General features: G+C 72.9%; 51 protein-coding genes (1 of these 51 running past the window's edge). 27 read left to right on the forward strand and 24 right to left on the reverse strand.

The annotated features are described in order from the left end of the window. Positions 1-264 (reverse strand): undecaprenyl-diphosphate phosphatase (locus PV364_RS09110; RefSeq protein ID WP_319659256.1); only part of this gene is annotated, 264 nt, incomplete at its 3' end. A gap of 91 nt (positions 265-355) precedes the next feature. Beyond that, the gene (locus PV364_RS09115) at positions 356-1,006 is read right to left on the reverse strand and encodes a DedA family protein (RefSeq protein WP_319659258.1); all 651 of its coding nucleotides are present in this window, start codon (positions 1,004-1,006) and stop codon (positions 356-358) included. 129 nt (positions 1,007-1,135) lie between these two features. Between PV364_RS09115 and PV364_RS09120 the strand changes: the two genes are divergently transcribed. Together PV364_RS09120 and PV364_RS09125 are read left to right on the forward strand one after the other, a co-directional pair. After that, the gene (locus PV364_RS09120) at positions 1,136-1,525 is read left to right on the forward strand and encodes a BlaI/MecI/CopY family transcriptional regulator (protein ID WP_319659259.1); all 390 of its coding nucleotides are present in this window, start codon (positions 1,136-1,138) and stop codon (positions 1,523-1,525) included. 11 nt (positions 1,526-1,536) lie between these two features. Beyond that, positions 1,537-2,487: a M56 family metallopeptidase gene (locus PV364_RS09125; protein ID WP_319659260.1), complete on the forward strand. Its 951-nt coding sequence runs from the start codon at positions 1,537-1,539 to the stop codon at positions 2,485-2,487. A gap of 39 nt (positions 2,488-2,526) precedes the next feature. Here PV364_RS09125 and PV364_RS09130 read toward each other — a convergent pair whose 3' ends face one another. Beyond that, positions 2,527-2,760: a hypothetical protein gene (locus PV364_RS09130; RefSeq protein WP_319659261.1), complete on the reverse strand. Its 234-nt coding sequence runs from the start codon at positions 2,758-2,760 to the stop codon at positions 2,527-2,529. 206 nt (positions 2,761-2,966) lie between these two features. Between PV364_RS09130 and PV364_RS09135 the strand changes: the two genes are divergently transcribed. Continuing rightward, on the forward strand, positions 2,967-6,068 hold the full coding sequence (locus PV364_RS09135; RefSeq protein WP_319659262.1) for an MGH1-like glycoside hydrolase domain-containing protein: 3,102 nt from the start codon (positions 2,967-2,969) through the stop codon (positions 6,066-6,068). A gap of 61 nt (positions 6,069-6,129) precedes the next feature. On the opposite strand, the gene PV364_RS09140 is transcribed toward PV364_RS09135, so the two are convergent. Both PV364_RS09140 and PV364_RS09145 read right to left on the reverse strand, forming a co-directional pair. Then, positions 6,130-6,894, reverse strand: a complete 765-nt coding sequence (locus tag PV364_RS09140; protein ID WP_319659263.1) for an alpha/beta hydrolase — start codon at positions 6,892-6,894, stop codon at positions 6,130-6,132. Between the two features lie 221 nt (positions 6,895-7,115). Continuing rightward, positions 7,116-7,718, reverse strand: coding sequence for a DUF4253 domain-containing protein (locus PV364_RS09145; protein WP_319659264.1), 603 nt, complete (start codon positions 7,716-7,718; stop codon positions 7,116-7,118). Between the two features lie 986 nt (positions 7,719-8,704). On the opposite strand from PV364_RS09145, the gene PV364_RS09150 reads away from it, so the two are divergent. Continuing rightward, positions 8,705-9,217 carry a hypothetical protein gene (locus PV364_RS09150; protein ID WP_319659265.1) on the forward strand — a complete coding sequence of 171 codons (513 nt, stop codon included), beginning with the start codon at positions 8,705-8,707 and terminating at the stop codon, positions 9,215-9,217. A gap of 68 nt (positions 9,218-9,285) precedes the next feature. Here PV364_RS09150 and PV364_RS09155 read toward each other — a convergent pair whose 3' ends face one another. Together PV364_RS09155 and PV364_RS09160 are read right to left on the reverse strand one after the other, a co-directional pair. Beyond that, entirely contained in the window at positions 9,286-9,459 is a 174-nt protein-coding gene (locus PV364_RS09155; RefSeq protein WP_319659266.1) for a hypothetical protein, read from the reverse strand. A 191-nt stretch (positions 9,460-9,650) separates the two neighbouring features. After that, complete coding sequence (locus PV364_RS09160) at positions 9,651-11,105, reverse strand: MFS transporter (protein WP_319659267.1); 1,455 nt, start codon at positions 11,103-11,105, stop codon at positions 9,651-9,653. A 160-nt stretch (positions 11,106-11,265) separates the two neighbouring features. Between PV364_RS09160 and PV364_RS09165 the strand changes: the two genes are divergently transcribed. From PV364_RS09165 to PV364_RS09180, 4 genes are all read left to right on the forward strand, one after another. Next, positions 11,266-11,706 (forward strand): MarR family winged helix-turn-helix transcriptional regulator, encoded by a 441-nt coding sequence (locus PV364_RS09165; RefSeq protein ID WP_319659268.1) that lies wholly within the window; start codon positions 11,266-11,268, stop codon positions 11,704-11,706. A 606-nt stretch (positions 11,707-12,312) separates the two neighbouring features. Then, complete coding sequence (locus PV364_RS09170; protein WP_319659269.1) at positions 12,313-12,483, forward strand: hypothetical protein; 171 nt, start codon at positions 12,313-12,315, stop codon at positions 12,481-12,483. A 136-nt stretch (positions 12,484-12,619) separates the two neighbouring features. After that, positions 12,620-14,215 (forward strand): PQQ-binding-like beta-propeller repeat protein, encoded by a 1,596-nt coding sequence (locus PV364_RS09175; protein ID WP_319659270.1) that lies wholly within the window; start codon positions 12,620-12,622, stop codon positions 14,213-14,215. A gap of 134 nt (positions 14,216-14,349) precedes the next feature. Beyond that, entirely contained in the window at positions 14,350-15,213 is an 864-nt protein-coding gene (locus PV364_RS09180) for a class I SAM-dependent methyltransferase (protein WP_319659271.1), read from the forward strand. 87 nt (positions 15,214-15,300) lie between these two features. On the opposite strand, the gene PV364_RS09185 is transcribed toward PV364_RS09180, so the two are convergent. Further along, positions 15,301-17,307, reverse strand: coding sequence for a DUF1996 domain-containing protein (locus tag PV364_RS09185; protein WP_319659651.1), 2,007 nt, complete (start codon positions 17,305-17,307; stop codon positions 15,301-15,303). A gap of 260 nt (positions 17,308-17,567) precedes the next feature. On the opposite strand from PV364_RS09185, the gene PV364_RS09190 reads away from it, so the two are divergent. After that, complete coding sequence (locus PV364_RS09190; RefSeq protein ID WP_319659272.1) at positions 17,568-17,906, forward strand: hypothetical protein; 339 nt, start codon at positions 17,568-17,570, stop codon at positions 17,904-17,906. A 33-nt stretch (positions 17,907-17,939) separates the two neighbouring features. On the opposite strand, the gene PV364_RS09195 is transcribed toward PV364_RS09190, so the two are convergent. Further along, on the reverse strand, positions 17,940-18,953 hold the full coding sequence (locus tag PV364_RS09195) for an alcohol dehydrogenase (protein ID WP_319659652.1): 1,014 nt from the start codon (positions 18,951-18,953) through the stop codon (positions 17,940-17,942). Positions 18,954-19,450: 497 nt separating this feature from the next. Between PV364_RS09195 and PV364_RS09200 the strand changes: the two genes are divergently transcribed. Both PV364_RS09200 and PV364_RS09205 read left to right on the forward strand, forming a co-directional pair. Next, positions 19,451-20,287 (forward strand): C40 family peptidase, encoded by an 837-nt coding sequence (locus tag PV364_RS09200; protein WP_319659273.1) that lies wholly within the window; start codon positions 19,451-19,453, stop codon positions 20,285-20,287. Between the two features lie 57 nt (positions 20,288-20,344). After that, positions 20,345-20,722: a hypothetical protein gene (locus PV364_RS09205; RefSeq protein ID WP_319659274.1), complete on the forward strand. Its 378-nt coding sequence runs from the start codon at positions 20,345-20,347 to the stop codon at positions 20,720-20,722. Between the two features lie 70 nt (positions 20,723-20,792). On the opposite strand, the gene PV364_RS09210 is transcribed toward PV364_RS09205, so the two are convergent. After that, a complete protein-coding gene (locus PV364_RS09210; protein WP_319659275.1) occupies positions 20,793-21,152 on the reverse strand; it encodes a helix-turn-helix domain-containing protein in 360 nt (119 codons plus the stop codon). A 122-nt stretch (positions 21,153-21,274) separates the two neighbouring features. Between PV364_RS09210 and PV364_RS09215 the strand changes: the two genes are divergently transcribed. Then, the gene (locus PV364_RS09215; protein ID WP_319659277.1) at positions 21,275-21,664 is read left to right on the forward strand and encodes a hypothetical protein; all 390 of its coding nucleotides are present in this window, start codon (positions 21,275-21,277) and stop codon (positions 21,662-21,664) included. Here PV364_RS09215 and PV364_RS09220 read toward each other — a convergent pair whose 3' ends face one another. The 5 genes from PV364_RS09220 to PV364_RS09240 all read right to left on the reverse strand — a co-directional run bounded on the left by PV364_RS09220 (position 21,665) and on the right by PV364_RS09240 (position 25,448). After that, positions 21,665-22,084, reverse strand: a complete 420-nt coding sequence (locus PV364_RS09220) for a hypothetical protein (RefSeq protein WP_319659278.1) — start codon at positions 22,082-22,084, stop codon at positions 21,665-21,667. Positions 22,085-22,145: 61 nt separating this feature from the next. Continuing rightward, positions 22,146-22,571 (reverse strand): Ohr family peroxiredoxin, encoded by a 426-nt coding sequence (locus PV364_RS09225; RefSeq protein WP_319659279.1) that lies wholly within the window; start codon positions 22,569-22,571, stop codon positions 22,146-22,148. 241 nt (positions 22,572-22,812) lie between these two features. After that, the gene (locus tag PV364_RS09230) at positions 22,813-23,439 is read right to left on the reverse strand and encodes a CGNR zinc finger domain-containing protein (protein WP_319659280.1); all 627 of its coding nucleotides are present in this window, start codon (positions 23,437-23,439) and stop codon (positions 22,813-22,815) included. Positions 23,440-23,572: 133 nt separating this feature from the next. Continuing rightward, on the reverse strand, positions 23,573-24,424 hold the full coding sequence (locus PV364_RS09235) for an MBL fold metallo-hydrolase (RefSeq protein WP_319659281.1): 852 nt from the start codon (positions 24,422-24,424) through the stop codon (positions 23,573-23,575). 34 nt (positions 24,425-24,458) lie between these two features. Continuing rightward, the gene (locus PV364_RS09240; protein WP_319659282.1) at positions 24,459-25,448 is read right to left on the reverse strand and encodes a quinone oxidoreductase family protein; all 990 of its coding nucleotides are present in this window, start codon (positions 25,446-25,448) and stop codon (positions 24,459-24,461) included. Positions 25,449-25,613: 165 nt separating this feature from the next. Between PV364_RS09240 and PV364_RS09245 the strand changes: the two genes are divergently transcribed. Beyond that, positions 25,614-26,243, forward strand: coding sequence for a TetR/AcrR family transcriptional regulator (locus PV364_RS09245; RefSeq protein ID WP_319659283.1), 630 nt, complete (start codon positions 25,614-25,616; stop codon positions 26,241-26,243). Positions 26,244-26,474: 231 nt separating this feature from the next. Here the strand turns inward: PV364_RS09245 and PV364_RS09250 are convergent, their stop codons facing one another. Continuing rightward, positions 26,475-26,972, reverse strand: a complete 498-nt coding sequence (locus PV364_RS09250) for a winged helix-turn-helix domain-containing protein (protein WP_319659284.1) — start codon at positions 26,970-26,972, stop codon at positions 26,475-26,477. A 158-nt stretch (positions 26,973-27,130) separates the two neighbouring features. Here PV364_RS09250 and PV364_RS09255 point away from each other — a divergent pair, with 158 nt between their 5' ends. The 3 genes from PV364_RS09255 to PV364_RS09265 all read left to right on the forward strand — a co-directional run bounded on the left by PV364_RS09255 (position 27,131) and on the right by PV364_RS09265 (position 30,130). After that, a complete protein-coding gene (locus tag PV364_RS09255; protein WP_319659285.1) occupies positions 27,131-27,958 on the forward strand; it encodes a class I SAM-dependent methyltransferase in 828 nt (275 codons plus the stop codon). Between the two features lie 306 nt (positions 27,959-28,264). Then, positions 28,265-29,044, forward strand: coding sequence for a phosphotransferase enzyme family protein (locus PV364_RS09260; protein WP_319659286.1), 780 nt, complete (start codon positions 28,265-28,267; stop codon positions 29,042-29,044). Between the two features lie 291 nt (positions 29,045-29,335). After that, positions 29,336-30,130, forward strand: a complete 795-nt coding sequence (locus tag PV364_RS09265; protein ID WP_319659287.1) for a hypothetical protein — start codon at positions 29,336-29,338, stop codon at positions 30,128-30,130. Positions 30,131-30,195: 65 nt separating this feature from the next. On the opposite strand, the gene PV364_RS09270 is transcribed toward PV364_RS09265, so the two are convergent. Further along, on the reverse strand, positions 30,196-31,119 hold the full coding sequence (locus PV364_RS09270) for an SDR family oxidoreductase (protein ID WP_319659288.1): 924 nt from the start codon (positions 31,117-31,119) through the stop codon (positions 30,196-30,198). An 86-nt stretch (positions 31,120-31,205) separates the two neighbouring features. Between PV364_RS09270 and PV364_RS09275 the strand changes: the two genes are divergently transcribed. Beyond that, complete coding sequence (locus tag PV364_RS09275) at positions 31,206-31,772, forward strand: helix-turn-helix domain-containing protein (RefSeq protein ID WP_319659289.1); 567 nt, start codon at positions 31,206-31,208, stop codon at positions 31,770-31,772. 136 nt (positions 31,773-31,908) lie between these two features. Continuing rightward, complete coding sequence (locus PV364_RS09280; protein WP_319659290.1) at positions 31,909-33,945, forward strand: S9 family peptidase; 2,037 nt, start codon at positions 31,909-31,911, stop codon at positions 33,943-33,945. 61 nt (positions 33,946-34,006) lie between these two features. On the opposite strand, the gene PV364_RS09285 is transcribed toward PV364_RS09280, so the two are convergent. Then, positions 34,007-34,723, reverse strand: a complete 717-nt coding sequence (locus tag PV364_RS09285) for a tetratricopeptide repeat protein (protein WP_319659291.1) — start codon at positions 34,721-34,723, stop codon at positions 34,007-34,009. A gap of 84 nt (positions 34,724-34,807) precedes the next feature. Here PV364_RS09285 and PV364_RS09290 point away from each other — a divergent pair, with 84 nt between their 5' ends. Then, positions 34,808-35,416, forward strand: a complete 609-nt coding sequence (locus tag PV364_RS09290) for a hypothetical protein (RefSeq protein ID WP_319659292.1) — start codon at positions 34,808-34,810, stop codon at positions 35,414-35,416. A gap of 82 nt (positions 35,417-35,498) precedes the next feature. After that, complete coding sequence (locus PV364_RS09295) at positions 35,499-36,350, forward strand: hypothetical protein (RefSeq protein ID WP_319659293.1); 852 nt, start codon at positions 35,499-35,501, stop codon at positions 36,348-36,350. Positions 36,351-37,179: 829 nt separating this feature from the next. Here PV364_RS09295 and PV364_RS09300 read toward each other — a convergent pair. Then, a complete protein-coding gene (locus PV364_RS09300) occupies positions 37,180-37,974 on the reverse strand; it encodes an inositol monophosphatase family protein (protein WP_319659294.1) in 795 nt (264 codons plus the stop codon). A 133-nt stretch (positions 37,975-38,107) separates the two neighbouring features. Here PV364_RS09300 and PV364_RS09305 point away from each other — a divergent pair, with 133 nt between their 5' ends. Then, on the forward strand, positions 38,108-39,736 hold the full coding sequence (locus tag PV364_RS09305) for a hypothetical protein (RefSeq protein WP_401976960.1): 1,629 nt from the start codon (positions 38,108-38,110) through the stop codon (positions 39,734-39,736). Positions 39,737-39,773: 37 nt separating this feature from the next. On the opposite strand, the gene PV364_RS09310 is transcribed toward PV364_RS09305, so the two are convergent. Further along, complete coding sequence (locus PV364_RS09310) at positions 39,774-42,830, reverse strand: helix-turn-helix transcriptional regulator (RefSeq protein WP_319659295.1); 3,057 nt, start codon at positions 42,828-42,830, stop codon at positions 39,774-39,776. A gap of 424 nt (positions 42,831-43,254) precedes the next feature. Between PV364_RS09310 and PV364_RS09315 the strand changes: the two genes are divergently transcribed. Then, positions 43,255-44,175: an endonuclease/exonuclease/phosphatase family protein gene (locus PV364_RS09315; RefSeq protein WP_319659654.1), complete on the forward strand. Its 921-nt coding sequence runs from the start codon at positions 43,255-43,257 to the stop codon at positions 44,173-44,175. Between the two features lie 62 nt (positions 44,176-44,237). On the opposite strand, the gene PV364_RS09320 is transcribed toward PV364_RS09315, so the two are convergent. Next, positions 44,238-44,774, reverse strand: coding sequence for a helix-turn-helix domain-containing protein (locus PV364_RS09320; protein ID WP_319659296.1), 537 nt, complete (start codon positions 44,772-44,774; stop codon positions 44,238-44,240). Positions 44,775-44,836: 62 nt separating this feature from the next. Next, the gene (locus tag PV364_RS09325; RefSeq protein ID WP_319659297.1) at positions 44,837-45,742 is read right to left on the reverse strand and encodes an alpha/beta hydrolase; all 906 of its coding nucleotides are present in this window, start codon (positions 45,740-45,742) and stop codon (positions 44,837-44,839) included. Positions 45,743-45,904: 162 nt separating this feature from the next. Here PV364_RS09325 and PV364_RS09330 point away from each other — a divergent pair, with 162 nt between their 5' ends. The 4 genes from PV364_RS09330 to PV364_RS09345 all read left to right on the forward strand — a co-directional run bounded on the left by PV364_RS09330 (position 45,905) and on the right by PV364_RS09345 (position 56,352). Then, complete coding sequence (locus PV364_RS09330; RefSeq protein ID WP_319659298.1) at positions 45,905-46,732, forward strand: enoyl-CoA hydratase/isomerase family protein; 828 nt, start codon at positions 45,905-45,907, stop codon at positions 46,730-46,732. 353 nt (positions 46,733-47,085) lie between these two features. Continuing rightward, positions 47,086-54,405 carry a non-ribosomal peptide synthetase gene (locus PV364_RS09335; RefSeq protein ID WP_319659299.1) on the forward strand — a complete coding sequence of 2,440 codons (7,320 nt, stop codon included), beginning with the start codon at positions 47,086-47,088 and terminating at the stop codon, positions 54,403-54,405. A gap of 80 nt (positions 54,406-54,485) precedes the next feature. Beyond that, the gene (locus PV364_RS09340) at positions 54,486-55,409 is read left to right on the forward strand and encodes a pyridoxal-phosphate dependent enzyme (protein WP_319659300.1); all 924 of its coding nucleotides are present in this window, start codon (positions 54,486-54,488) and stop codon (positions 55,407-55,409) included. Continuing rightward, on the forward strand, positions 55,399-56,352 hold the full coding sequence (locus PV364_RS09345; RefSeq protein ID WP_319659301.1) for a fatty acid desaturase: 954 nt from the start codon (positions 55,399-55,401) through the stop codon (positions 56,350-56,352). The genes PV364_RS09340 and PV364_RS09345 overlap by 11 nt, the downstream gene beginning before the upstream one ends. Before the next feature lie 74 nt (positions 56,353-56,426). Here PV364_RS09345 and PV364_RS09350 read toward each other — a convergent pair whose 3' ends face one another. Next, complete coding sequence (locus PV364_RS09350; protein ID WP_319659302.1) at positions 56,427-56,738, reverse strand: hypothetical protein; 312 nt, start codon at positions 56,736-56,738, stop codon at positions 56,427-56,429. 163 nt (positions 56,739-56,901) lie between these two features. Continuing rightward, positions 56,902-57,498 (reverse strand): TetR/AcrR family transcriptional regulator, encoded by a 597-nt coding sequence (locus PV364_RS09355; protein WP_319659303.1) that lies wholly within the window; start codon positions 57,496-57,498, stop codon positions 56,902-56,904. 136 nt (positions 57,499-57,634) lie between these two features. Here PV364_RS09355 and PV364_RS09360 point away from each other — a divergent pair, with 136 nt between their 5' ends. After that, positions 57,635-57,671, forward strand: the 5' portion of a protein-coding gene (locus PV364_RS09360; protein WP_319659304.1) for an aldo/keto reductase. Its footprint extends 971 nt past the window's final position; the window shows 37 of its 1,008 coding nt (coding positions 1-37); the start codon lies at positions 57,635-57,637; the stop codon falls past the right edge of the window.

Consider the following 57,671-nt stretch of genomic DNA (forward strand, 5'->3'; position numbering starts at 1 on the left):
GTGGTACCGCTCCTCGCGGTTGACCAGGCCGGTGAACCACGCCCTGCAGATCCGGACGATGTCCTTGAAGAAGTAGACCAGCACGGCGGCGATCGCGCCCACCTGGATGACGGCGGTGAAGCCGACCACGGAGGCATCGCCGACCGGGATGCCCATCAGACCTTCGGTGATCTTCAGATGGCCGGTGGACGAGACGGGCAGGAATTCGGTGACCCCTTCCACGACTCCGAGGACAGCGGCCTGTCCGACGCTGATGGCGCTCATTGGGGTCCGTTTCTGTGCGGGCCGAACGGGTGGGCGTGCGAGCGGGGCGGGCGGGGGCGTGGCGGCGGGGTCGCAGCCGGGGAGACGGTCCTCACCCGGTGGTCTCCCGGGTCGGCTCGGCGCCGCGGCGGCGGCGCGCCCGCAGCACCTCCAGCACCAGCGGAAGGAGGGAAAGGGCGACGATCAGGCCGACCAGGGGCAGCAGATACCGGTCGACGTCGGGGATGCCGGATCCCAGGGCGTATCCGCCGAGCACCAGGCCGACCGTCCACACCAGCCCCCCGGCGACCTGCCACAGGGTGAAGGTGCGGGCGGGCACCTGGACCACCCCGGCCAGCGGGTTGAGCACCGTACGCACCACCGGGATGAAGCGGGCCAGCACGATGGCCTTGCCGTGGCCGTAGCGGTCCAGCAGCTCCTCGGCCCGCCGCGCCCCGTCCAGCAGATGCCGGTTGCGGGTGCGGCCGAGCAGGGCCCGGCCGGCGCGACGGCCGATCAGGTAGCCGGCCTGGGCGCCGAGCAGCGCTCCCGCCACGGCGGCGACGAGCACGCCGGGCAGGGAGAGGTGGACTCCACCGGCTCCGGTGGTGCACAGCAGTCCGGCGGTGAACAGCAGCGAGTCACCGGGCAGGAAGAAACCGATCAGAAGGCCGGTCTCGGCGAACAGCACCAGGAACACCCCGACGGCTCCGAGAGCCGTCAGCAGCGAGGTGGCGTCCAGCGGATTGAGGGCCTGGGACACCCACGGGTCCTTTCCTGCCCTGCGTGTCCCGGGGGCACGGGCGCATGGCACACTCGGGACACGGCGGCTTTTACACCGCCGTAGAAGGTCTACACGACTGTAGAAGACGAGCGAGGAAACGCCAAACGCATGGACGCGGACGCGCAGGGAAGAGGCCGCAAGCGGGCCAACGGCGAGCGGGAGGCCGAGGTCCTTGCCGTGCTGCAGCAGGCGCAGGCCGCGCTGACCCCCGGCGAGGTCGCGACCCGCCTCAGCGGTGACCTCACCTACAGCACCGTGGTGACGATCCTCACCCGCATGCACACCAAGCAACTGCTCACCCGCAGCCCGCGCGGCCGGGCCTACGCCTACGCCCCGGTGACCGACGACGCCGGTTTCGCCGCCCGCCGCATGCGCACCGTCCTGGAGGAACGGGACGACCGCGCGGCGGTTCTCGCCCGGTTCGCCGACGGACTGTCCGCCACCGACGCCGACCTGCTGCGCCATCTGCTCGGCGCCGAGCACGACCCCGACAGGTAGGGCCCGCCCGGATGCGTATCGCCGTCTATCTCCCGCTGCTGCTGTCCCTGCTCGCCCCGCTCGGGGCGCGGCCCCTGTCGACGCGCTGCGAACCCCGGCTGGCCACCTGGCTCCTGACCGCCTCCGCGGTGGTCCTGGCCGGCGCGAGCACCGTCTCGCTGGGCCTGCTGGCGACCACCGCGCTGATCCGCGTCCCGTCGCTCGCCGCCCTCGGCCACTGGTCGGCACTCACCGCGCAGCGCGACGACCCCGCGGAACTGTCCGTCGCCCTGCTGGCCGGGCTGCTCCTCGGCGCCGCCGTCACGGCCGCGGCCCGCTTGCTCTGGCGCCGCGCCCGCACGCTGGCCGCGGCCGCGCTGGAAGCCGCCTGCATGCCCACGCGTGACGGCCTGGTCGTCGTGGACGACGAGGCCCCGGACGCCTACGCGCTGCCCGGACTGCCCGGCCGCGTCGTCGTCTCCACCGGCATGCTCCACGTCCTCGACGCCGGCGAGCACGACATCCTGCTCACCCACGAACGCGCCCACCTCGCGGGCCACCACTACGTCTTCGTCGCCCTCGCCCAGCTGGGCGCCGCGGCCAATCCCCTGCTGCGCCCGCTCGCCACGGCCGTCACGTACACCATCGAACGGTGGGCCGACGAGAACGCCGCCACCGCCTCCGGGGACCGGACCCGGGTCGCCCGCGCGGTCGGCAAGGCGGCCCTCGCCGCCCACCGCGCCCCCGCCCGCCTCCGCGGCCCGGGCGCCGCCCTCGGCGTCCTCGGCGTCCTCGGACGCCGCAATCCGCTCACCGCGGCGGGCCCGGTCCCCCGCCGCGTCGCCGCGCTGCTCGCCCCGCCGCTCGGCCGCCACCCCCTGCTCACCGCCGCCACCGCGGCGGTCCTCATCGCCGCGACCGGCGCCACCGCCGACGCCGCACAGGACCTCCACCTGCTGCTGGAGTCCATCGGCGCCTCGTAGACGGCTTCCGAGCACGTCCCGGCCGTCCGGCGCGGCGGCTCAAAGGGCGATCGGCCGGTACTTCAGCGCTGCCGCGCCGATGTCCGCGACCCGGCCGCACGGTGGCCCGGCCGCCTCTACCGCGAACTCCCGCACGCTCCTGCTGCCCCCGTACTCGGCGAAGTCCAGAGCGGGGTCGGCCACGAGATCCGCGATCCGGTCGATCCCGCGGCTCAGCTCTGCCGGCCGCTGCCGGCTCACCGGCGGGGGCAGCAGTTCGGCTCTCAAGTCCACCGCGCCCAGTCCACCGTGCCCAGTCCACCGTGCACTCCTGCCTCCGCCGCGATTCCGTGGCGCCCGCCCGTCGAACTCGGCCCCCGCCGTCCCGCAGGCCTGGTCTCCCAACTCCCTTTGCGCGAAGGGTTGACGACTCCTGTGTGTTCGTGAGCAACTTTGTGCGTTTACATCGTTGTAAGCATGGCAGCGAAAGGACGCGCCCGATGCCTTTCTCGTTAGGCCGAGTCCTCCGTCTCCCCGCCCGATCGGCAGCGAGCGCCACCGCGCTGCTGATGATCGTGCTCAGCCTGGTCGCCGTCCCGGCGCGCGCGGCCGGCGCGCCGCCGGGGCAAGCCGCACCGGCCCCTCTCCCGTCCGTGGGGGCCGGGACCCACTTCCTCGATGACGACGCGTACCTGGAGGGCTTCGCCGACCCCGACTGGTACAGAGCGAACGTGCCGTTCGTGGACCTGCCGGACCGCACGATGCAGAGCGTCTACTACTACCGGTGGCGCGTGTACAAGGAACATCTGCGCTGGACCGGCCCCGCCGACGGCTGGATCTCCACCGAGTTCCTGGACTGCTGCGGTTACGCGGCCCCCTACCAGGCGATCAACGCGGCCGTCGGCCACCAGGTCACCGAGGGACGCTGGGTGCGCGACCAGAGCTACAACCGCGACTACGTCGACTTCTGGCTCACCGGCCCGGGCGCCGGGCCGAAACCGGCCACCGACGCCGTGAACGCCGACACCACCGACTGGGCGCACGAGTACAGCATGTGGCTGGCCACCGCCGCCTACCAGCAGGCGCAGGTCACCGGCGACTTCGCACACCTGACGGCCCTGCTTCCGCAGTTGGTCCGCCAGTACCGCGGCTGGGACGGGCAATTCGACGAACGGCTCGGTCTCTACTGGTCGGTTCCGGTCTGGGACGCCATGGAGTTCTCCGCCTCCTCCTACGAGTCCGGCGACCCCTATCACGGCGGCGCGGGCTACCGGCCGACCCTCAACTCCTACCAGTACGGCGACGCCCAGGCGATCGCCGCCGTCGCACGTCTCGCGGGGGACACCGCACTCGCCCGTGAGTACGCCTCCCGGGCCGCGGCGCTCAAGTCCGCGATGCACACGTGGCTGTGGGACCCCGAGCGCGGCTTCTACTACGCCATGGCGCGCGACGGCAACCCCGGTCACAAGCTCTCCGGCACGCGCGACGAGATCGGCTATATACCCTGGATGTTCGGTGCCGCCGAGCCCTCCGCCGCCGGTGCCTGGTCGCAACTGCTGGATCCCCAGGGCTTCGCCGCCCCCTACGGCCCCACGTCCGCCGAGCGCCGCAGCCCGTACTTCATGAAGGACGCCGGCAACTGCTGCCGCTGGGACGGGCCGAGCTGGCCGTTCGCCACCTCGCAGACGCTCACCGGGCTGGCGAACCTGCTCGACGACCAGCCGGCGCAGAAGGCCGTCACCAAGGCCGACTACGCGGCCGCACTGGCCCGCTACGCCGCGACGCAGACCAAGAACGGCAAGCCCTACGTGGCCGAGGCGCACGCTCCCGACCAGGACGCGTGGATCTACGACGGCACGAACCACAGTGAGGACTACAACCACTCGACCTTCGACGACCTGGTGCTCTCCGGCCTCCTGGGGCTGCGGCCGCAGTCCGGTGACACGCTCGAGGTGCAGCCCCTGGTCCCCGGCTCCTGGGACCACTTCGCCGCGGAGAACGTGCCCTACCACGGCCACAACGTCACGGTCCTGTGGGACCGCGACGGCACGCACTACCACCAGGGCACCGGCATGCGCCTGTACGTCGACGGCGACCTCGTACGCCGGTCCACGACGCTGCGCGACACCACCGTGAGCGTCGGCCGCACCGTCCCCGCCCCGGACGACGGTCTGGTCAACGACGCCGCCAACCCGCTGCGCACCGGCTACCCCCGGCCCATCGCCTCGTACACCTCGCCCTACGACAACCCGTGGAACGCCCTGGACGGCAAGGTCTGGTACGACGAGGTCCCGCAGAACACCCGCTGGACCAACTACGCCTCCCCCAACGGCAGCGACTCCTACGGTGTCGACTTCGGCGCCGCGATCCCGGTCGGCGACATCCGCTGGTCCGGATACGACGACGGCGGCGGGGTCAGGCCGGCGGCCGCCTACCGCGTGCAGTACTGGGACCGGGACGGCTGGCAGGACGTGCCCGGCCAGGTCCACAGCCCCGCCCAGCCGGTGGGCAACGGCACGAATCGGGTCACGTTCCCGACGGTGACCACCAGCAGGGTCCGGCTGGTGTTCACCGACCCGCCGGGCGCCTTCGTCGGCGTCACCGAGTTCCAGTCGTGGGCCCCGTCCAGTGCCGACGCCGACGTCGCCGTCGGGCCCGTCAACGCCGCCGGACTGGTCACGGTGCACCCCTCGACGCCGATCCGGGTGACGGTGCGCAACACGACCGACCGTACGCTCACCTCCCCGCGGGTCCGCCTCTCGCTGCCGCAGGGCTGGTCGGCCGAGGCCGTCGGGAAGCACCCGGGCGCCGCGATCCGGCCCGGCGGGCAAGCGGCATGGAGCTACCTCCTGACCCCTCCCGCCGGCGCCGAACCGGCGGGCACCGCCGCCCTGACCGCCACCGCCTCGTACCGTGCGGCGGGCAAGGGGACCCGCTCGACCCACCGCCTGCAGAACCTGCGCGTCGCGTACCCGGCCGGTCAGCGGGACCCGGTCGGCACGTGGAATCTCGACGAAGCCGCCGGCAGCACCGCGCACGACGGCTCGGGCGCCCACGACGCCGGCCTGACCGGCTCGCCGGCCTGGGTCGGCGGCGTCTCCGGAAGCGCCGTGCAGTTCGACGGCGCGAACCAGTACGCCCAGACCGCAGGACCCGTCGTGGACACCGCCGGCAACTTCACGGTGTCCGCCTGGGTCCGGCTCGACAGGACCGGCACGTTCGCCACCGCCGTCAGCCAGGACGGCACCGTCAGCAGCGGCTTCTACTTGCAGTACTCGGCGGCCGACAGGCGGTTCGCGTTCTCGACCGGCGAGGGCCGCGCGCTCGCCGGCACGGAGCCGCAGACCGGCCGCTGGTACCAGCTGGTGGGCGTGCACGACGGGGACGCGGGCACCTACACCCTCTACGTGGACGGCGTGCGGCAGTCCACCGTGTGGACCCAGCTCACCGGCGACACCGCGGACGGCCCCCTGGCCATCGGCCGCGCCTTCTCCGGCGGCCGCACCGCCGACCCCTGGCCCGGCACGATCGACCAGGTCCAGGTGTGGGACAGGGCCCTGACCACCACCGACGTCGCCGGCCAGTACCACCCGCCGGCCTGACCCCTGACGTGCGGCGGGTCGCGGCGCCCGGCCCACCGGCCGGACGCCGCGACCGCGCGCGTCACGCCTGCGCGGTGACCGCTCCGCCGAGGTGCCGGGCGAAGAACCGGACCGCACTGTCGGCCTCGAAGCGGGGCAACTCCTTGTGCCCGCCCGAGTTCACGTGCAACGACTTCTCCTTCGAGGCGAAGGCGTCGAACAGCGCGAGACCCTCTTCGCGGGAGATGTGCTCGTCGTCCCACTGCAGATCGAACTCGATCGGGACGGTGATCCGCCGCGCCTTCTCGGCCAGGGCGTCCGGCCAGTGCTGGCCGAAGACCGCGGCCCGGATCCGGGGCTCGGCCGCCACGAACGGCACGCCGATCGCGGTGCCCATGTTGATGCCCCAGTAGCCGACCGGCCCGTCGGCGCCGATCTCCGGAAGCTCCTGCAAGGCGTCCAGGAGTGCCATGTACTCGGGCACGGCGAGCCCGGCCAAGTGGTCGTTGTACCGGACGACGATCGGGCCTTCCGGCTCGCCGGCCGCCCTCGCCCGGAACAGCTCGGCGATCTCCGCCTCGTCGTGCGCCGTTCGCGGCCGGCCGCCGTGACCGGGCGCGTCCAGGACGGCCACGTGGAAGCCGCAGCCGGCCACCAGGCGCTGGGCCCGGCCGGACATCGCCGGGTGCTTCTTGTGGTTGCCGCCGCCGTGCCCCATCAGGACCAGGGGCGCGGGCCCGGCAACGGAAGCCGGCGACCAGAGCACGCCGGGGACCCCGTCCACGGTGAAGTCGCGCTCCACCATGCCGTTCGACGACGACTCGGCGGTGAACTGCAAAGAGTGCATCAGTGGTGCCTTTCGGGAGTGCCTTGTTGTCGAGGCGCTCCCAGCGACACCTACGTCAATCGCCGGACCGTGACGGCAGGGGGAGCACCCACACAGATACCGCGTTCATGGGTCTCACCTCCTCGGACTACGTCACGGGCAACCGAAAGCTACCAGACCGGCCACCCAGTCCGCCCCGGCTTTGTTCCTGACCCGGGATCACGATCCGGGCGGAGCAGCCCTCAGTCCCACCAGAAGGACCACACGTGCCGGCCCAGGACCTGGTGTGCCGCGTAGGCGCCCAGGCTCTCGTCGCACCCCTGGGTGATGTTGTCGGGCGCGAACGCGAAGTGTTCGGCGGCCACGGCCTCCGCTTCGCTCATCGTCCTCACGGGTGCTGCCACCGAGACGGTCACGCGGTCGTCCTCCAGGCCGATCAGCCGGATTCCGAAGCGTTCCTCCCAGGACCGGAGGACCGTGCACATCTCCGCCACGTCAAAGGGCCAGCACCCTCCCAAGTCCCGCTCCTCGGCCAGGGCAGGAAGATCCGCACTGCGGTACGCCCTCTCCAGGAGCGCTGTCTCCCCGTCCTCGTCCTCCTCCAGGCCGGCGATCTTCTGCGCCGCCAGTTGCTCGGGATCCGCCCAGGGCCCGGCCGGCGCTGCCGCCTGCCCCGGCCATCGGGCGCCGAAGGGGGAGACGACCTCCGCGAAGGCAGCGGACTCACCGAAGACCTCGAGGACCGTGTCCCGGCCGGGATAGTCCCAACCGGCGTCGGCCGTCTCCTCCCGCGCGTACCTCTCCCAGCTCTCCCCCAGGATCTGATCAGCTGTCCGCTCCTGCACGGCTCGTCCCCCACCTTCCCGACTCCGAGTTCGCCCGCAAGCTAACAGTCACCTCCGACAGCGGGACGAGGAGTGCGGGAGCCGACCGGACCGGGTCCGGCGGCGCGGAGCAGGCGCGCGCGTTCGCCGTCGCTCAGCGGAGCCCCGGCCGGCAGTCCTTTGTCGGCCGGCAGGCGCCGCACCCATGTCGCATGGGCGGCGAACGACGCCCGGCACTGGGCCCGTTCCGGATGAGCCTCTTCGGGGGCGCTGACCGCGAGGTCCCAAGCACTGCTCGGGTCGGTCGGCTCGGACAGGGCCGCGGCCACGAGAACCAGGTCGAACAACCTGTCCCGGCGGGCACCGAGGCGTCGGCCGCAAGGCGCAGCAGGAACGGCACGATCGCCGGCATCGCGCCGCTGATACGCAACGACCTTCAGCGGTCCGGCAGTCCTTCGCCCCCGGGGCGCTCGCGGTACGTCAGTCGCTCGCCGGGGCGGCGACCGCTTCGGGCTCGCCGAAGCGGGAGAGCGTGACGACATGTGCAGCGGGGTCCTGCCGGCCACGTCACGACCACGGTCACGCGGTGAGGTTCTCAAGGTTCTTGTCGGCTCCCGGGCGGCCGTCGGAACCCTGGAACCGGACGTGCGTGTGCGGGAGCTGCACGTGCCCGGTCGGCGTGCGCCAGGGCGTCGGCGTCGTCGAAGTCCGCGGTGGACGCGGGGAAAGCGGCCGCCCCGCTCGGGCGGCGATGCGACGGCCCGAAGGGACCGGCCAGGTCGAGGGCACCGGCGGTCACTGCGAGGACGGAACGAGGGGTTGCGGGCACCGGCACGGCAGATGCCGATTCTCCTGCGGGCGGCGGACGGGCGGGGCGGACGCTGTCGCGCACGCTCCCGGTCCTGGGAACGGAATCCGGAGTCGCCCCGACTCACCTCGCGCGTCCGGTGGTTGAGCACACGATCGTTCACTTCCTGCGCCGGACGGCCTCACCGTAAGGTCCCCCCATGGACTGGCTGGCCCCCGTGAACACGTTGCTCGGCGCCGCGATCGGCGTCGGCTCCACGCTCCTCGCCGATCGCCATCGCTGGCGCCGTGACCGCGTGGCACTCGACCGGGACACGCGCCTGAAGGCGTATGCGGCGTTCATGGGTGCGTTGGCCGACGTGTACGCGCAATTGTGGGAGATCGCCCGCGACGGACGCCCGGTGGAGGAGGCACGTGCGGCGGCCCACGAGGTGTTCGCGTCCAGCCCCTTGTACCCGCTGCGGTACGAGCTGGCGCTCATCGCCCCGTGGGAAGTGATGGACCCGGTCAACCGGGCCTTCTGGAAGGTGCGCTCCCTCCGGGACCTCGTGGCCGGCGGGGTCACCACCGAGGCCCCGGGGCTCGGCCGGCAGGGGCGCGACTACCTCGCGGCCGCCGAGGAAGCGCAGGCGGCCATGCGCCGCGATCTCGGCACGTCCTGGCCGCGACGGGACCCGGGCCCGGACCCCGGGGCGCCCGTGCCGGATGCCTGAGCGGCCGCTTCCCGGACGGCGGCGCGGTCACACCGCACACACTGTGGTCATCCCGTGTCATCACACTGTCAGTGCTTGAACGAGTCCTTGGTGTCCTCCTTCGCACTCCGCATCCTGCCCCGCGCTTCGAGGGCCGCGCCCTTCGCCGCGAGGGTGTCCTTGTGCATGGCGTGGGCCCCCTTCCGTACGAGCTTTCCGACGACCTGTTCGGCCTGGGCCTTGACCTTCTCCTGCGCGCTCATCTCGGTACCTCCGCGCACTCTCACTGGCCCCGTGCCCCTGGATCAGTCGGTAAAACCACCAGGAGCCGTGGGCCGGCCCCAGAGGCCGAACGCAGGGCCTGCGCCCCGTAGCCACAGACACAGCGGGCCGCCCGCCCGCGCAGGGATGCGCGTGGCGGGCGGAACCGTACCGAGCCGTGTCGTACGGCGCTTCAGGACTCGGCGGCCGCCTGCTGCGGCGCCGGCGCCGACGCGGACCCCGCGCCGCCGGCCGCGGCGCGCGCGGCCGGGATGGCGACGGCGATGAGGGCGGAGACGAGGGCGATGCCGCAGCCGATCACCAGTCCGGTGCGGAAGCCGCTCTCGGAGGTGAAGGTGTAGCCGCCCGCGGTCGTGGTCAGGTGCGAGAGGACCACGCCGATCACCGCGGCACCCACCGAGGTGCCGAGCGAGCGCATCAGGGCGTTGAAGCCGTTGGCGGCCGCGGTCTCCGAGACCGGGACCGAGCTCATGATCAGGGCGGGCATCGATCCGTAGGCGAGGCCGACGCCGCTGTTGACGACCATGATGGCGAGCATGAGCCCCCACGCGGTGCCCGTGAGCACCAGGGCCAGCCCGTAACCGGCGGCAAGCACCAACGCGCCACTGATCAGGGTGAACTTGGGGCCGCGGGCGTTGGTCAGCTTGCCGCCGAGCGGGGAGACGATCATCATCATGATGCCGCCGGGCAGCAGCCACAGGCCCGCCGCGAGCATCGACTGGCCGAGGCCGTAGCCGGTCGCCTTGGGGAACTGCAGCAGCTGCGGGACGACCAGCATGCCGGCGTACATGCCGAAGCCGACGAAGACCGAGGCGACGTTCGTCAGCAGCACACGGGGGCGCGCCGTCGTCCGCAGATCGACCAGCGGATCGCGGGTGCGCAGCTCCCACCAGCCCCAGGTGATCAGCACGACGACGGCGGCGGCGAGCAGGCCGAGGGTGGTGGCCGAACCCCAGCCCCAGTCGGCGCCCTTGGAGACCGCCAGCAGCAGGCAGACCAGGCCGGCGCCGAGGCCGATGGCACCGGGGACGTCGAAGCGCTGGCCCTTGGCGCCGGCGGGGACGTCCGGGATGAAGAACCAGATCAGCACCGCGACGACGGCGGCCAGGCCCGCGGAGCCCCAGAAGAGCACACGCCAGTCGGCGTACTGCGCGATGGCGGCGGCGATCGGCAGACCGAGGCCACCGCCGATGCCCATGGAAGCGCTGACCAGGGCGATGGACGAGCTGAGCTTCTCTGCGGGGACGACGTCGCGGAGCAGGGCGATGCCCAGCGGCACCATGCCCATGCCCATGCCCTGCAGACCGCGCCCGACGATCATGGGGACCACGGAGGAGGACAGGGCGCACACCACCGACCCCGCCACCAGCGGCACCGAGCACACCAGCAGCATGCGCCGCTTGCCGACCAGGTCGCCGAGGCGCCCGAACACCGGCACGCACACGGCGGCCACGAGCAGGGTGGCGGTGATCACCCAGGCGGCGTTCGAGCCCGAGGTGTGGAGGATCTGCGGCAGCTCGGCGAGGAGCGGGGTGACCAGGGTCTGCATGATCGCGGCCGTGATGCCGGCCAGTGCCAGCGTGGCGACCACGCCGCCCGCCCGGGCTGTCGGTTGTGGGGCATTCATGACGGCACTCCTCGCACGAACTGTCGGACGTCTCGGTGTGCATCGTACATAGGAAGTGCATCGCGCACATGATATGGCTGGTGCATACGCTGTGAGAGGATGGTTCCGGGTCCCGAACAGGCACGCCGGCGACCCGGCGAACGGCAGGAGGCTGAGGCACATGGGCAGGGCCACCCACGAGGTCGAGTACGAGCAGATGCTGCTCAGCCGGTACGAACTCCTGCGCCACAGGGACAGCTCGCTGGAGCGCAGCGCCTACATCCTGCTGAGCCGGATCCGCGTCCAGGGACCCATGTCGATCGGCGAGCTGAGCGACGCCTTCGCCCTCGACGCGTCCACCCTCAACCGGCAGACGGCCGCCGCGATGCGCGCCGGTCTCGTGGAGCGCATCGCCGACCCGGAGGGCGGGATGGCCCGGAAGTTCCGCATCACGGACAAGGGCGCCCAGATGCTCGACGAGGTACGCGACAGCAGCATCGGCGGCCTGGACAAGGTCATGGCCGACTGGCCGGACGAGGACATCGCCGCCTTCGCCGCTTACCTGAGGCGCTTCAACACCGACATCGAACGCCTCGACGGGCGGCCCTGGCCGCGCCCGTGAGCCGGGCGGGGAGCGTCTCCCCGCGCCTGATCGAGCAGCTCATCGACAGCCTGGGAGAGTGGCACGGGACCCCCTCTGCCCCCGCCGGGCCCGGGCAACCGTAGGGGGCTCCCGGTCCGTCAGCGGGACTTCAGGCCGCCATGGCGCGGGACGGCACCGTGGCCGGCGCGTCGGCGCTGCCGGTCCGCGGTGTGATCGCCGACCGCGCCGCCCCGCGCACGGGGTCGGACCAGGCGGTCTGCCCCTCGGCCACGGCGCCGGCCCGCGATGGCGATCCGTCCGGAAAGCACGGTGACGTAGGGGGCCGACGAGTCGGTGCGCCCGTACCACTTGGGGGCGATGCTCGGCTGGGAGAAGAGCCGCCTGCACCACCAGCCGATCCGGACGAGCCCGCGCGGCCTCCGCGGCCATCACCCCGAAAGGCCGCGGCGCCCTCGCCGAGGCGGCGCCCAACCGCAGCCGGCGTGCGCGAGCCGGTCATCGACCGCCTGAGCGCCGACGACCGCGTCTCGGGCCGGACCCGGTCGTGGACCGGCACGATCCGCGCGGTCCGGTGGTCCGGGTGGTCCGGGTGGTCCCTATCCCCGGCGCCGCCGCCCCCTGGCCTTGCGGGGGGTAGCGGACGTCATCGGACTGGTCTGGTACGACCAGCGCAAGAACTGGCCCGGCAGCTCGCTGCCGATGGACTGGCGGATCGACACATCGGTGGGCGCCCAGGCCGCGTTCCGCGTGGAGTCGGAGCGGGCCGGCTTCGGCCACCCCCTCAAGGACGGCTGAACCGCGGGGGCGGACCCGCCGGACGCAGGCCCGCCGGTGCGCCCCGCGATGACGCGCCGGGCCGGCCGAGGCCACGACACGTGACGAGCAGAACCGAGCAGAGCCGAGCAGAGCCGAGCAGAGCGGAAGTACAGGGATGACGACGGAAGGGCCGCCGGGACGGGGTGTTCCGCGGGAGTACCCGGACCAGGGTTCCTGGTCGTCCGGGCAGGGCGGGCCGCAGCCGGAGCCGAAGCCCGAGCCGTGGGAGGCGTGGCCGGCCTGGCCCGGCGAACCGCAGTCCCGCAACTCCCGCCACCTGCCGTCGGATGCGTACGGCCAGGAGCCCGCGCCCGGGTCCGGCGCGCGGGCGGAGCAGTGGGCGCAGGAGTGGAACCTGCCCCCTGAGTGGGCGGAACCCTCCCCCGGTGCCGTCGCTGCCCGGTCGGCGGCCGCGCCGGCCGTCCCTGCCCCGGCCCCCGCCCCGCAGGCCGCGCCGCTGCCCGTGCCGGTACGCACTCGGCCCACGCGCGGTCCCCGCAGGGGCAGGCGCGTGGCCGGCGTCGCCCTGACGCTCGCCGTCCTCGTGGCCGGCGGCGCCACCGCCGTCGCCCTGGACCGGAAGGACGCCGCGCCGGTCGCGTCCCGGCAGTTCACCCAGGCCTGGCGGGTGCCCGCGCCGGCCGCCGACGACGCCCTGATCGGGAGTTGGGTCACCCGTGAACTGCTGATCCGGGCGAGCACCCGCGGCGGCATCAGGGCCTACCACCTGTCCGACGGCAGCGAGGCGTGGAAGGCCGCCCTCCCCCGGTCGGCGGGCACCGTGCCCTGCGCGATGTCACCGACGCTCTCCGCGGACGGGATCGGGACGGTCGCGCTCGGCACGGACGGCAACTCCTGCACCGCGCTGGCCGGTATTGACGCGGCCACCGGCCGGGTCCGGTGGACCAGCCCCCTGGTCGACCGCGGGCACCGCACGGCGACAGCCGCCCGGACGTACCTCCAGGGCGAGGTCGCCACGATCGTGAGCGGGAACTTCCTCGGCGGCCTCGACGTCCGTAACGGTCGCCCCGTCTGGGGCTACCGGGCCCGGGGGCACTACTGCAACGTCCGGGCCTCGGGCAGCGCCGGCGTCGTGCTGGTGGACGACTACTGCGCCGACCGCACGGACAAGTTCACCCTGCGCGCCTACGACGGCAGGACCGGAAGACTGCTCTGGGCCCTTCCGCAGCGCACCCACACCGACGTGCTCCAGGCCTTCTCCGGCTCCCCCCTCATCGCGTCCCTGCACACGCCGGACGAGGACAGCACCCGGGTCTTCACCGCCGCGGGCGGAAGTCGCAAGCTGGCCGTGGGCGACTCCCAGACGCTCTCCGGGAACGACACGGACGCCGACCACTCCGCCCGGCTCGTCGGGGACGTCCTGATCACCCCGGCACTGGGCGCGGACCACCTGGAGGTCGACGCCTTCGACGTCACCACCGGCACCAAGCTCTGGACCCTGCGCTCGGCCGCGCTCGCCACAGCGGTGGCGGGGGACGACTCCGTGTACGCGGTGTCCTCCGCCGGATCGCCGCAACTGGTCCAGGTGGAGCCGCGTACCGGCACCCTCACGCCCGTCGCGGCTCTGCCGTCCGGGGTGGTCGGCTCCGACGCGCTCCACACGGGCACCGTGTACGTGATGCCGGACGACGGCGGAGTGCTGGAACTCGGCGCGCAGGGCAAGAACGGCGGAGCCCGGATGTACCGCTGACCGCCGGCGGCGCACGCTGCATACGCTGCGAGCGCCGGCCCCGCCCCCGGCCCTGGAGCGAGCGGAATCGGGCGAACCAGTGGAATCATCGGCAGTCCGAGGGTTCCGGTTCCCGGTGAGGGCGGTGGACGGACGTGGCGGCGACCGACTGGGAGTGGGACGACACGCTCTTCTCGGGCACGGCTCCCTACTACCGCCGCGGGCGGCTTCCCTACGCTCCCGGGCTGGTGGACACGCTCGCCGGGGAACTCGCGCTCGACGGGCGCGGGCGCCTCATCGACGTGGGGTGCGGGCCGGGCACCCTCGCGCTGAGCCTGGCGCATCTGTTCGCCGAGACCGTCGGCGTCGACCCGGACCGCGGGATGATCGCCGAGGCCGAGCGGGATGCCGTCGGCGTCGGCATGAGTGACAGGACGCGGTGGGTATGCGCCCGGGCCGAGGAACTGCCGTCGGGATTGGGCACGTTCACCGTCGCGACCTTCGGCCAGTCCTTCCACTGGATGGACCGGGACCTGGTCGCGGCCACCGTCCGGGACATGCTCCGGCCGGGCGGCGCGCTGGTGCACGTCTCCGACGCGAAGGCGGAGTCCCGGCCGGTCGACGGCCTCCTGCACCCGGCCGTGCCGTACGCCGCGATCGAGGAACTGGTCCGGCAGTACCTCGGTCCGGTCCGGCGCGCCGGCCGGGGAACGCTGCCCCGGGGAACACCGGGTGGCGAGGCCGCGATTCTCTCCCGCGCGGGATTCTCAGGACCGCGACGCCATCTCGTTCCCGGCGGGCAGGCGCTGGAACGCACCTGCGACGACGTGATCGCGTGGGCGTTCTCCATGTCGTTCTCCGCGCCGCACCTCTTCGGCCCGCGCCGGGGCGGCTTCGAGGACGACCTGCGCCGGCTGCTGCGGGAAACGTCCGCCTCGGGCCGGTTCAGCGAGCGGCTGCCGAGCACCGAAGTCCTCGTCTGGCGGAGGGGCGCCACGCGGTCCGACGTGCCCCTGTGACGTGCGGGATCACGCGGCGGCCCCCCTGACGAACCGGCGATGTGCCGGTCCGCCGGGGGACCCTGTGTTCGGCTCCGCGGGCGAGGGTTACCGGGAACCGCGCTTGACGCTGCGGAGCAGGACGAATCCCGCGATGGCGAGTACCGCTCCGAGCGCCGCCGGCCAGAGGTCGGCCCCGGTGTCCGCCAGCCCGCCGCCGATCTCCTGCTGACCGGCCTGCCCGGCGGGGCTGGGGGCCGGCACGGCGGCGGGCGTCTCCCCGGCCGTGGCCGCGGCGGACTGGTGGTCGTGGTGGTGCTCCTCGGGGACCACGGCCGCCGGGTTGTCCGTGGCGTCCTGGGTCGCCGGCGGTGCCGGGTCCGCCTTGGGCGTCACCGTACCGGGCACGGCGGGTGCGTCGTCACCGGGCTGCCCGTCCTGGGGTGCGCCCGCCGAGGAGTCCGTGCCGTACCCGTCGTTCCCGTTGTCACCGGCATCCTGGCCACCGTTCCCGCCGTTCCCGTTCCCGTTCCCGTTCCCGCCGGTCGCGTCTCCGGCTCCGGACGTCGGCTCGTCCGACGCCGGGGGTTGGTCCGTCGGCTCCTGCGAGGCCGGGGGCTCGTCCGACGCCGGAGGCTGCTCCGAGGCCGGCGGCTCGTCCGAGGGCTCCTGCGACGGCTGCTCACCGGCACCGCAGGTACGGCCCTCGTTGATGCAGTCGGCCGCCTCCCGCATCAGCTTCTCGTCGAAGATGTTGATGAAGTCGCCGTGGTCGGTGATCGGCTTGTGCAGGTTCTCCGGGAAGGAGTCGACCGCGAACAACGGGACACTGCGCCCGCCGTCCGCCAGGCTCGGCGCGTCCACGTCGTAGACGATGCGCTGGACCAACTGCGGGATGGCCACGAATCCCTGGGGGCAGTTGCCCGCCGGGTCGGCGAAGGCCACGTGCGTACGGTGGTTGGCGCTGTCGACGTTCCGCCCGTCCCAGCAGCTCTGGAACCGGAAGGTGCGCACCACGTCACTGCCGTCGGGGCACAGCGGGTACTTGTCCTTCAGCTGCCGGTCCTCGTGACCCGTGCAGCTCCACGACGCGTTGGCGTTGGCCGGGCCGTTGACGAACGCCTTGGCATCACCGGTGATGATGCGCAGCAGGCGCGGCATGGGGGTGACCTTGGTGAGCGGGTTGCCGACGAACGTCAGCGTGACCTGCTCGGGCGTGACGATCTGGCCGGCGTTGCCCTCGGTTCCGCCGCCCGGGGCCTCGGCGTCGCGCTCCACGGTGCCGTTCTGCAGTCGCAGCACGGGCCAGTAGTACGACGACCTGTCGCCCTGGTCCTGGCAGCTGGTCTCGGCCTTCGCCAGGTCGTCGATGGTGGCCAGGCCGTTGTTGGCCTGGTTGCCGACGTAGTCGTGGAAGTGGTGCGCGCCGTTGGTCACTCCGGGCGCCACGATGATGTTGTCGGAGTTGAACAGGCCGCCCGCGTTCACACCGCAGTCGGAGGTGAAGGTGCCCGGTGAGGCGTCCGTCGGCCGCGGTGAGCGCGGTGCGTCGGACGGCACGCTCATGATGTCGGCGTAGTCCGCCGCGACCGGGCCGTTGCCGCCCTGGCCGCCCTGGGCGCCACCGCCCTGATCGCCCGGAGCCCCCTGGCTGCTCTGGCCGCCGGCCGGCGCCGTCGGCTGCTCGGCGGCCGGCGGGCTCTGGGTCTCCGGTGCACGCAGACTGCACGCCGCGAGGCCGTCGACGCCCTGCGGGCGGTCCCCCTCCTGGTCGATGGCGTCCAGGATCCGTGCGATCGTCGCGGCGCGCTTGTCCTTCAGCGGGCCCAGGATGGCGTTGTCGGCGAACGCGGCATCCTGCTGCTGCGCCGCCGACGACTCCTTCAGCCGCTGGTAGGCCTCGGCGATCTGTCCGTCCAGAGCCGCGAGTTCCTTGTCGACGTTCTCCCTGGCGCCCTCCGGTACGGAGGTCAGAGCGTTGCCCACGTCCGGGCAGTCGACCGTCATGGCCTGCGCGGCCGGTGAGGCCATCTGCATGCCCGGATCGCCGGTCGCGTCACCCTCGGTCGCGGAGGCGAAGACATTCGCCGTGACCAGCACCCCGCCTCCCAGCATCAGGGCGACGGCCACGAATGTGCCGCTCCGAGTACCGGTAGCGCGTCTGCGCGTGTTGCGTCCCAAGGAATCCTCCTGCGCCCGATGGGTGACGGCCTGACACAGCAAGCCACCGCCCAATACGCACGCGACCCCCGGAGCGTTCAACCGCCCCGGGAATACTGCGGAGTTGCCTTGTACCCCACCCGTCGCGAGGGCTCCGGCCCGCACGTCGGCTCCGCCGACGAGCGCGCGGCGGGACGGGTGCGAGGATCGGCTCCATGGCGACCCCGAGCTACCTCGACTGCTGCGCCGCGCCCGAACTCGACTGGGTGCGGACGCTGTACGGATCGGCCCACGACCAGGAGTCCCTGCTGCGCTGCGGCGCCTGCCTGGTGTTCTGGTTCCACCGTTTCCACGAGTACCCCGACTGGTCCGGTGGGAACGACGACCTGACGACCTGGTACAGCCCGCTCACCACCGCGGAGGGCGAACGACTCCGGGACAGCACCGACCCGTCCGGCGAGGACCTGTCGTTCCTGCGGAGCCGGCCGAGCTGGATGGACGACGCCCGGGGCGTCCGGCGGGTCGACGGCGCCCCGGACCGGCCCTACCGCTGACGGCGACGCCGGGGCCCGTACCCGGGCGTTGGCTCAGGGCTCGACGACCATGCGGAAGCGCGCGGCGCCGGACGTCATGCGGGCGTACGCCTCGTTGATGCCCTCCAGCGGCACCGTCTCGGTCATCGGGCGGATCCCGGCGAGCGCGCTGAAGTTCATGGCGTGCTCGACGTCGCGCGAGGTGCCGGAAGGGTGCCCGACGACCGTACGGGACATCATGATCAGCTGGGCCGGGGTGATCGGCATCGGCTCGGGTGCGATGCCGATGACGATCAGCTCCCCGCCGGGCCGGAGCCCGTCGACCCCCGCCGCCATGGCCTGCGAGTTGGAGGCCGTGGCGAGAACGACGGTCGCACCGCCGAGCGCCTGCAGGGCCTCGGCCGTGTCGGTGGAGGAGCTGTCGATGTAGTGGTGGGCGCCGAGTTTCACGGCCAGGTCCCGCTTGTCCTCACCACGCGCGACGGCCACCGTCTCGAATCCCGACTTCGCCGCGTACTGGACCGCCAGATGACCGAGCCCGCCGACGCCGATCACGGCGACCACGTCGCCGGGCCGTGCGATGCTCTTCCTGAAGGCGTTGTACGTCGTGACGCCCGCGCAGCCGAGCGGCGCGGCGTCGACGGCCGTCAGGCCGTCGGGGATCCGGGCCAGCGCGTTGACCGGTGCCACCATGTGGGTGGCGTAGCCGCCGTCGTACGCCCAGCCGGGCACCTGGAGGTTCCGGCAGTCGATGAAGTCGCCCTCGCGGCACGGCAGGCAGTGTCCGCAGTGTCCGCCGAACCAGCCGACCTCCACACGGTCGCCGACCGCCCAGTACCGCACGCCCTCACCGAGGGCGTCGATGCGCCCGGCCACCTCGTGGCCCGCGACGAGCGGGAAGGAGACGCCGGGGTAGGCGTTGTTGACGAAGCCGACGTCGGAATGGCAGATGCCCGATGCCTCGACAGCGATCCGGACGTGGCCGGGGCCGGGCTCCGGGAGGTCGCGCTCGAGGATTTCGAATGGTCCGCCCGGTTCGGAGACCTGGGCCACCCGCATGGAGTTCATCGCACGTCCGGTGAGTGAGTGGTACGGCACGCAAGGCGTCCTTCCCGCTCATCGTGGCACGGGGGGCACGTCCGCGCGCGTCGGGCACGCGCCGCCGGGACCGCCCGGTCGCGCCGGTTGCCGCACCGGCGCTCCGGCGCTCCGGGAACCGTCGGGCTCCACGGCCCGGACCGGCTGGATCATCGCCATCCCCGGGCGCTCTCTGCACCGCCATGGACACGCCCGTCCCTTGCCCCCGCCGGCCGCCCTGTCGGCGGTGACGAAGCGTCGGCAGGTCACGGGAGTTTCCCGGAGTCGTTTCCCGTTGCCCGCCGTTCCGGGCAACGCCTGACGCCTCGACAGTCCCCGGTGGCGGCACCCAGGCTCGGAGGGCCGGCAGGACGGGTCACCCGACCGGTTCAGGCAAGGCCGGATCGACTCTCGAACAGGAGCGCGTGCGCCTCGGCGGCGCATGCCGGGGGCAGGGGCTGGAAACCATGCGGGGTTGGATCAGAGCGGTGGCGGCAGCGGTCGGGGCACTGGCACTGCTGTGCTGGCCGATGGTGTCGGCGGGACAGGCGGCACCCGTCCGCACGGTGGCCGCGGCCGGAGGCTGCGACGTCCTGGCGCCCGGCGCCTCCGCGACGGCCGTCGCGGCGGTGCAGGCGGCCTGCGGGCAGATCGGCGTCTGGTACACATGGGGCGGTGGCCACGGCAGCACGCCGGGCGCCACCTACGGACAGATCGACCCGACCGACCCCGACAGCGACGACGATCCGAACCGACTCGGCTTCGACTGCTCCGGGCTCGTGCGGTACGCCTATGCCCAGGCCACCGGCCAGGACATGCTCAACGGCACCGCCGCGACCCAGTACTACACGGCGCACGCCGCACAGCGCTTCACACCGGCGCAGGGCGCGGCGCCGCTCCTGCCGGGTGACCTGCTGACCTGGGGCACCCCGAGCACCGTCCATCACGTGGCCATCTACCTGGGCGCGGGAAAGATGGTCGAGGCGCGCGAGTCCGGAACGCACATCATGGTCAGCGATGTGCGATGGGCCGGCGACTACCTCGGGGCGGTCCGCGTCAACGGCGGGCCGGTGACCGAACCCACCTTCCAGACCTGGGGCACGGCCGTCTGGACCCACAGCGCCGCCTCCACCACCAGCCCCCGCGTCTACGCCTTCCCCGGACCGACCACCGTCCGGATCAGCTGCCAGAAGCACGCCGAGACGGTGACGGCGGAGGGCTGGACCAATGACGCCTGGTCCTACCTGCCGGACTACCGGGCATGGGTCACCAACATCTACATCCAGGGCCCGGCGTGGCTCAACGGTGTCCCGGCCTGCGTCTGATCCGTCACCCGCACGTCCGTACATCCCATCGGTCATCCCGAGACGAAGGAGAACGTCATGAGGAAGAGCCTGCGCGCGTTACTCGGTACGTCCGCCGTCACCGCGACGGTCGCCGCCACCGTGCTGACGGGGGCCGGCGCGGCCCACGCGGCCGGCGACCTGTACGGCTGCCCGTCCGGAGCGGTCTGCGTCTACGCGCAGGACCAGCCGGCCAGCAGCAGCACCCTGACCAGCGCCTACTACTCGTACGGGGCGCACAACCTGGTCAACCAGTTCGGCTGGCACTGGGTGATCAACAACCAGACCGGCGGTGCCAGTGCGACGATCTGCTTCGGCTCCAACGGCGGCAACTGCACCGGCGACACCATCCCGGCCGGGGGTTGGGCCGCGGAGGACCTCACTCCCGTCAACTCCATCCGGCTCAACCGGCCGTAGGGCCGGCGAAAGAGCGGCGCCCGCCACCGGACCGCACGGGTCCGGTGGCGGGCGTCGTCCTCGGGTGCGTTCAGCCGGCCCGGGGCGCCGTTTCCTTGATCCAGACGTCCGCGCCGACGTCGTCGCGGCCCGCCGCGGCGAGTACGGACCTCAGCAGTGCGGGGAAGCGCCGCTCCACCTCCGCCGACCGTGTCACGACGTAGCAGCGGGTGCCCTCCTCGCGGGTGCGGATCAGGCCCGCGGCACGCAGCACCGCGAGGTGGTGGCTCTGGGTGGACTTGCCGACGGGGACCTGGAGCGCGCTCCACCCCCGTTCGACGCCGTCCGCGAGGACACGCATGAGCCCCACACGGATCGGATCGCTCAACGCAGCCGTCACATCGGTGAGTTGGACGTCGGCGAGGTCGGGGTGCTCATGCTTCCTTCTCACCGCTTCATCGTACCCCGCATTTGACGTTCGACGAATGGCAAACATACGCTCCCCCGCCTTGCGCACCGGCCCGGCACATGCCAGCCTGCCCCGCTGACGGACGGAGCCGGGGAGGCGGAGCCATGACGCAGGACACCGTTTACGTGAGATTCCAGGCGACGGTGCCGAACCGGCACGGCCGGCACCCGGGACTCTTCGCCCTGGTGAACGGGCTGGGGCGCAGCGGCGTCCTCAGCGCGGAGGACGACCGGTTCTGGCGGGAGAACAACGCCTGGTACGAGGCCCACTACACGAATCCGAGCACCGTGGACCCGACGGTGTACGACCGGGCGGTCAACCCGGGGGCGGCGGCTTGGTTCAAACACACCGCAGGCGAACTGCTCGATCGCACGGCCGGCTACCTGGAACTGCTCGCGCGGCATCACGTGGCGTGCGAGCGGCTCGAGTCGTCCCGCCCCGGGCGCATCATCTACGAGGACGACCACCAGGTCGTGGTCGTCCCGCACGACTGACTACGCGGCCTTCAGCGGCCGCCGGTAGGACTTGCGCAGGGACGAGGCGGCGACGGGCAGCAGCCCGGCGAGCAACTTGCCCTTGAGCGTGCGCGGTTCCCGGGTGAGCTCGACGTCGATCCGCGTGCCGGCGGCCTCGGGGGTCAACTGGAAGACCCATCCGCCACCGGGCCCGAAGACCTTCGACTCATGCGTGGTGACGGTGACCCTCCCTCTCGCGGCGTCCCACTCGTAGCGCGCGCGTTCCCAGGCGGAGGTGGTCCCTTCGGTCACCTCGGCCCAGGTGTCGCCGATCGCGTGGACGGTGACGGCGTCGATCGTGGGCCAGTTCTCGGCGCGCGAGGGGCCGAAGTCGGTCAGCACCGCCAGGGCGTCCGCCGGGCTGAGCGAGGAGACGAGGTGGAAACGCACGACTGACACGGGGTTTTCCCTTTCCTGTAAGACAGCTGCTCTGACTGCTCTGACTGCCCGCTGCGGCGGGTCAGACCGCGGTGGCGTTGACGGTGACGGGGATGTTGCCCCGGGTCGCCTTCGAGTAGGGGCAGGTCTGGTGGGCGGCCTCGGCGAGGGCGGTGGCGGTCGCCTGGTCGACGCCGCCGATCTCGAGGTTGAGCACGGCGGCGAGACCGAACGCGCCGGTGTCGTCCTGGGCGAGCGTGATCTCGGTGTCGATGGCGGTGCTGGTCAGCCTGATCCCTCGCTGCCCGGCGACGAGGCGCAGGGCGCCGAGGAAGCAGGAGCCCCACCCGGCGGCGAAGAGCTGCTCGGGGTTGGTGGCGTCACCGGCGCCACCCAGTTCCTTCGGGAGGGACAGCGTCGTCCGCAGGAGGCCGTCGTCGGACTGGACGCGTCCGCCGTTGCGGCCCTCGCCGGTCACGTTCACAACAGCGGTGTAGTTGATCGCCATGATCTGTCTTCCTCTCGCCACCGGGAGCCCGAACGTCACCCGTTCAGGCAGTGACGTGATGATCGCAGCCGTTCACGCCACCTGTCAAACAGGTGACGATTCACGATGATGTCCCCGGTGGCCGCGCGTACCGGCCGTCACACGGGTGGAGGTGGCACCGCTCGGCGCGGAGGAGAGGTACGGGTGAACAGGGGTCCCCACGCGGTGAGCGCGGGACAGTCTGCCTCACTGCCTCACTGCCTCACTGCGCCGAGGACAGCCCGCGCTCCTTCAGGCGGGCCCGGTAGGCCCGTACGTTCTGGCTGTTGCCGCAGGTGGACACGTTGTGCCAGACACGTGAGCAGTTCTTGGAGCGGTCGTAGAACGCGCCGCGGCAGCGGGGGTTCGCGCACACCTTCAGCCGGCGCAGCGTCCCGCCGTAGGAGGCGGCCACCAACTGGATCAGGACGTACGAGCGCACGGCCTCGACGCCGTCCCCGTGGGGACGCAGTCGTGCGCCTTCCGCGCCCAGACCGACCGCGGCCGTCGTCTCGATGGAGGGGACGGCCACGGCCTCCGAGGGCTCGCCTGCGGGGCCGGAGGACAGCACGGTGCGCAGGTCGTCCCGCAGCGACAGCACACGCCGGAGGCCTTCGGGGTCCAGGTCGTGCGGCGCCGCGGGGGCGCCGGGGTCGACGCGGCGCAGGACGTCGAAGGACGATTCGAGCCACTGCCGCGCCGACTCGGGCGACTCCAGGAGGTCCGCCTGCCGGGGCTTGCCCAGGCTCGCCGTGTTCAGCAGGTCCTGGACGAATCCCAGTCCGCCCGGGGCACTGCTCTCCGCGTCCTCGTAGCGAGCGGAGGCAGGCCACAGGACCGGTGTGCTCATCTCGTCCTCCTTCTCGCCCCTGCGGTAAGAGCCTATCGCCTTGACTCCTGACAATTAGGCGGGCCACCGGACTCGAAGGGCGGCATGACGATGCCCGACATCGCGCGGCGGGCGGCGGCGCCGCCGAGCGGGATCACTCACCCAGCAGCGCGACGGCTCCGTACCAGACCGGGCCGGTGTTGATCCGGTCCGGATGGCGGCGCAGCATCTCGTCGTAGAACTCGCGCGCGCCGGAAGCCGTCCCCAGCAGCTCGGCCACATCGTGCAGATACTGCCGCGTCCGTCCGATGACGGCCGGGGAGTCGGGCAGGTCCCTGTTCTTGTGACCTGCCACGACGGCGGTCGGGTTCAGTGCCTCCACCTGGTCCAGGGCCCTCAGCCACGCTTGCAGACCGCCGTCCCCGCATTCGACGACATACTGGTGGACGCCGTTGTAGGCGACGTCCCCTGCCACCACCAAGCCGATGGACGGCACGTGCAGGACGGTGGTCGAGTCGGTGTCGGTGTGCCCCACCTCCACCGGACACAGCGCCCGGCCCTCCAGTTCGAGCCCGCCCGTGGGGACCGGCTCGGCCAGGACGGGGCTCTCGGGGATCAGCCCCGGCCACAGCACGTCCCACATCTGCTCGCGGCCCTCACCGGCCTGCCGGCGCATGAGCCCGATGGTGCCCTCGGTGGCGTGGACCGTGACCCCGGGGAAGCGCTTGAGCAGTTCGGCGGTGCCGAACCAGTGGTCACCGTGGCCGTGGGTGATGTAGACGTGGCGCAGACGCCTGCCGGACGCCTCGATCCAGTCGCCGGTCTCCTTGATCTGGTCGCGGGTGAACGGAACGTCGACGAGTACGGCGTCCGTCTCCCCGTGGATCAGCGTCGTGGTGATCGGCGAGGAGACGATCGGCCCGCCGTCCGGCAGGCGCTGCGCCCCGGCGCGCGGCGCGCCGTCCACGACGAGGGTGCTGTAGGCCAGGGGCTTCGGGGTGTTCACGGGCCTTCCTCCTTCGTTCGGGTACTGCGCGGCGTCACAGGGCGAGGAGTACCCGCCCGAAGGGTCCCCCCTCGATGAGGTGGCGCTGGGCCTCGGCGGCCCGCTCCAGAGGGAAGACCCGGTCGACAAGGGGATGGATCTCCTTGCGGGCGAGCATGTCCAGCAGCTTCACGTTGCCCGCGTTGATCTGCTCCTGGGTGAACATGCCGAACTGGAAGCCGCACACCCGGGCCGCCTTCCAGATCAGGTCGGTGACGTTGATCTCCGCCCGCATTCCGCCCGAGTAGCCGATGCTGACCAGGGTTCCGCCCCTGGCGAGCGCGCCCAGCGCCTGACCGGTGATCGGCCCGGCCACACCGTCGAGGACGATGTCGACACCCTTGCCGCCGGTGAGCCGCGCGACACCGTCGCGCAGCGATTCTGCGGTGAGGTCGATGACCTCGTATCCCGCCGCCCGCGCGAGCTCGGCCTTGGCCGTGGAGGTCGCGGTGGTGATCGCGAGGGACGCGCCGAGCCGCCTGGCGATCTCGACGCCGCCCTGGCCCACCGCGCCACCGCTTCCCGGGGCGAGCACGGTGGCACCCGGCCGGAACCCGGCCAGTTCGGTCAGCGCGAGCCAGGCGGTGAGGTAACCGGCGCCCGCGGACAGTGCCACGGCGCCGGTGTCGTCGATCGCCTCGGGAACGGGCACCAGGTGGGCCGGGTCGACCACGACGTAGTCGGCCCAGGTGCCGTCGGCCGCGATGCCGTAGCGGCCGCCGCTGATCATCACCCGGGTCCCCGCCGCCGGACCGAGCGCACCGGGCTCCTCGACCGTTCCCACGCCGACGCTGCCCGCCGTGACCGGGAAGGGCTTGACCGTACCGGGAGGCATCTTCCCCGAGCGCACGGTGTTGTCCAGCGGGTGGATGCCGGCCATCGCCAGCCGCACCAGAACCTGCTGGTCCTGGGGCACGGGCCTGGGGACGTCGGCCAGGTGCAACACGTCGTAGTCACCGAACCGGTCGTACTGGACAGCTCGCATCGTGATGGCCTCTCGAAGTCGGATCGTGGCGGATCAAAGCGTCGCCCGGCGGCCGTGACACCACGTCGATCGGCGCCGGCCCCGGTCCAGCCAGGTAAAGCGATCGCTTTCCTCGACGCTAATACACCCCAGCCGTCGAAGTAAAGCGACTGCTATACTTTTGCCGTGGAGACCGAGAGCACATCCGGCACCCGGCGCCGCGGCGGCCGGGGGGCGCGCGAGCGCATCCTGCGGGCGGCCGCGCAGCTGTTCTACGAGGAGGGCATCCACGCGACCGGCGTCGCGCGCCTGGTGGAGACCGCCGAGGTCTCCACGCGCACCTTCTACCAGCACTTTCCCACCAAGGCGGCGCTGGTGCAGGAGTACCTGAGCAGCTACGAGACGGGACTGACGCAGCGGATCGAGCAGCATCTGACCCGGGCGGGGCTCACCCCCAGGGACCAGCTGCTGGCCCTGTTCACCATGATCGCCGACGCCGCCCAGGGACCCTCGGGCACCGTGAGCACACGTGGTTGCCCGCTCCACAACGCCGCCGTGGAAGCGGCGGGCACCATGCCCGACGTACGGCAACTGGTCCGGCACAACAAGCAGGGCGTCACCCGGCAGCTCGTCGACATCGCCGCCCGCGCCGGTGCCGCAGACCCGGAGCAGTTGGGCCGCCATCTGGCCGTGCTCCTCGAAGGCGGCACCGCGCTGTCGACCTCCCTCGACAACCCCCACCCCCGCCATGACGCCCTGGAAGCCGCGCGCGTACTGATCGATCACGCGCTGCCCGCGGCCCGGCCCGCCGACTGAGGGCACGGCCGGGCCGTCCGGTGTGATCACCCGAACCCTTGCCCCGCCGGCCTCGCGTATCCGTCGCCCGTCCAGCCGCAGAGTCCGCGGCTTCTCGGTGCTCCTCTCGGACAGCTTGCGCAGCCCGCCAGTGCCGGTCGGCAGATGGGCATCACCGGAGGCGAAGGCGCCGAACCGTGTCTGCCGGAGGTCGGCGCCCGAGGCGCCGCTCGCCGCGGGGCAGCGCCCGCGTCAAGGCCGGTTCGGGTCGGGATGCACCACCATGAACAGCGACCAGGCGGGCGCGGCAGGGTCATCGGGGCGGTTGGCGAACTCCTCCAGCAGATCCTGGAGTCGGGTGCGGAACTCCTCCATCTGCGGTGGGGGCAGGCGCAGCCCCATCCTGGTGCCCTCGGCCTCGGCCGCGGGGACGAGGGCGAGTTCCTCCAGGAACGCGTCGAGCATCGAGCGGTCCTGTGCGGGGGCCTCGATGCGCCAGGTCTTGCGCGTCGACAGATAGGGGATCTCCCGCGCGCCGCGCGCGCCGCGCCGTACTTCCTGTGGTTCCAGAAACCCGGTGCGGACCAGTGTTCTGGTGTGGTGGAGCACGCTGGCCGGGTCACGCCCGAGGATCGCCGCGATCTCCTTGTTCGTGCGCGGCTCCCGCGCGCAGATACGCAGGATGCGCAGGCGGAGGGCGGAGGCGAGTGCCTTGGCCTCCGCGTCGGTCGCCGGCCGGCGTTGGGTCACGACCGGCAGTCTACTGAAGTGCCGGCAGGCCATTGAGGACCGGAACGCAAGTGATTGACAAAACCAAATCACTCCTCCAGGGTGCCACTGTGCTCTTCACGGGCCGGGGAGGACCTCTGGCCGATCCGCGCAACTCCCGTCAACGAACGAGGTCGACCATGCCGAACCGCCCCGGAACGACCGGCGGACCCGCAGTTCCCGAGACCGCCGGACGGGCGGGCGTCCATGTGCCCGGCCCGGTGTCCTGGATCAGTCCCGTCGAAGCTGCCCCGGGCCCCGGGGAGACGGCGAACGACTACGACCGCTTCGCCGAGGCCTACGCGGCCGAGAACGAGACCAGCCTCATCAACGCCTACTACGCGCGCCCGGCGATCGTGGACCTGGCCGGCGACGTGGCAGGCCGCCGCATCCTCGACGCCGGCTGCGGCGCCGGCCCCATCGCCGAGGACCTGCGCAAGCGGGGCGCCATCGTGGCCGGCTTCGACTCCAGCGCCGGGATGCTGGCGCTGGCCCGGCAGCGGCTCGGCGACGGCGTGGTACTGGAACGTGCCGAGCTGGGCGGCCCATTGCCGTTCGCCGACGCCGAATTCGACGACGTCGTCGCTTCCCTGGTCCTGCACTACCTGGAGGACTGGACGACCGCCCTGGCCGAACTGCGGCGGGTACTCAAGCCCGGCGGCCGGCTCATCGCGTCCGTCAATCACCCCTTCGTCAGCCAGATGGCGGCCCCGCCCGGAACCGACTACTTCGCGACTCGCTCCAGCTCCGAGATGTGGGAACTCGGCGGCGCCGCACACCTGATGACCTTCTGGGACAGGCCACTGCACGCGATCACCGACGCCTTCACCGCAGCCGGCTTCCGGATCGACGTCATCAGCGAGCCTGCCCCGGCGGCCGGCGCCCGCGAACGCTTCCCCGAGGTCTTCGCACAGAAGCAGTCCGGCACATTCCTGTGTTTCCTGTTCTTCGTCCTCACCAGAGCCTGACCTCCGCGCCGGGGGCCGGATCGCCACGCCGGGGAGGACCGTCGAGGTTGCCGGAAGACCTCACGCCGACTGGCCCTTGGCTGATCATGTCGCTGCCGCTGTGCCGTATTCGTGGCCACTGCTGGGCGAGGCGCAGGCGCTGATCAGCACAGCCCAGTGAGAGGCGCCGGAATCTCGGCGTCTCCGTGGGACAGGGGTGTCACCGGCAGACCAGCACCCTCAGCGGAGTGAGGCCGGTTGCAGAACCCCCTTGTCCTCCTGGTTGCTCCGCCTGGACCCGGGATCGGCCCGCGCGACAATGCACGGATGCGCGATCGGCTGCGGGCGTGGGGCGGGATCCAGGTCGTCGGGCCGCTGTCCGGCGGTCACCGCAACGAGGTCCTGGAGGTGCGGCGCGGCCGCCGGAGATGGGTGGCACGGCGCAGCAGGCGGCGGTCCGCCGCCCTGGAGTGGGAACTGGACCTCCTGGAGTACCTGGGCGCTCACGGTTTCACCGTCCCTGGCGTGGTGCCCGCCGCGGACGGCCGCCGTCACATCGACGGCCTCGTGGTCCAGACGTGGGTGGAAGGCGAACCACCCGCACCCCGGGACTGGCCTGCCGTCGCTGCCGAGTTGCGACGCCTGCACACCCTCACCGAGAACTGGTCCCAGCGACCCGGCTTCTGTTCCGCCACGGATCTGCTCCGGCGCGAACGCGGCGGCGACATCGATCTGTCCGTGATGCCCGAGGGGGCCGTCGCTGCCTGCCGGGAGGCCTGGCGGCAGTTGGAGGGCACCCCGCGGGCCGTCGTGCACGGCGATCCGGCCGCGGCGAACATCCGCGTGACCGGGGGCGGTGTGGGATTCCTGGACTGGGACGAGGCCCGTGTCGACCACGTCGACCTCGATCTCGCGGACCTCCCCGTGGACGCCCTGCCGCCGCGCCGACTGGCCCCGGCGCGGGCGGCCGTCCACGCCTGGGAGGCGGCGAACGGGTGGCTCGTGGAGCCTTCGTACGCGCGTCGGCGACTCGCGCAACTCGTCGCGACGGGGCGCGGTGAGGAGACGCACGGCCCCGGTGCGGAGGACCCCACCCCTGACGTGTGAGACCTTGCGAAAGCAGACCAACGGTGGCGTGGGCCGCGGGAGAGGTGACCCGACCGAGTGGTATCGCCGTGAGGACTGCACAGCGGAGGAGCCGGGCAGACGTCGCGGCAGCGAGCACTGCCGCCCACGGCACACCACCGCATGCGGTGGGCCCACGCAGTGTGCCATCGGCGGGCACACCACAGGCCTCACACGCACACGTTCGGGGTCGCTGTGGTACAACACCCGCCATTTCGACGAACGAATAGGTACCATCCGGCAACAACACCGGAACAAGGAGAGCGGGCTGACGTGTCCAAAGAATCCAACGAGCCGGGCATCACCACGATCCAGGACCGGGCGGCGGCGCGCGCCGCGCGCATCGCGGCCGACCTGGACAGCAACGCCCGCGAACAGGAAGGCGTCCGCGCTCAGATCAGTGAGCTGCAGGACCACTTGGCCAAACTGGGCCGTGAGCACGAGTGGCTGACCCAGTTGCAGAGCACCGAGCCCGCGGAGAGCGCCGCGGCCACCCGACGGCACGAGGTGACCGGCGCGGCGGAGGCGACGCCCGAGGCCCCCATCACACCCACCGCGCCCACCGCACCCGTGGACGCCGTGGCGCCGAAGGCGAAGAAGACAACGCCGAAGACGACGGCCAAGGCCACAGCGACCACAGCGACGGCGGCGGAGACGGTCACCGAGCCCGCGGTCCCCCGTCCCCGCGGAGGCCGCAAGAAGGCGCCCGTCCAGACCCCCACACGGGAACGCAGGAAGAGCGCGGTACGGGCCCGCAAGCCGGAGTCCGGGCCGACGCTGGTCAGCCTCCTCGAGGAGATCCTGTCCACGAGCCATGAACCCCGCATGGTGAGCGAGGTCGTCAACATCCTGACCGAACAGCACCCCGATCGTGCGGCCAAGACCCAGGTGGTCCGGAACACGCTGGAGGCGCTGGTCGCCAAGGGTCTCGCCGAACGCACGCGGAAGCAGGGCTCGGTGTTCTACACCCCGGTCGCTCCGGCCGGGAACAAGGCGGGCGCCAATGGCGACGGCCCCGCGGCGGCGAAGCACGAAGAGGCCGCCGAGCCGGCCCCGGCGACCGCCTGAGAGCGGCATGGGGGGAAGGACCCCGGAGCGGGCGCCTCCGGGGTCCTCGGCCGCCGGCCGGCCGGTCAGACGGTCGTGACCGGCGGGTGGAAGTAGTGGCCCTTGTCGAGGTCTTCGAGGAGGCCCGGCTGGGTCGGCTGCCAGTCGAGCAGTTCGCGGGTCAGGGTGTTGGAGGCCGGGACGTCGAAGGCGAGGAAGGCGCCCAGCCAGGCGAAGTGCTCGGCCGCGGCCTCCGGGGCCACGGAGCGCACCGGGACGCCGAGGTGACGGCCGATCACCTCGGCGACGTCACGGATCGCGACGCCCTCCTCCGCGATGCCGTGCAGCACCGAGCCGGCCGGGGCCTTCTCGACCGCCAGGCGGAACAGGCGTGCGGCGTCGAGGCGGTGGACGGCCGGCCAGCGGTTGGCGCCGTCCCCGAGGTAACCGGAGACGCCCTTGGCCCGGGCGGTGGCGACCAGGGTCGCCATGAATCCGTTGTCGCCGTCGCCGTGGCAGGTCGGGGACAGCCGCACCACGGATGAGCGCACGCCGCGGGAGGCGAGTGCCAGCACGGCCTGTGCCGTGGTCGCCCGGATCGACACCGGCGAGCCGTCGATCGTGGGCATGTCCCGCTCGGTCGCCACGTGCCCCGGCGCGAGTCCGGCCACGCCGGAGGCGATGACGAAGGGGCGGTCGGTGCCGGCCAGCGCGTCGCCGAAGGTGTCGACGGCGCGGCGGTCGGCCTCGCCCGCATCCTGGAAGCCGCCGCTGAAGGCGATGTCGTGCTTGAAGGCGAGGTGGATCACCCCGTCCGACGCGACCGCCGTCTCGCGCAGCACGTCGAGGTCGTCGATGGTGCCGCGGACGACCTCCGCCCCGGCGGCGGTGAGGGCGGCGGCGGAGGCGTCGGAGCGGGCGAGCCCGACGACCCGGTGCCCCGCCTCGATGAGCTCGGGAACGACGGCGGAGCCGATCCAGCCGGACGCGCCGGTCACAAAGATGCGCATGGGAAGAACCCCAGACTGTTGATGTCAGTTGCTGTCATCGACGCTAGCACCTGATGTCAGGCACTGTCATCACGTAGGATCTGCGCATGGGCAGATGGGAGCCGGACGCGCGTGGACGCCTGGCGAGAGCGGCGTTGGAGCTCTACAGCGAGCGTGGCTACGAGCAGACCACCGTGGCGGAGATCGCCAAGCGGGCCGGCCTGACGGAACGGACCTTCTTCCGGCACTACGCCGACAAGCGCGAGGTGCTGTTCGACGGCTCCGGCACCTTGCAGGAGCTGTTCGTGGAGGCGGTCGCCGGGGCTCCGGAGTCCGCGGCCCCCATCGACGCGGTGGCGGCGGGCCTCGACGCCGTCTCCGCGGCGTTCGACGGCCGCCGGGAGCACTCACGGCTGCGGCAGGCCGTCATCGTGGGCAACCCCGAGCTCCAGGAGCGCGAGCTGATCAAGCTCGCGTCGATGGCGGCCGCGCTCGCCGACGCCCTGCACCGGCGCGGCGTCGCGCGCTCGACCGCGAGCCTGACCGCCGAGGCGGGGATCGCCGTCTTCAAGGTGGGCTTCGAGCGCTGGATCGCGGCGGCCGAGGAACGCGGGCTGCCGCAGTTGATGCGGGATTCGCTGGCCGAGCTCAAGGCCGTGACCGCGGGCGGCTGAGGCGGACGGCAGGTCACCGGCCCACCCCCGGCAGCAGCGGGGGCCTCACGTGCCGCGCCCGCCCCGAGCGCCAAGCTTTGCTCCACGCCTGACAAAGGGCTGGTGCGGGTCCGCCGCGGGACGGAGGATGATCCCCATGCCTGAATCCACTCCATTCCACGACCTGGCGGCGTTCATCGCGCTGCCCCGGGTCTCCTCGCTGGCCCTGTCACCGGACGGAACCCGTCTGGTGACGGCGGTTCAGGAACTGTCCAGTGACCGCACCCGCTTCATCGGCGCACTGTGGGAGGTCGACCCCTCCGGTGAACGACCGGCCCGGCGGCTCACCCGGTCCGGTCGCGGCGAGTCCGCCCCCGGGTTCCTGCCCGACGGCACCCTGCTCTTCCTCTCCTCCCGCCCGGCCGCCGACCCCGGTGAGGGCGCGGACGACAAGCAGGAGGCGGCCCTGTGGAGCCTGCCGGCAGAGGGCGGCGAGGCGTCGCAGCTGCTCGTCAGGGCCGGCGGGATCGACGGGTACGCGACGGCCACCGCGGCGGCCCGGATCGCCCTGGCGGCCGGTCTGCTGCCCGGCGCGGCGGATGCCGAGCAGGACGAGCGGCTGCGCGAGGCCCGCCGGAAGGCCAAGGTCTCCGCGATCCTGCACGAGTCGGTGCCGGTGCGGTACTGGGACCACGACCTGGGCCCCGCCGTCCCCCACGTGTTCGGCGTCCCGGACGCCGGCGCCGAGCCGTCCGTCATGGTGGACTGCGGTGCCCGCCGGATCGGCGGCTCCGGGCACATCGCGGTCTCCCCCGACGGCTCCCTGATCGCCTACACGGCGGCCCTGGGCACACTCCCCGACGAGATCCGCGACGCCGTCGTGGTGGTGGACGCCGCCACGGGCAAGCAGCTGCGGGTCCTGGAGGCCCCCGACGCCGAGTTCGGCGCCGCGGCCTTCACCCCGGACAGCCGCCACCTGGTCTGCGTCCGCGAGCGCCGGATCACCTGGGACAGCCCCGGCGACGTCACGCTGTGGCTGGCCGACGCGACCGACGACCAGGACCCCGGGCGCGATCTGCTGCCCGCCTTCGAGCAGTGGCCGGGCGCCCCGGTGGTCTCCCCGGTGCCCGGCGAGGACGGCACGCCGGTGGTCTGGTTCACCGCCGACGAGGGCGGACACGCACCCGTCTTCCGGCTCTCCACCGGCAGCGGCGACATCGTCAGACTCACCACGTCCGGCGCCTACTCCGACGTGGTGGCGAGCCCCGACGGGGCCACCCTGTACGCGCTGCGCTCGGCCGTGGACAGCCCGCCCGCGCCCGTACGCCTCGACGCCGCGGCGTCCGGGCAGGAGCCGGTGACGCTGCCGAGCCCCGGGCAGCCGGCCGCACTGCCCGGCAGCCTCACCGAGGTGCACACCACCGCCGAGGACGGGACGGCACTGCGCGCCTGGCTGGTGCTGCCGCAGGACGCCCGCCCCGACACCCCGGCGCCGCTGCTGCTGTGGGTGCACGGCGGCCCGCAGACCAGCTGGAACGCCTGGCACTGGCGCTGGAGCCCCTGGGTGGCCGCGGCCGCCGGTTACGCGGTTCTGCTGCCCGACCCGGCGCTGTCCACCGGCTACGGGCAGCACATGCACGAGCGCGGCTGGGCGCACTGGGGCGGTGCCTCGTACCAGGACGTGCTGGCGCTGACCGACGCCGCACTGCGACGCGACGACCTGGACGGCGAGCGCACCGCGATGATGGGCGGCTCCTACGGCGGTTACATGGCCAACTGGATCGCCACCCACACCGACCGCTTCAAGGCGATCGTCACCCACGCGAGTCTGTGGAACATGTACAGCTTCGCGCAGGTCACCGACTTCCCGGCCTACTGGATGCGCCGCCAGGGCGACCCGCTCGAGAACACCGAGCGGTACGAGCGGGAGTCGCCGCACCTGCGGGCGGCGAACATCACCACCCCCATGCTGGTGATCCACGGCGACAAGGACTACCGGGTGCCGATCGGCGAGGGCCTGGCCCTCTGGAACGACCTGGCGCGGTTCGAAGTCCCGGCGAAGTTCCTGTACTTCCCCGACGAGGGCCACTGGATCACCAAGCCCAACAACATCCGCCTCTGGTACGCCACCGTCCTGGGCTTCCTCGCACACCACGTGCTGGGCGAGCAGTGGCAGCGTCCCGACCTGGTCTGACGCTCCCCGCTGCCGGGGCCCGGTGACACCGGGCCCCGGCGGAGGCGCGCGCGGCGGTCCGTCAGTACGACGCGTCGTGCGGCCGCTCGGGGTTGACCGTGTCGCGTCGCTGATCCAGCCGGCGCGTTTCCTGGGTCGAGCGGATTTCCCGGAGGAACGCCTCGCTCTGAAGGGTCATCAGCGAGTTCAGCGCGTGCCGCTCCCTCGCGGGGTTGGCCAGACACAGTCCGTAGAAGTGGGCGGCGCGCTGGAGGTCGGCGTACGCGGTCCGGTACAGGTCGGCGACGCGGTACTGCGCGTACGGGTGGCCGGCCCGCGCGGCCGGCAGGAAGCACTCCAGCGCGTGGTCCACCGGGGCCCGGTCGAGTCGCACCAGGCGTTCCAGGTACATGTCGCCCAGCGCCAGCATCGCCTCGGGTTCGCCGAGTGCGGTCGCGCGCCGGTACCACTCGGCGGCCGCGTCGAAGGACTGCGGGATGCCGGCCTCGGGGCAGCCCTGGTGGTGCAGGACGCCCAGGTAGTACGCCGCCCTGGGCGAGCCGGGGTTGCGGCGCAGCCAGGGGACGGCCCCGGCCCGGTCCCCCTGGGTGAAGCAGACGTGGCCCAGCAACTCCCCCGCGAGCGCGTGGCCCTCGTTCGCCGCGGGCTCCAGGAAGAAGGCCGCGGCCGCGCGGTACTGCCCGCTGTCCCAGCAGTACCGGCCGATCTGGTAGAACTCCTCGGCCGTGGTGGGCTCACGCCCGTCCGCGGTGAAGTCGACCCCGTTCCAGAGCACCATGCCGCCGGCCCCCTCTCCCCTTGTCCTGCACGCTACCCCGGTACAGCCGTGCGGTGACGTGCGCGCGGGCGGGATCATGGACGCATGACGCACCTGCGAAGGGCCCTGCCGCTGCTCCTCCTGCCGGTGGTGGTGACGTCGGCCGCCTGTGGGACGGAGTCGGCGAACCGCCCCGAACTCGAGGCCCGGGCCCGGGCGCTGGGCATCGCACGGGACATGGTCTACGTGACCGACGTGCCCGGATACACCCTCGCGGCCCAGTCCGTCGGTGTGGTCGGCGACCACGGCTACGGGGCCTTCTACTCCTCGCCCGGCGGCGGGATGATCGCGATACGGGTGGACGAGCGCAGGGGCGACCCCGTGGCCTGCAGCGATCCCGACACCCGGCCCGCGACCGAGCGGGGGTCGTGCGAGCAGGACGAGAGCTGGTACCGCGCGTCGGGGACCGGTCATGAGTACGTGTTCCAGGACGGCGGACGGGTGATCCGGCTGAGCGGGGACCGGGCCGGCGTCACCCGCGACGTTCTCCGTCGGGCGGCGGAGCACGCTCATCAGGCGGACGACCGCGAGCTCGCCGGGGTACTGCCGACCGGCGGCGTGGGGCCGGGGCCCGTCGAGCGCGGTGATCTGCCGGCCGACGGCGACGGGGCGCCGCAGGACCCGTTCGGGATCACCGCCGGGACCAGCGGTTGAGGGACCGCGAACGGAACCCGGCGCAGGCGAGGTCCGTCTCAGGAACATCGCGGGAATCCCCGCACCACGTCCGGGGGGCGTCATGAGATCGTTCGCATTGCTGGGTGTGCTCTGCCTGTTCACCATGGGGTCGGCCGGGTGCGGGACCACCGTCGGAGCGGACGCGGCCGCACCGCGTATGCGGCAGGTGGCCGACGCCTGGAAGCGCACGGAGGCGGCCCGGGCGTGGCGGGAGGGCTATTACCCGTTGGAGGACGCCGTCCGGCTGCCGGACGGTGCCTTCCACAACGAGGCGGACAAACTCGCCTACCTGCACCGGAACTTCACCCTGCGCCGAGCGCTGCCGGGCAGCACCGCCCGGCACGGGCACATCCGGTGGACGAGCGGTGCGTCGCTTCCCGCCACGATCATGACGGCGCGACAGGCCTACGAGACCCTGGACCGCGGCGACGACGACGGTCCCGGCGCCGGCGACGCCCCTCTGACCGTGACGGAGGCCGTCCTCGGCACGACGACCCTGAACACCAGCCGGGGTCCGGCCCGGGTCCCCGCCTGGCTGTTCACCCTCGACGGGTACGACACCCCGCTCAAGCGCGTGGCGGTCGCCCCGTCGAAGCCCCCGCGGGCCCCGGTCCGGTCGCTGTCGGAGGGAACGGACAGCGGGTCGCGGCTGTACGGACTCCGGTCGGTGGCCGAGGACGGCCGATCCGTCACCGTAGGGGCGGCGCACGGCGCCTGCGACGACGGTCCGACCGTCGACGTCCTGGAGACCCGTGACAGCGTGGTGCTCTCCGGCGGCGTCCGGGGCGTCGACGACGGTCCGTGCACGATGCAGTTGCTCGTCGACCCCGTGACGGTGCGTCTGGACCGCCCGCTCGGCGGGCGGCTGCTCCTCGACGCGTTCACCGGTGCTCCGGTCACGATGACGGGCTGAGCCGTCCGTGACCGTCTTGGGGCGCTGCTCCTCGTGCGGGGCCGGCGTGCTGAGGTCGGTGGCGCGGCCCGAGACGCAGCGACCGCAGTGCGGGAATTCGGCGGTCTGCACCGGACGGCAGTCGAGCCGGACCTCGCCCGCGACCAGCCGGCCGGCAAGGTCGAGGTCCGCGGACAGGTCACGGGTCCGCACGCTCGCCGGCGGCGCCCGCGGCACCGCGTGCGCCAGGGCGACGGCCGCATCCGGGTCCTCGGCCCGTTGCACGGTGAGCAGCGGGCCGAAGTCCCGCCCCGCCAGGCAGTCCCGGGCCGCGGCGGCCACCGATCACCCGGGCGGGGGCGACGCAGCTCTGACCGGCGTTGCCGGTGCAGGCATGCGCCGGCGGCGCACGCCGCCAGTCGCCCGGAACGGCGGTGAGGACGCCGTGACCCAGTGCCCCGGCGGCGTGCTCCGTGAGGCGTTCGAGGGTGTCGGGGGGGGTCTCCGCGGCGGAGCCGAGGGCGGTCGCAGGGGCGACGACGGGTGATCCGCGTCCCGTGGCAGGGGTACGGTTCACGAGGTCCCGGCCCAGTGAACGCCGCACGACGGGCGGCGGCGCGGAACGGGGCCGCCCCAAGGACACCCCACAGGTCCGCCTCATCCGGGCGCTCCCGGCATGCGCCGTCATGGCCGGCACCGCCGCCACCGCGGACTGCCCGCCCTGACGTCCGCGACCGATCCGGCCGCCGAACACCGGATGCGCACACCGCTGAGCAGCGCCACCGACGCCGAACGCCGCCGTCTGCGGGAAGTCTCCGAGCGGGTCACCAGGACCGCTGTCCGACCGCCCCTACCGGCCGCCGATCATCGCCAGCAGCGACGCGTGGGTCCCGGTGTCGGCGGCCACCACGAGTCCGCGTCCCGCCCGCCCGATCGGCGCGCCGTCGATCCCCGTGACCACGCAGCCGGCGGCGCGGCACACGGCGATGCCCGCGGCGAAGTGCACGCTCCCGGACAGGTCGCCGCCGTCGGTGACGTACGCGGCGCGCTTGCCGGCCGCGACCCAGGTGAGCGCCAGCGTCGTGGACACGACCCGGGGCCGGAACCGCTCGACGAACTCGGGGTGCGACAGCAGGTCCACGGCCCGGAATCCGGGCGCGCCCGGAAACGGCGGATCCAGGTTGACGTCCACCAGCCGGGTGGCGGCGGTGGGCGCCAACCTCGATTCGGTGCCGTCGCGCCGCACCCGGGCCGTCTGGCCGTCGGTGAGGAAGACCTCGCCGCTGAACGGGTCCGCGACCGCGGCGGCGCCGCCCCGCAGCGCCACGTTCACCGCCACCAGCATGCTGCCGACCGCGTAGTTGAGCGTGCCGCACAGGGGATCCACCAGCCACTGACGCGCGGCGCCGGCGGCGCCCTGGTGTCCGCCCTCCTCACCGAGGACCGCGTCATCGGGCCGGGCGGCACGGAGGACGCGGAGGATGGCCTCTTCCGACGCCACGTCGGCGGTGGTGGCGAAGTCCCCCGCGCCCTTGTCGATCCGGGTGAGTTGCCTGCCGTACATGGCGCGCACCACGTCCGCGCCGGCACGCGCCGCGGCTGCCGCGACCTCGGCATCGTCAGGAGCCACAGGTGAGACGGTCACGGCCCGCAGGCTACCGGGCGGGCCGGGCGGTCGTCGGCCCGATTGCGCCCTCGAATCCACTGTCGGGGCGGGGCTGTCGTCCGTACACTGACAAGTTGAAAACATTCGGGCATTGTCGACGGGGGGAACCGCCATGTCCGAGGAACAGCAGGGCAATCCGTACGGCAACCCCTACGGCAATCCTTACGGCAACGCGCACCAGAGTCCGCACAGCAATCCGTACGGGTTCGTGATCCCGCCCATGCCCTCCACCCCGCCGTCCCCGCCCCCCGCGCCCGCGGACGGTCTCCGGGCCGCGGCGGTCGCCCTGCTCAACCTCACCGGCCTCGGCCTCGGTTACGCCCTGCTGCGGCGCTGGGGCCTGATGGCCGCGTGCTGGCTCGCCACCGGCGTGCTGCTGCTCGTGGCGCTGCCCGCCGACCCGGACGGCGTGCCTTCCGGGGTGGTCGTCGGCTACCTCGTCCTCCTCGCGCTCGCGGCGATCCACGGCGCCTTCGCCGGTCTGCGGACCCGGCTGGCATGGCCCACGGGGTCCCCCGTGGCGATCGCGCTGGGCCTGGTGCTGCTGGCCGTGCCCGCCGGGGGCGTCGTGCTGTACGACATGGCGCGCGACGAGGCCACCGAGCAGATGCTCCTGGACCGGCTCGACCAGGCCGACCGGCTCGTCCGGGCCGGGGAGGGCCGGGAGTTCGGCACGGCGGAGGCCGGCTACCGCAAGGCCCTGCGCGCCTACCGCGACCTCAGGGCCGACCACCCGGACTCCCGGGCCGCCGCCGAGGTGCCCGACCGGCTCAAGACGTACTACACGACGGTCGGCGCCGCCTACGAGCAGAAGGACTACTGCGGCGCGATCCCGGGCCTGACCTACCTGCGGACGGTCCCGGCCAGCATCGGCAAGAAGGATCTCGGCACCCTGGCCGAGTGGCCCGACGACCGTCTGGCGACCTCGCTCTACGAGTGCGGGGCGCAGGGCATGGCCACGAACGCCACCGGATGGACCGGGCTCTTCGGCGATCTGCTCAGCGCCTTCCCCGACTCGGCGCAGGCGGCCGAGGTCGCACCGGCGATCGGCTCGGCCGTCGACAAGGCGGTGAAGGCCGTGGGCGGCTCCGACCCCTGCGCGGCCGTGGACCGGTTGCGCTCCCTCGGCACCCAGGTGCGGGGACTGCGGGGAGGCACGGCAGGCGTGGACGAATCCCTCGCCAAGCAGGCCGGCCGGGCCACGAAGAGCGCCGATTCCGGCGTCTACACCTGCGGGGTCGACCAGTACAAGGACGGCGACTTCGACGCGGCGGCGCAGACGATGAACACGTTCGTCGCCGGCCACAAGACCGACCGTCGCCGCGCGCTGGCCCGCAAGTTCGCCATAGCGGCGGAGGTCGCGAGCGAGGTGCCCGCGGCGGGCAAGCACCTGCCGACCCTGGCCTCCGGCGGAAGCATCTCCGTCACGATCAAGAACGACAGCCCGCACCCGGTCACCGTCTACTACACCGGCCCGGTGACCGGAAGCCTCACACTCGGCGCCTGCGGCAGCTGCACCACGTACTCCCTGCTGGAACCCAGTCTGCTGGGGTTCAAGCCCTGCCAGAACACCTCCAGGCACTACCCGCAGCGGACCATCCGGCTGCCGGTCGGCACCACGTACTTCCTGCACAGGTCCAGTGCAGGCCTCGGCACGACCCCCGCGACCGACACGGCCAAGCTCAAGTCCGGATACATCTACACCGAGTGCGCCTACACGACGAAGGCCCTGGGCTTCTGACGCCGCGTCACGCCGGAGGAGAGTTCCGCCGCACGGGTCACAGGGGTGTGGAGAACCCGTGCCGGTAGGCGATCGCCGCGGCCTCGGTGCGGCCGGAGGCGCCGAGCTTGGCGAGGATGCTGGAGACGTGGGTGCTGGTGGTCTTCTGCGAGATGAACAGCTCTTCCGCGATGCGGCGGTTGCTGTACCCGCGGGCCACCAGCTCCAGCACCTCGGACTCGCGCGGGGTGAGTCCGAAGGAGGACAGCCCGTCGGTGCCCGCGGCGCCGCTCTCCGCGCGCCCGGACGCCGCAGCGGACGAGGGCTCCGGCACGGGGGCCGGGCCGGTCGCGCCGGCGGCGCCGGTCGTGCCCGTCAACTGCCCTATGTCGGACAGGAGAAGGCCCGCGCCGAGCCGGGTGGCGATGGCGTGCGCGCGGGTCAGACGGTCGTGGGCCTCGGCGTCGCGCCGCCCGCCGGCGAGCAGTGCCCGCCCCTCGCCGAAAAGCGCCCAGGCCGACTCGTAGCTGCGTTCGGTCCCGGCGAAGGCGGCGACGGCGGCGGACCACGGACCCGGGTCGTCGTCCCCCTCCGCGTGCAGCAACTCGGCCCGCAGCAGCAGGCCGTAGGCGACCGAGACCGGCAGGACGGCCTCCTGGCGTGCGGCGGCGCGGTGCAGACGGGCGAGGACCTCGGGTGACGCGCCGCCGGGCGCGGAGCGGCGCGCCGCGCCCTCGACGGCCGCGGCGGTGCAGAGCATGGGCAGCGCCCAGCGGACCGGTCCGTGGGTCAGTCCGGCGTCGTCGGCGCGCAGGAACTCGGCACGCGCGTCGGCGAGCCGGCCCTGCCGCGCCGCGATCTCCAGCGTGCAGTGGCTGAGCGCGACGAGGAACTGCGCCTGCAGTTTCTCGGTGCCGCGCAGTTCCTCGGCCAGGTCCAGTTGCGCCGCGGCGGCGTCCACCTCGCCGCGCAGCAGCAGGAGGACCGCGCGGCGCGCCTCGAACGTCCAGCGCGGCAGGCGGGCGCGGGCCAGGGCGGCCGCCTCGTCGAGCGCCGCGGCGGCCTCGGCCCAGCGGCCGAGCGAGACGAGGCTGAACGACCGGTTGGAGTGGACCCATGCCTCGCGGTCGGTCAGACCGAGCGAGCGGCACAGTGCGATGCCGTGGTCGGCCGCCGCCAGGGCCTCCTTCGAGCGGCCCACTCCCTCCAGGACCGACGGCAGGTTCTGGTTCACGCGGCCGGCGATGGTGAGTTCGCCGAGTTCCTCGGCCCGTTCCCGGACCGCGTAGAGCTCGTCGACGACGCTGCCGTCGGCGTCGGTGTCGGCGTCCAGCATGCAGCGCGTCAGGCGGGCGTGCAGGGCCAGTTCCTCGGCGCCCGCCCGGGTCGCGTACTCCACCGCCTCCTCGGCGTCGGCCCGGCTGCCGGGTCCGGGACGGTGCATCGCGCCCCAGTTGGCGACACGCACCAGCACCTCCGCCCCGACGACCGACGGCGGCAGGGCCGCGACCGCCTTCCGGGCGGTCTCCACCTCGTGCCAGCCGTCCCCCCGGCTCAGCCCTTCGACCAGACGCGAACGCTGGATCCAGAACCACGCGACGTACAGGGGGTGTTCCGTCTCCACCGCAGACAGGTCCTCCAGCGCCGTGTCGACCAGGTGCAGCGCCCGCTCGAAGTCACCGCTGTGCATGGCCGCGACGGTCGCCGTGGCTATCAGGTGCTGGTGGCAGGGGCCCTCCTCGCCGGGCGCCCCGTTCGGGTACGTCGCCGGGAACCGCAGCGCGGGCAGGTCCGCGCGGTCCTCCTGCGCCACCCGGTCCCACAGGTGCAGGGCGCGCTCCAGCAGGAACAACTGGTCGGCGTAGGCGCACCGGTTCCGCGCCTCCTCGGCCGCCGCGACACTCATGTGCAGCGCCTTCACGTCGTCCTCGGCCGCGTGCCAGTGCTGGGCGAGCCGGCCGGTCAGCTCCTCGGCCCGTACGAGCGACGGGTCCGCCTCCAGCGCCTCGCCGTACCGGCGGTTGATCAGGGCCTGCTCGCCGGGCAGCAGGGTCGTGCCGACCGCCTCGCGCACCAGCGAGTGCCGGAACCGGTAGTCCGTCCCGTTCGGTTCGGGAACGAGGATCTGCGCGAGCACCGCGGCGCGCAGCGCGTCGATCAACGCGTCCTCGGGCAGCCCCGCCACGGCCTTCAGCAGGGGGTACCCGATCACGGCACCGCCCTGGGCGGCCGTGCGCACGACCCGCTGGCTGGCCTCCGGCAGCGTTTCCAGCCGGGTCAGCAGGATGTCGCGCAGATCGTCCAGCCCCGTGCCGACGTGGTCGCGGTGGGCGCGGGCGAGCTCCTCCACGAAGAAGGCGTTGCCGTCGGACCGGGCGAAGATGTCGTCCACCACGTCCGGGTCCGGCGGCGCGCCGAGGATACCCGTGAGCTGCCCGGTGACCTCGCCGCGGGAGAACCGGGACAGGTCCACGCGGCGCACCGACCGGAGCCGGTCCAGCTCCGCCAGCAGCGGGCGCAGCGGATGCCCGCGGCGGACGTCGTCGGACCGGTAGGTCCCCACGATCAGGAGCCTGCCGGTGCGTCGGGTGCGGAACAGGAAACCCAGCAGATCACGGGTGGACGCGTCGGCCCAGTGCAGGTCCTCGATGACCAGCACCACCGGCCGCTCCGACGCCAGCCGCTCCAGGACGCGGGTGATCAGGGCGAACAGCCGCGTCATGTCGCCCTCCCGGTGCACGGCGGGCACCGGGAGCTCCGCGTCCGGCAGGACCCGCGCGAGCAGAGCCTCCTGGCCGGCGCTCGCCGCACGCACCTCGTCGCGGAACCGCTGCCACAGGGTCCGCAGGACCTCGGAGAACGGTGCCAACGGGAATCCGTCGCCCCCGACCTCGATGCACCCTCCGACTGCCACGACGGCCGCCGCCCCGGGCTCAAGTGCCCGCAGCAGTTCCTCGACGAGGCGTGTCTTGCCCACCCCTGCCTCGCCGCGCACGAGCACGGCCTGGGAGTCGCCGCCCTCCGCGGCACGGGCGGCCCGCACCAGTTCGGCGAGCTCGGCCTCCCGGCCCACGAAGACGGGGCTGACCGGGGTGCGTGCCGTAGTGGGGTTCATCCAGTCCATGCAAGGGTGCTGATCATGCCTTGTGTGCGCCGGGGACTGCGCGGGGGCCTGTGCGTGCGTGCCGCGGGGGTCGTAAGGGTGTTCTGTCCTGTCCCGTTCACGATACCAATGGCCCGGTCCGGCTCCGGCTGCCCCGCTCCGGCCGCCCGCGCGGCCACGCGGCCGGCCGGACCGGATCGACCGGCCAACATGCTCCGCCCTGCGGCCCGTTCTCCGGTTCGTCGCCCTCCGGCAGAAAGGCCGCGGCAACTGATTCCCCCGTCGGCTCGTCCTGAGGAGTGAGACGACGAGGACGGGCCATACGGTGGAACAGGCACGGGCGGGCGACGGCACGACGCCGACGGTCAGCGCGGCAGGGGACGCGCGCGGGGACGCCGCAGGCCCGTCGGCCCGGCCGCCCCGGGCACGAGGGCGCGTGGTCGCCGCACTCGCGGTGGTCACGGCATGCCTGCTGCTCTTCCACCGGGCGGTTCCCAACTCCGTGGTGCGGCTGGGCAGTCTGCTGGAGTCGTTCCTGCCGTGGCTCGGCCTGGCGGTCGTGGCGCTGCTCGTCCCGGCGCTGCTGCGCCGCTCGGCCACCGCGTCGGCGGCCCTCCTCCTGCCGGCGGCCGCCTGGACGTACGTGTTCGGCGGGCTGCTCCTGCCCGCGGCGGAGCCCGGCCCGGACCACCTGGTCGTGGTGCAGCACAACGTCAGCGACGAGAACGCCGACCCGGCGGGCACCGCCAGGGCCCTGGCCTCCGCCGGGCCCGATCTCATCGCGCTGGAGGAGCTGACGCCCCCGGCGCTCCCGCTCTACGAGCGGGCCCTCGCCCACGGCTACCCGCACCACGCGGTCCGGGGCACTGTCGGGCTCTGGTCGAAGCGCCCGCTGACCGGCACCCGGGCACTGGACATCAAACCGCGGGGGATCACCGAGGACTGGAATCGCGCTCTGCGGACGGTGGTGGACGCGCCGCGCGGCCGCGTCGCGGTGTACGTCGTGCACCTGCCCTCGGTGCGGCTCGGCCCGGGCGGCCTCGGGTCCGCCCGGCGCGACGAGAGTGCGGGCCTGCTGGGCTCGGCACTCGCCGCCGAGGAACTCGGGGCGGTCGTCCTGCTCGGCGACCTCAACGGCACCGTCGACGACCGCGGACTGGCCCCGCTCACGGCGCGGATGAACGTCGCGGAGCGGGGCTTCGCCCTCAGCTATCCCGCCGCCTTCCCGATGGCCCGGATCGACCAGGTCATGGCCCGCGCCGCGACCGTCGGCCGCATCCGCACCCTGCCCGCGACCGGCAGCGACCACCTGCCCGTCGTCGCACGCATCGCATTCGGTCTGCCCGCCGGGCGCTGAGAGCAGCCGGCGAGCCGCCGTGCACGCGGGGGCGCCCGGCGGCCCCCCTCGCGCGGACGGTGTCAGCCCTCCGCGCGGGCGGACCGGCGGGTGCGGCCGGCGTGCGCCTCGCGACGGCGGGGAGTGTCGACGGGTACGGCGGACTCGATGGGGTCCGCGGCGCGCGACCGGACCAGGAGCATGTCGTCGGCGGTCAGTTCCCTGCCGTCCGCCGCGGTGAGCGTCAACGGCTCCGGCTGCTGGCCGGTACGGGCGTCGATGACGCGGTTCATCGGCTCGTCGTCGTCGAACAGGTGCTTCTGACCCCACTGCCGCAACGCCGCCAGCACGGTGTGGAAGTCCCGGCCCTTCTCGGTCAGCACGTACTCGTGGGAGTTGCCGAGCCCCGACTCGCGGATCTCGAAGATCCCCACCGCCACCAGCTTCTGCAGCCGCGCGGTCAGCACGTTGGTGGCCAGCCCGATGTTCTTGCTGAAGTCCGTGAACCGCGTGACGCCGTGCATCGCGTCCCGCAGGATCTGCAGCGTCCAGGTGTCACCGACCTCGAACAGCGACCGGTCGATGGGACAGGCCGAATCCCCCAGCTCTCGACGCTTCATCGGTGACTCCCCTCACGGCTCACTTGCGATTGTAGAGCAAGGGTGTTCCGCGTCCGGCCGTCTCATTCCGTCCGCAGGTGCCCACGGAAGAACCGCACCGCCGCGGTCGTGCTCGTCCGGAAGCCGTCACCGGTGTAGGGGTCGAAGTGGCCGCCGGGCATGATGACCAGCTCCTTGGGCTCCAGCGCCCGTTCGTAGGCGCTCAGAGCCAGGTCGGTGGGAGCGACGGTGTCGTGCGTGGCGACCAGCATCATCAGCGGGGTCGGCGAAATCCGGTCGATCCAGTGACCGGGGTCGTACGACCTGGAACGCCGGTTGGACTGGAGCGTCACCCGGTTCTCCCAGACGCCCTCGGGCATGTCGTGCTCCAGGTAGAAGCGGATGGCGTCCGCGTTCCGGTAGGACGCGGTCACGGCCGGGTCGTCGCTCACGAAGGGTGCGGAGGCCGGCGCCTCCCCCCGGGCCTGGGCCAGTTCGTCCGCGGCGAACTCCGCCTCCAGGGAGCCGACCAGGTGCGGGGGTACGCGCCGCAGACTGCTCTGGGAGCCGCTGACGGTGGGCACCTGCGAGTAGACGGCCTTGATCCGCCGGTCCGTGGCCGCGAGGACGAGGGCGTGCCCGCCGGAGTAGCTGGTGCCCCACAGCCCGATCCGGTCGGGGTCGACCGCGTCGAGGGTCTGCAGATGGGCGATGACCCGCCGCCAGTCCTCGATCTGCCGGTACGGGTCGATGTCCTGGCGCGGCTCGCCGCCGCTCTCGCCGAAGCCGCGGTGGTCATGGAGCGAGACGACGAAGCCGGCCTCCGCGAGCTCGCGCGCGATCGGCTCGATGCCGTGGTACTTCGTGCCCCCGAAGCCGTGCGCCATGGTGACGGCCGCGTGCGGCCCGGGCCCGTCGGGCACGAACAGCCAGGCGCTGAGCACCGTCCCGTCGGGGAGGTGGATGAGCTCTTCCGTGCGCTCGACCATGTCGAGCCTCCTCACGTGGTGACGGTGCGGCGGTGCCGGGAGCGGCGGGGCGGGCGCGCCCCGGATTCCCGGAAATCTCACTTGCAAAGAGAAAGTATCGATGTCAAGGTAGACATGTCACTTGCAGAAAGCAAGTAGAATTGCCGGAGGAGACGCGGACCGATGACCTGGGACTACGCGACGATCAAGGGTGAACTGCGCAACGGGGTCCTCTGGGCGACGATCGCCAACCCGCCGATCAACCTGATCGACGAACGGTTCGTCGCGGACCTGATCTCGCTGCTCGACGACACCGAGACCCACGGGGACGTACGAGTCGTCGTCTTCCGCAGCGGCGACCCCGACTTCTTCGTCCCGCACGTCGACCTCGAGCGGATCGCCGAGTACACGGCGAAGGCGGCGACCTCCGGCGGCCCCGACGACGTCAGCCTCGGCGCGCTCTTCCGGCGGCTCAGCGAGGCACGGCCCGTCACGATCGGGGTCCTCGAAGGCCGGGCGCGCGGCGCCGGCGCCGAGTTCCTCTACGCGTGCGACATGCGCTTCGCCTCCGTGGAGCGCGCGGTGATCGGGCAGCCCGAGGTCGGCGTGGGCACCTTCCCCGGCGCGGGTGCCGTCCAGCACCTCGTACGGCTCGCCGGCCGCGGCCTGGCCATGCAGATCATCCTGGGGTCCGAGGACATCGACGCGCGCGAGGCCGAACGCGCCGGCCTGGTCAACAAGGCGCTGGCCGACGAGGACCTGGCCCCCCACGTCGAGCACCTCGCCGAGCGCATCGCCTCGTTCCCCGAGGCGGCCGTGCGCACAGCCAAGCGCCGGATCAACGCGGCGGGGCTCGCCCCCAAGGAGGACGTCCACGTCGACGCCGGCTTCTTCCAGATCCTGGCCCGCGACCCGGCGAGCGGGGCCCGGGTCGCCGCGCTCTTCGAGCGCGGACTGCAGGAACGCTCCCGCACCGAGCTCGAGTTCGGCGCGGTCCTCGGGGAACTCTGAGCGCACACCGGGAAGCCGTCCGAAGCGGTGACCGGACGGCGGGCGTTTACCGCCGCATGACCATTCCTTGACCACCGGGTTACCGGGACGAATACCGCCGGCACCGTTCAGGGAAAGCCGTCAAAACGTCTACTTCCCTGCAAGCGACGGCAATTGATGAATCATCAGCCCTGCTCCGCAGCCACGCACAAATGACCGGATCACACGTTCCATTCACGTGATCGCTCGTCAATCGATCCGGGGCCTTCACATGCGGGTTGCGCAGGTCACACACATTCTCCGAGGCGTTCCGCGCCCAGCAGCCGAAGTTGCGTCGACAGCTCCGAGGAGATCGTGTGCGTGGTACACAAGCCGTGAATACGGCCGGATCGAACGGGGTCGGCAGGGCACCGTTCGGCGTGCTCGCCGCGATCGAGGCGCAGGCGTTGCGAGCACCCGACGTGCCGGCCGTGGTCGATGCCACGGGCCGGGTCACCTACGCCGAACTCCTCTCCGCCGCCGCCCGGTTGGCCGATTCGCTGGCCGCGTCGGGAGTGCGTCCGGGCGATCTCGTCGCACTGTGCCTCGGGCGCGGCCGGGACGCGGTCGCGGCGATGCTGGCCGTCCTGCGCCTGGGCGCCGGCTATGTGCCGCTCGACCCGGGGTACCCGCCGGCCCGTCTCGCCCTGATGATCGAGGAGGCCGCGCCCCGGCTGGTGCTGGTGCCGGCCGCGGGAGCGGACGGCGCCGCGCCTTCCCTGCCCGCGGGCACCGCGGTACTGGCCGTGGACGCGGTGGCCGGAAACGGTGCCGGCGCGCCGCTCCCGCCCGCGGCGCCCGCCGCGCCGGAGGACCCCGCCTACGTCATCTTCACCTCCGGGTCCACCGGGCGGCCCAAGGCCGTGGTCGTCCCCCGCCGGGCGCTGACCCACTTCTGCGGTGCCGCCGCCGAGGCCTACGGCTTCACTCCGGCCGACCGCGTGCTGCAGTTCGCCTCGCTCAGCTTCGACGCGAGTGTGGAGGAGATCTTCCCCCCGCTCACCATCGGGGCCACGCTCGTGGTCCGCGACGAGGACATGATCAGCCGTCCGGACCTCTTCCTGGACCGCTGCGCGACGCTGGGCGTCACCGTGCTCGACCTGCCCACCGCCTACTGGCACGAGCTCGTCGGCGCGATCGCGCGCGGGGAGGCGGTCCTGCCTGCCGCGGTACGCCTGGTGATCATCGGCGGGGAGGCCGTCCAGGCGGGCGCGGTCACCCGCTGGCAGGAGCACGTCGGCACCGGCGTCCGGCTTCTCAACACCTACGGTCCGACCGAGACCACCGTCGTGGCCACGGCCGCCGACCTGACGACGTGGTCCGCCGACCGGCCGCCGCCGATCGGCTCCCCGCTGAGCGGCGTGTCCGTACGGGTCGTGGCGGCCGACGGCACCGAGGCGGCACCCGGCGAACCCGGTGAGCTGCGCATCGGCGGTGCGGGCCTCGCCACGGGATACCTGGGGCGTCCGGAGCTGACCGGGGAGCGCTTCCGCGAGGGTCCTGACGGGCGGATCGAGTACCTCACGGGCGACCGCGTGCGGCAGCTGCCGGACGGCGGCCTGGAGTTCCTGGGCCGGCTCGACCAGCAGGTCAAGATCCGCGGCTTCCGGGTGGAGCCGGGCGAGGTCGGGACCGCGTTGCTCGCGATGCCGGGTGTCGCCAACGCCGTCGTCCTGGTCGACCGCGCCGCGGGCACGCCGAGGCTCGCCGCGCACATCGTCACCGCCGACGGCGGCCCGCGAGCCGACGAGATCCGTCGGTGGCTCGCCGCGCGGCTCCCGCACTACCTGGTACCGGCCGCCTTCTCGGTCCACGCCGCTTTCCCTCTGACGGTGCAGGGCAAGGTGGACCGCGCGGCGCTGGCCGGCGCCCCGGCCGCGCGGGTCGCCCCGCCCGTCGACGCGGTGGACGCGGTGGACACGGTGGACACGGGAGACTCCACGCCCGAGGCCCGCGTGGGCGCGCTCTGGCGGGAGCTGCTCGGCGCCACCGGCATCGGCCCGTCCGACGACTTCTTCTCCCTCGGCGGGGACTCCCTCTCCGCGATCCGCATGATCAGCAGGCTGCGCCGCGCCTGCGGAACCGACCTCTCGCTCAGCGCGCTCTACGCGGCGCCGACGCTCGCCGAGGTCGCCGAGGCCGTCCGGGCGAGCGGGAGCGCACCGCCGGAGGGCGGCGTCGATGCCGTGGCACCGGACGCGGACACGGTGGACGCCGGTACGGCGGACGACGAGTGGACGCTGCCGCTGACCGCGCTGCAGCGCGACTTCTGGATGGCCGAGCAGATGAGCACCGGGCTGCCGGTGCACACCCTCGGCATCCGCTACCGGTGGGCGTCCCCCGTCAGGACCGATCTGCTCGTCGCGTCCCTGGCCGAGCTGGCCCGGCGCCACCCCGCCCTGCTGGCCCGCTTCCCGTACCGCGGCGACGAGCCGGTGATGGTCGTCGACCGCTCCCGTACCGTGCCCTTCGAGGAGATCGACCTGCGGGGCGCCACCACGCGGGCGGCGGAAGCGCGGGCGGCCGAGGAGCGGCGGCGGATCGTCGCCGAGCCCGTGGACCTCGCCGAGGGCCCGCCCGCGCGCGCGGTCCTGCTGCGGACCGGCGACGGCGGCGATGCCGGTCACGGTGACGGTGACGGTGACGGTGACGAACTGTTCCTCGCCGTGCACCACTTGGTGTTCGACGGCTGGTCCGTGGGGGTCGTCGGGGACGAACTGGCGGAGATCTACCGGAACCTCTCCGAAGGACACGAGGTGCGGTCCGTCGCCCCCGACCGGCTCCCCGCGATCGCGTCCCGCGGCCGGGCGTCCGCGGCCGCCGACCCCTCACTCGCCGCGTACTGGCGCGACCGCTTCGAGGGCGCCGACCTGGACATGGAACTCCCGGCGGACCGCCCGCGCCCCGCGCTGCGAACCCATCGCGCGGCACGGGTGACCCGCCGGCTGGAGGCCGGCGCGCTCGACCTCCTCGCCTCCTGCGCCAGGGACCACCGGGCCAGCCTCTTCATGGTCGTCCTGGCCGGCGTGCAGGCCGTGCTCGGCCGGTACACCGGCCGCGGTGAGGTGACCGTGCTGGCCCCCGTGGCGGGACGCGACGACCCCGCACTGGACTCCGTGGTCGGCGCCCTCCTCAACATCCTGCCGCTGCGCGGGGACCTCACGGGCAGTCCGACGTTCGCCGAACTGATGGGCCGCGTGCGGGACGGCGTCATCCGCGACCTGGAACACCAGGGCCTGCCGCTGCCGGACATCACGGCGACGACGCGACGGCCCGGCGAGGGCCGGGCCGACCCGCTCAGCCGGGTGAGCGTCACCGTGCACAACACGGCGGCGCCGCGCGATCCCCTGATCGCGTACGCGGGCGACGAGGCACCGGTGGCGACCATGGCGGACCTCGCCATCGGGCTGGACTTCCCGGCCGGCGGCCCGGTGCTGACCGTCGACTACGCCGCCGAACTCCTCGACGGCGAGCGCGTCGAGGCATTCGTCGACCATCTGCTCACCCTGCTGCACGCCGCGGCCGGGGCACCGGACACCGAGGTCGGCCGGCTGCCGGTGCTGACCGCCGCCGAGCGCCACACGATCCTGCACACCTGGAACGACAGCGCCACCGGCGTCCCCGAGGCGGCCGGCCTCCATGAGCTGTTCGAGAGGTGTGCCGCCGAACGGCCCGGCGCGCCCGCCCTCACCTCGGGTGACCGGACGGTCGACTACGACTGGCTCAACCGCCGTGCCAACCAGGTCGCCCACCTGCTGCGCGGGCGGGGTGTGCGGCCCGGTGACCGGGTGGCGATCTGCCTGGACCGCGGGATCGACCTGTTCGCGGCGATGTGGGGCGTCCTCAAGGCGGGCGGCGCCTACGTGCCGCTGGATCCGGACTACCCGCGTGACCGCCTGCGGTACATGCTCGACGACAGCCGCCCGGTGGCCCTGGTCACCCGGCTCGACCTGCCCGGCACGCCGCAGGCGCCGGAGGGCACCGCGGTGCTCGCCCTCGACCGTGACGCGGCCCTGGTCGACGCCGCGCCGGACGGCGACCCGCTGCCGGCGGCCGGACCGGACGACCCGGCCTACGTCATCTACACCTCCGGCTCCACCGGGCGCCCCAAGGGCGTTCGGGTAAACCACCGGAACCTCGTGCACGCGGTGACCATGTGGCAGCGCGCCTACCACCTCGATCCGGACTGGACGTACCAGCAGGCGGCCAGCTTCTCCTTCGACATGTTCGTGGGCGAGACGCTGCGGGCGCTGTGCACCGGCGGCCGGCTCGTCGTCGTCCCGCGCGAGACGCTGCTCGACCCGGCCGCCCTGTACGCGCTCATGCGGGACGAGCGGGTCGAGTGCACCGAGCTGGTCCCCGCCGTGCTGCGCGCTCTGCTGGCCCACGCGGACGAGGCCGGCGAACGGCTGGACTTCGTCCGGCTGCTGATCGGCGGCGGCGAGAAGTGGCACGTACGCGAGTACCAGCGGGCACGTCGCCTGGTCGGTCCCGGGAACCGCGTCGTCAACGCCTACGGGGTCACCGAGGTCACGGTCGACAACGTGTACTTCGACGGCGACGTCGACGGCTTCCCGGCCGAGGCACCGCTGCCGATCGGACGGCCGTTCCCCAACAACCGCGTGTACGTGCTGGACGCCCACGGGGCCCCGGTGCCGCCCGGTGTGGTGGGAGAGCTGTACCTGGGCGGCGCCGGGGTGTCGCCGGGCTACCACGAACGCCCCGAGCTGACGGCGGAGCGGTTCGTCCCCGACCCGTTCGCCGGCGGCCCGGAATCCGGCGCGACGATGTACCGGACCGGCGACAGCGCGCGCCACCACCGGGACGGCACCGTGGACTTCCTCGGCCGCCTCGACGACCAGGTCAAGGTCAACGGCTACCGGGTCGAGCTCGGTGAGGTCGAGGCCGCCCTCGGCGCCCTGCCCGAAGCCGCGGCGTGCGCCGCCGCGGTGCACACCCTGCCCTCCGGAGCCGCCCAGCTCGTCGGCTACCTGGTCGGGAAACCGGGCGCCGAACTCACCGAGGCCGCCGTCCGCGAGGCCCTGGCGCCGGCGCTGCCCACGCACATGCTCCCCGCACGGGTGGTGTTCCTGCCCCGGCTTCCGCTCACCCCGAACGGCAAGCTCGACCGGCGGGCGCTGCCCGCGCCGCCCGACGCCGCCCAGGCGCCCGCGCGCACCGCGCCCCGGAACGAGGCCGAGCGCCGGATCGCCGCCATCTGGGCCGAGGGCCTGGGCGTCGACGCGTCCGCGATCGGGATCGACGACAGCTTCTTCTCCCTCGGCGGGGACTCCTTCGCCGCACTGCGGATCGTCCGGCGGATCGACCCGGGCCTCGCCCTCGTGGAGCTCTACCGGACCCCCACGGTGCGCGCGCTCGCCGAGCTGATCGCGCGGCGCGAGACCGGGCAGGAGGACCGGCCGGCGGGGCTGCTGCACCGGCTGACCCGGCGGGACGCCGACCGGTCTGCGGGCGGCGTCACCGTCGTCGCGGTCCCCTTCTCCGGCGGCAGCGCCATCGCGTACCGGCCGCTCGCCGAACAACTCCCCGCGCACTGGGGCCTGTACGCCGTCGAGCTGCCGGGCCACGACCTGAGCCGGCCGGACGACCCGCTGCTGCCGGGCAGCGAGGTGGCCGCCCACGTGGTCGCCGAGCTCGGGTCGGTGACCGGGCCCGTCCTGCTCTACGGGCACTGCCTGGGCACGGCCGTGACGCTGGAGATCGCGCGCCAGGCCGAGGCCGCCGGGGTCGAGCTGGTGGGCGTCGGGCTCGGCGCGAGCTTCCCCACGGCACGGCTGCCCGGACGGTTCTTCGACTGGCTGCACCGGCTGCTGCCCACCGACTGGCTCACCTCGGACCGGGAGTACCTGTCGTACCTTCGGGCGCGCGGCGGTTTCACCGACCTGGCGAACCCCGAGCAGGAGCAGTTCGTGCTGCGCAACGTGCGGCACGACGCGCGGGACGCCGAGGAGTACTACACCGCGGCGTACCGGGATGCCGCAACGGCCAGGCTGAAGGCCCCGGTCCTCAGTGTGGTGGGTTCCCGGGACCGGGTGACCGAGCTCTACCAGGAGCGCTACCACGAGTGGGAGCACTTCGCGGAGGACGTCAGCCTCGCGGTGCTTCCCAAGGCCGGCCACTTCTTCGTCAAGTCGCACGCGGAGCCGCTGGCGCGGACGCTGGTCGAGCACGCCGAGCAGCGGCATCCGGAGCCGGCGCGAACGGCAGCGCGCGCGGCCGCGCAGGACGCGTCGCCGCACGACATCAGGCCGTCCGCACCGACCCCCGCACCGGCCCCGGACCGCACCCGTCCGAGTCTGCCGCGCTTCGCCGTCGTGGCCCTCGGGCAGTTCCTCTCGATGATCGGCAGCAGCCTCAGCACACTGGTGCTGAGCATCTGGGTCTACCAACGCACCGGCTCGATCACCGACTTCGCCGTCGTGAACGCGGTGGGCATGCTCCCGGGCATCCTCGCGGGGCCGCTGGCCGGCGCCGTGGCGGACCGCTGGAACCGCCGCGTGATCATGCTCTCCAGCGACGCGGTCGCGGGTGTGGCGATGGGGGCCCTGGGGCTGCTGGTCCTCGGCCGCGGCATGGAGATGTGCCAGGTCTACCTCGCGGTGTCGGTCACCTCCGTCGCGGGCGCCTTCCAACGGCCCGCCTATCTCGCCGCGGTGGCGCAGCTGGTGCCCAAGCGGTATCTCGGGCACGCGAACGGCGTCAGCCAACTCGGCGTCGGGGTGGGCACGGTCTTCGCACCCATGATGGGCGCGGGGCTGATCGGCGTGATCGGCGTCCCCGGCGTGATCATGCTCGACGTGTGCAGCTTCGCGGCAGGCGTCGCCACCCTGCTGCTGGTCCGCTTCCCCGACACCCTCTTCCGCCGCCGCGACGAGTCGTTCGGCAAGGAGATCACCGGCGGCTGGCGCTACATCACCCGCCGGCCGGGGCTCCGCGCGGCCCTGCGCTTCTTCGTCATCGACCACGCCTTCTACACGCTCGGCTTCGCGGTGATCACTCCGATGCTGCTGATCGAGCAGTCGCCCCTGATGCTCGGCACGGCACTGGGCGCGGCGGGAGCCGGCGGCCTGTGCGGCAGCCTGGTGATGGGCCTGTGGGGCGGCACGACGCGCAGGGCGACCGGGATGATCGCCTCCATGGCGGTGGCCAGCCTGGCGATGGCGATGGTCGGCGTCGCGAGCGCGCCGTTCATCGTGACCGGGATGTTCCTGCTGGCCTTCGGCGAGTCCCTGGCCGACGGACACTGGATCGCCCTCGTCCAGGCCAAGGTGGGGCTGGAGCTCCAGGGCCGGGTGCTGGCGATCTTCATGACGCTGATGATGCTGACGATGCCGCTGGGCTACCTGGTCGTCGGCCCCCTCGCCGAGCACTACGCGCAGCCGCTCCTGGAGCCCGACGGAGCGCTCGCCGACACCGTCGGCGTGCTGCTCGGCACGGGCCCCGGACGCGGACTGGCCCTGCTGGTGGTCGTCAGCGGACTGCTGCAACTGGGCTGGGCGGCCCGCGGCTGGACCGACACCCGCCTGCGCCTGCTGGAGGACGGTCTTCCCGACGCCGTCCCCCCGGCAGAGATCGGCGACCTCGACGACCTCCAGGGCCACGCCGACGCCCTGCTCGTGACGGACCGCACCTGACCGTCCCCCTCCTTTTCCGCTGCCCGGCACCGCCATGCCGGGCGGCGGACCCGACATCCGCCTCCCCCAAAGGAATCGTCATGCCCACCCCCGCTCCCCCGTTGTCCGCGCCCGTGCCGTCGGACGCCTTCGGCACGCCCCTCATCGACGTATCCGCCCTCGTTCCCGGCGTCCGGGTGCTGGTCAAGGACGAGACCCGCTACGGCTCGGGAAGCCACAAGGAGCCCGCCGCCCGCGCCGTCGTGGCGCGCGCGGTCGCCGACGGCCACCGGCATGTCACCATCGCGACCTGCGGCAACTACGGCCGCGCCATGGCCGCGGCATGTCAGGTCGCCGGGGTGGAGTGCACCGTGGTGCTCCCCACCGGCTGGAGCGACGGCGGCGCGGCCATGGTCGCCGCCGGGGCCCGGGTCCACCTCGTGGACGGGTCCTACGAGGACGCCGTGGACGAGTCCCGCCGCCTCGCCGCCGCCGGGGACTGCGTCGACGGGAACGTGGACGGCCCCTACGCCGAGGCCGTGTTCGAAGGGCACGGCGTGGTCGTGTCCGCCCTCCGGGCCGAACTGGACGAGCCCCCCGCGGTGCTCTGGCTGCCCGTCGGCAACGGCACCACCGCGATCGCCGTACGCCGCCGACTCGACCTGTACGGCTGGGACACCACCGTCAACGCGGTCGGATCGGCGGGCAACAACCCCGTGCTGACCAGCTGGCCGGGCCCGTACCGCACCCTGCCCCCGGAGTCCGTCACCACCACCGACCACAACCAGCCGCTGGTCAACTGGCACGCGCTGCAGGGTGACGAGGCGATGACCGCGATCGCGGCCACCGGCGGCACCGTGCTCGGCGTGGACGACCAGGAGCTCTGCGACGCGCGCGACGCGCTGGCCGCGCACGGCGCGTTCCCCACCGCCGCCGGCGCCGTGGCCATGGCCGGCCTGCTCCGGACCGCTCGCTCCGAGGGCCTGGTCCCCGGTCTGCACGTGGTGGTGCTCAGTGGCCGTTGAGCGGCTCCTCCCGATACCGGACGGCGCTTCGCCCGCCGGCCCGGCCACGCTCTTCACCCGGCTCAGGGTGACACCCGCCGACGAGCTGGTCTTCGTCGCCAAACTGGCCCTGCTGGCCGTCCTCACCATGGGCGGGGCGATCCTGGCCCTTCAGCAGAACCCCTGGACGGCCGCCCTCGGCGTCGTCGTGCTGGCGGCCATGTTCACCCACGCCGTGGAACTGCAGCACCAGTGCCTGCACCACTCCGCGTTCCGGCGGGCGCTGCCCCACCGGCTGATCGGTGTCCCGCTGGGCCTGCCGCTGTTCGTCGTCTACAGCCACTACCGGGTGCGTCACCTCCAGCACCACCGCTTCCTCGGCACCCCGCAGGACACGGAGTTCTTCGGCTTCGACACCCGGGGACCGCTCACCCCCCGGGCCCTGCTGCGGGGACTGCTCGACTATCCGCGGCTCGGCACGGTCGCGGCGGACGTCGTCCGCGCGGCCACGGGACGCTGGAGGTACGAGTTCGGGCACGTCGCGCCCGCGATGCGGCGGCGGATCGTGGTCGAGCACGTGCTCCTGGGATGCGTCCTGGCCGGCGCGGCCGCCATGGTCGCCGCCGGGGACGGCGGGTACGTCCTCCGCCTGTGGGTACTCCCCCTGATCCTCGCGGTCCCCCTGCACTTCCTGGTCGAGCTGCCGGAACACCTGCTGTGCGACACCGAGACGACCGACGTGCTGCGCAACACCCGCTCGATCCGCGGCAGTCGGCTCAGCACGTGGTTCACCAACGGCAACAACCTGCACATCGAGCACCACGCGGCGATGACGGTGCCGGTCAACCGCCTCGGTGAACGGCACCCCGAGACCCAGGCCTTCGCCCTCCACGTCGAGCGCAGCTACGCGGACTTCTACCGCCTGCTGTGGCGCTCCCTGCGCGACCAGGGCACCCGTCCTTAGTCCGTCCGCCCCCGCGGCCGTGACCCCGGGTCCGGCCGCGGGGTGCGCGGGGGACCGAGACCCCGGCCGGCCCATCACGGCCACCCCTCCGGCCAGTGCCTCCCAGGGGATGGCGCGGACCACGGGATCCGCGGCGTCGTACGCCGGAAGGTCCGGGCCGGCAGGAACCAGACGACGATGAGGGCGGATCCGTCCAGCACGGAGTCGGGGTCACGAGCGACCACCGCGGAGTCGAAGGCCCCGATGCAGGCCACGGCGGGCACCACCGCGGCGGGACCGAACGGGCCGGGCCGGCGATCCGGGTACGCGCGGGCGGGTGGGACCAGGTGGACGGGCCTGCCGGGGTAGGCGCGTTCGGCCGCCCGCAGACGTCCCGCGATCGCCATGCCGTTGGCGCGCGCACGGACATCCCTCCAGGATCCCTCCGCAGGTCGAGGTCGGATGCGGTTCGGAGAACTCGATCGGCCGGCCGGACGAGAGGACCACACGACTCAGGGACATCCCGGCACCCTGAGGCGGGATCCGTGCCGGATCCACCGCCCCCGGACGTCAGCCGCGCCCGTCCTGCGGGCCCGGCGCGTTCGCCACCGCGTCGAGCGCGGCGTGCAGATAGGGGATCAGCCGCTCCACGTCCGGGCTGTTGAGCGCGGAGTGACCGAGGACGAGGCGGCTGAGCAGGACGCCTGAGCAGATGGCGATCAGGACCGAGGCGCGACCGACGGCGTCGTCGTCACCGGGCAGCGCCGCGGCCAGCCGGCGCTGGTAGTTGCGTTCGATGCTCTCCCGCATGATGGCCGACGCCCGGGCATTGGAGGCGGACCGCAGGGTGAGCAGCAGGCCGTCGGACGCGGCCTTGTCCGCGCCCGTCAGCAGCTCGCGGGCCGCGTCCGCGTTGTGCTCCGGCGTCATCATCAGGGACTTCTCGTAGGCGAGATCGACGACCTCGGCGAACAGTCCCTCCTTCGAGCCGAAGTAGCGGCTGATCAACCGGGTGTCCACGTCGGCCGCGCGGGCGATCTCGCGCACGCCCGCGCCGTCGTAGCCGCGCTCGGTGAACACCTCGCGGGCGGCGCGGAGGATCGCCGCCCGGGTCGCCGTGGCGTCCCTGCGGCGGACGGCGGCGGGGGGCTGGTCGTCCAAGGTCATGGTGACCAGATTACGAGGTCGCCCCGGATCGCGCGGGACCCGCACTTCACATGTCCACGCCTGTGGACTTACGATGTCCACAGGCGTGGACATACCTGTCCGCGGCACACCACGACACGAACGACGAAGGTTGCGCATGTCCATTCCCCAGCGCCCCCTCGGCTCCGGCGGTC

It is taken from the genome of Streptomyces sp. MI02-7b, assembly GCF_033793585.1.
Classification (GTDB): Bacteria; Actinomycetota; Actinomycetes; order Streptomycetales; family Streptomycetaceae; genus Actinacidiphila.

Coding starts and splice junctions, on each gene's coding strand:
- PV364_RS09120 (WP_319659259.1), top strand. CDS start 1,136: ATGGACGCGGACGCGCAGGGAAGAGGCCGCAAGCGGGCCAACGGCGAG.
- PV364_RS09125 (WP_319659260.1), top strand. CDS start 1,537: ATGCGTATCGCCGTCTATCTCCCGCTGCTGCTGTCCCTGCTCGCCCCG.
- PV364_RS09135 (WP_319659262.1), top strand. CDS start 2,967: ATGCCTTTCTCGTTAGGCCGAGTCCTCCGTCTCCCCGCCCGATCGGCA.
- PV364_RS09140 (WP_319659263.1), bottom strand. CDS start 6,894: ATGCACTCTTTGCAGTTCACCGCCGAGTCGTCGTCGAACGGCATGGTG.
- PV364_RS09150 (WP_319659265.1), top strand. CDS start 8,705: ATGGACTGGCTGGCCCCCGTGAACACGTTGCTCGGCGCCGCGATCGGC.
- PV364_RS09155 (WP_319659266.1), bottom strand. CDS start 9,459: ATGAGCGCGCAGGAGAAGGTCAAGGCCCAGGCCGAACAGGTCGTCGGA.
- PV364_RS09160 (WP_319659267.1), bottom strand. CDS start 11,105: ATGAATGCCCCACAACCGACAGCCCGGGCGGGCGGCGTGGTCGCCACG.
- PV364_RS09165 (WP_319659268.1), top strand. CDS start 11,266: ATGGGCAGGGCCACCCACGAGGTCGAGTACGAGCAGATGCTGCTCAGC.
- PV364_RS09175 (WP_319659270.1), top strand. CDS start 12,620: ATGACGACGGAAGGGCCGCCGGGACGGGGTGTTCCGCGGGAGTACCCG.
- PV364_RS09185 (WP_319659651.1), bottom strand. CDS start 17,307: ATGCTGGGAGGCGGGGTGCTGGTCACGGCGAATGTCTTCGCCTCCGCG.
- PV364_RS09190 (WP_319659272.1), top strand. CDS start 17,568: ATGGCGACCCCGAGCTACCTCGACTGCTGCGCCGCGCCCGAACTCGAC.
- PV364_RS09195 (WP_319659652.1), bottom strand. CDS start 18,953: ATGAACTCCATGCGGGTGGCCCAGGTCTCCGAACCGGGCGGACCATTC.
- PV364_RS09205 (WP_319659274.1), top strand. CDS start 20,345: ATGAGGAAGAGCCTGCGCGCGTTACTCGGTACGTCCGCCGTCACCGCG.
- PV364_RS09215 (WP_319659277.1), top strand. CDS start 21,275: ATGACGCAGGACACCGTTTACGTGAGATTCCAGGCGACGGTGCCGAAC.
- PV364_RS09225 (WP_319659279.1), bottom strand. CDS start 22,571: ATGGCGATCAACTACACCGCTGTTGTGAACGTGACCGGCGAGGGCCGC.
- PV364_RS09230 (WP_319659280.1), bottom strand. CDS start 23,439: ATGAGCACACCGGTCCTGTGGCCTGCCTCCGCTCGCTACGAGGACGCG.
- PV364_RS09240 (WP_319659282.1), bottom strand. CDS start 25,448: ATGCGAGCTGTCCAGTACGACCGGTTCGGTGACTACGACGTGTTGCAC.
- PV364_RS09255 (WP_319659285.1), top strand. CDS start 27,131: ATGCCGAACCGCCCCGGAACGACCGGCGGACCCGCAGTTCCCGAGACC.
- PV364_RS09260 (WP_319659286.1), top strand. CDS start 28,265: ATGCGCGATCGGCTGCGGGCGTGGGGCGGGATCCAGGTCGTCGGGCCG.
- PV364_RS09270 (WP_319659288.1), bottom strand. CDS start 31,119: ATGCGCATCTTTGTGACCGGCGCGTCCGGCTGGATCGGCTCCGCCGTC.
- PV364_RS09275 (WP_319659289.1), top strand. CDS start 31,206: ATGGGCAGATGGGAGCCGGACGCGCGTGGACGCCTGGCGAGAGCGGCG.
- PV364_RS09280 (WP_319659290.1), top strand. CDS start 31,909: ATGCCTGAATCCACTCCATTCCACGACCTGGCGGCGTTCATCGCGCTG.
- PV364_RS09285 (WP_319659291.1), bottom strand. CDS start 34,723: ATGGTGCTCTGGAACGGGGTCGACTTCACCGCGGACGGGCGTGAGCCC.
- PV364_RS09290 (WP_319659292.1), top strand. CDS start 34,808: ATGACGCACCTGCGAAGGGCCCTGCCGCTGCTCCTCCTGCCGGTGGTG.
- PV364_RS09295 (WP_319659293.1), top strand. CDS start 35,499: ATGAGATCGTTCGCATTGCTGGGTGTGCTCTGCCTGTTCACCATGGGG.
- PV364_RS09305 (WP_401976960.1), top strand. CDS start 38,108: ATGTCCGAGGAACAGCAGGGCAATCCGTACGGCAACCCCTACGGCAAT.
- PV364_RS09310 (WP_319659295.1), bottom strand. CDS start 42,830: ATGAACCCCACTACGGCACGCACCCCGGTCAGCCCCGTCTTCGTGGGC.
- PV364_RS09320 (WP_319659296.1), bottom strand. CDS start 44,774: ATGAAGCGTCGAGAGCTGGGGGATTCGGCCTGTCCCATCGACCGGTCG.
- PV364_RS09325 (WP_319659297.1), bottom strand. CDS start 45,742: ATGGTCGAGCGCACGGAAGAGCTCATCCACCTCCCCGACGGGACGGTG.
- PV364_RS09330 (WP_319659298.1), top strand. CDS start 45,905: ATGACCTGGGACTACGCGACGATCAAGGGTGAACTGCGCAACGGGGTC.
- PV364_RS09340 (WP_319659300.1), top strand. CDS start 54,486: ATGCCCACCCCCGCTCCCCCGTTGTCCGCGCCCGTGCCGTCGGACGCC.
- PV364_RS09350 (WP_319659302.1), bottom strand. CDS start 56,738: ATGGCGATCGCGGGACGTCTGCGGGCGGCCGAACGCGCCTACCCCGGC.
- PV364_RS09355 (WP_319659303.1), bottom strand. CDS start 57,498: ATGACCTTGGACGACCAGCCCCCCGCCGCCGTCCGCCGCAGGGACGCC.